The following is a 52,774-nucleotide window of genomic DNA, read 5'->3' as shown; positions in this document are numbered from 1 at the left end:
AAAATCATGCGCCGCATCTTGCGCAAAATTGCAGAAAACGACTTCGGAGCCTTGGGCGACACCTCAACCCTCGCCGATCCCTCCGTCGTCGACGACCTAATCGCCAATCGCAGCAAGACGTAACAAAAAACGGCCCGGGATATCCCGGGCCGTTTCACGTCAGGCTCTGCCCAACGAATTACTTCAACGCAGCGTCAGTAATGGCATGCGTCCAGGCCCCTTCGGGCGCTTTGGTGATGACCGGATCAGATCCACCGCCCAACAGGGTCTGCACAGTACGTTCATAATCCGCAACATCCAGCGCGCCATTGCTGCCAGCGGTCAGCTTTGCGATCTCACCCATCATACGCTTTTGATGTGTCTCGGTTTGAGCGCCAGAGGCATCGTTGTCCAACACGATCTCAGCCGCCTCTTCTGGATTTGCTTCGGCGTATTTCCAGCCCTGCATGGAGGCGCGTACAAAGCGCTCCATCTTGGCAACAAATTCCGGATCATCCAGATTTTCTTCCAGCACATAAAGACCATCTTCCAGCGTCGCGACGCCCTGATCCTCATATTTGAACGTCACCAGCTCATCCGCGCCAACGCCTGCATCAATGACCTGCCAATATTCATTATAGGTCATGGTAGAGATGCAATCAGCCTGCCGTTGCAGTAGCGGATCGACGTTAAAGCCCTGTTTCAGAACCTCAACACCGGATGCAGATTTGCCCTCGGTGGAAATGCCCAGCTGGCTCATCCAGCTCATGAAGGGGAATTCATTGCCAAAGAACCAAACCCCCAACGTGCGATCCGCCAGATCCGCGGGCGCGGCGATGCCGGTGTCTTTCCAGCAGGTCAGCATCATGCCCGAAGATTTGAAAGGCTGCGCGATATTAACAAGCGGCAAGCCCTTTTCGCGGGCCGCCAGCGCAGCAGGCATCCATTCCACGGTCACATCCGCGCCGCCCCCTGCGATCACCTGTGTCGGTGCAATGTCCGGGCCGCCAGGCAGAATGGTGACGTCCAGATCTTCCGCCTCATAAAACCCTTTGTCGAGCGCCACATAGTAGCCTGCAAACTGGGCTTGGGTCACCCATTTCAGCTGCAATGTCACCTCATCCGAGGCCTGTGCGGCCCCTGTTGCCAATGCCGTCATTGCAGTGGCTGCAAGAATGTTTTTCATGGATCTAGCTCCCTGTTGTTTTGATCCGAGTTTGAAGGGGAAGCACACCGCAGACAAAAGCTTTCTGTTTGTATTCATGAGCTTATTTTGCGCTGTGCTGGTTTTTTATGCTATTGATATCTTATCCTCAGGCGCGGCTGCGCTGGGACGGGTGCCAGAAGGTGAAGATACGTTCAAACATCGACACCAGCCCGTAAAACGCCGACCCCGCAAGGGCCGCCACCACAATTTCGGCCCAGACCATATCCAGCGCCAATTGCCCGACACTGGTGGAAATCCGAAAGCCCATGCCCACGGTGGGTGAGCCAAAGAACTCCGCCACAATCGCACCGATTAGCGCCAGCGTTGTGGAGATTTTCAGCCCGTTGAAAATAAACGGCAAGGCGACCGGCAGGCGCAGTTTGACAAAACTCTGCCAGTAACTTGCCGCATAGGTCTGCATCAGGTCGCGCTGCATGTCATTGGTTTCCCGAAGTCCTGCAACAGTGTTGACCAGCATCGGAAAGAAGATCATCACAACCACCACAGCCGCCTTGGACTGCCAGTCAAACCCGTACCACATCACCAGAATGGGCGCGGTGCCAACAATAGGCAGCGCCGCCACAAAATTGCCAACCGGCAGCAGCCCTCGACGCAGGAAATCGCTGCGATCCACCAGCACCGCGGTGCAGACCGCCGCCAGGCAGCCCATGACATAGCCCCCCAAAGCCCCTTTCAAAATGGTCTGGGTAAAATCCGCCCACAAAACCGGCAAACTGCTTGCAAACCGAACCGCAATCTGGCTTGGCGCAGGCAAGATAACCAAAGGCACCTCAAGGCCACGCACCAACAGCTCCCAAACGGCCAGGAGGGTGACCCCAAAAATAGCAGGCACCAACAGGCGCACAAATGCCGTCTCGGCCCGTGGCCCATTGGCCAGCTTGTGATTGACCCACCAGCCGCCAACCCAGATCACAGCCGCGAAAATCACCAGCCCCATGTGACCCTCCGTTTTTTCATCTTTTCAAAAATACTTCGGGGGAGTCGCGCCTGCGCGACGGGGGCAGCGCCCCCTTTTGACATCAAACTCACGTGGTCACCCCCATCCGGCGCAGCAGAAACCGTTCCACCAGCCCCAACAGCGCCACCAGCAGTGCGGCCAGAATGGCCGCCGCAAAAAGTGCGGACCAAATCTGAACCGTCTGGCCATAATAACTTCCCGCCAAAAGACGCGCGCCAAAGCCCGCAACCGCTCCGGTGGGCAACTCGCCCACGATGGCCCCCACCAGTGATGCGGCAATCCCGATTTTCAGCGACGCAAACAGATAAGGCATCGACGACGGCAGACGCAGCTTCCAGAACCCCTGCGCTGTATTGGCGCTATAGGTCTTTAACAGATCCACCTGCATGTGATCCGGGCTGCGCAGCCCTTTGACCATCCCCACCACCACCGGAAAGAAGCTGAGGTAGGCCGCAATAATCGCCTTGGGCAACAGCCCCTGCACCCCAATGGAATAGAGCACCACAATGATCATTGGTGCTAGCGCAATAATCGGGATGGTCTGGCTGACAATGGCCCAGGGCATCACCGACATATCCATGACTTTGGAATGGACAATCCCAACGGCCAGCAAAATGCCAAGTCCCGTGCCAATAGCAAATCCCAAAAGCGTCGCCGACAACGTCACCTGACCATGATAGATCAGGCTGCGTTTTGAGGTGATCTTCTTTTCAACCGTGGTCTCCCAGAGTTCAATGGCCACCTGATGCGGCGCCGGCAAGCGCGGACGGTCCACCGACCACACGTCGGCAATGGCAAAGCTGTTGTTGACCACCAGCCCCATCGCGCCAAGATCGCGACGCGCCTTTGGCGTCGCGGGTTCCACCACCGCGCCGGCCCGTTCAGCCGCGTCCAGAACGCCTTTGATGTTCATCGGCACACAGGCCAGATACCAGATCCCGATAATCCCGGCGACCACGGTCAGGACAGAAAGAAATGTCTTCATGTCGCTGTTCCTTTAGTCATGGGCATGGCCCGCACGCAGGCCTTCCCGCACACGATGCGCAATTTCAATGAACTCCGCACTGTCGCGAATATCCAAGGGGCGCTCTTTGGGCAGCGGGCTGTCGATGATCTCGTGAATACGGCCCGGCCGGGGAGACATCACCACGATCTTGGTCGACAAATACACCGCTTCGGGGATCGAATGGGTGACAAAGCCGATGGTTTTGTCCGTCCGGGCCCACAGCTGCAAAAGCTGCTCATTCAGGTGGTCGCGGACAATTTCATCCAAGGCCCCAAAGGGTTCGTCCATCAACAGGATATCCGCATCAAAGGCCAAGGCACGGGCAATTGACGCCCGCTGCTGCATGCCGCCGGACAGCTGCCAGGGGAATTTCTGACCAAACTGTTCCAACTCCACCAGCTTCAGAACCTCAGCCACGCGACGTTCTTGTTCGGCTTTGTCATAGCCCATGATCTCAAGCGGCAGTTTGATGTTCTTGGCAATGGTGCGCCAGGGGTACAACCCTGCGTGTTGAAACACATAGCCATAGGCCCGCGCCTGGCGCGCCTCATCCGGTGTCATCCCATTGACACTGAGCGTGCCACCGGTGGGCTGTTCCAGCGCCGCAATACAGCGCAGAAATGTGGTTTTGCCACAGCCGGACGGGCCAATAAAGGAAACAAAGTCCCCCTTGTTGATCGTTAAATTTACATTTTTCAACGCATGAACCGCGTTGTCGCCAGATCCAAACACCAAATTCAGATCCTGAGCCTTGATAACCGGTTGGGGTACCACTGTTGCCTCTTCCATGAAGCCCTCTATTTCACTTTGGCTCAGCACGGGGTTTACACTCCTGTTGCCGGAATACCAGAGCGGTCGACAGGACGCGGCGCGGTCAATTCTTTCCACGTGGACAAGGCCTTATTGACCACAGTGTTCGCTTCGCGCTCGACAAATTTGCCGTGACCTTCCTGGGTCTTGATCTCGCCGTCCACAACCGCAACCTGCCCGCGGGTCAGCGTGTACCGCGGCAGACCTTTGACCTCATGCCCTTCAAACACGTTGTAATCGATAGCCGATTGCTGCGTGCCCGCTGAAATCACCTTGGTCTTTTCGGGATCCCAAACCACCAGATCCGCATCTGCACCAACCAGAACCGCGCCCTTCTTGGGGTAGCAATTCAGAATTTTGGCGATATTGGTAGAGGTTACAGCGACAAACTCATTTGGTGTCAGACGACCTGTTGCCACACCATGGGTCCACAGCATCGGCATCCGGTCTTCGAGGCCCCCCGTGCCATTGGGGATCTTGGTAAAGTCACCCACACCGTACCGTTTCTGTTCGGTGGTAAAGGCACAGTGATCCGTTGCCACAACCGACAATGAGCCAGACTGTAGACCAGCCCACAGACTGTCCTGATGCTGCTTGTTCCGGAACGGTGGCGACATCACCCGACGGGCGGCATGATCCCAATCGGCATTCATATATTCACTGTCATCCAGGGTCAGATGCTGGATAAGCGGCTCCCCCCAGACGCGCTTGCCCTGCATGCGCGCGCGGCGGATCGCCTCATGGGACTCCTCACATGACGTATGCACCACATAAAGCGGCACGCCTGCCATATCGGCAATCATGATCGCGCGGTTAGTCGCCTCGCCTTCCACCTGCGGCGGGCGAGAGTAAGCATGCGCCTCTGGACCGGTGTTGCCTTCGGCCAGCAATTTGGCCGACAGTTCCGCCACCACATCGCCGTTTTCCGCATGCACCATGGCAATCCCACCCAGCTCCGCCAGACGCTGGAAGGACGCATACATTTCATCATCGTTCACCATCAACGCGCCCTTATAGGCCATGAAATGTTTGAACGTATTGATGCCGCGGGTCTCCACAACGGTTTTCATATCGTCAAAAACCTGCTCGCCCCACCAGGTCACCGCCATGTGAAAGGAATAGTCACAATTGGCACGGGTGGATTTATTGTCCCAGCGTTTCAGCGCATCCAGCAAGCTTTCCCCCGGATTGGGCAAGGCAAAATCCACAACCATCGTGGTGCCGCCTGCCAGACCCGCGCGGGTGCCGCTTTCAAAGTCATCCGAGGAATAGGTGCCCATAAACGGCATTTCCAGATGGGTGTGCGGATCAATCCCGCCGGGCATCACATAACAGCCCGTGGCATCCAGCTCCTCATCACCGCTGAGCCCGGTGCCAATCTCAGTGATTACCCCATCTTCGATCAGAACATCTGCCTTATAGGTCAGATCCGCCGTCACAATGGTTCCGTTCTTGATAACCTTCGTCATCTCTATCTCCCTGTCGCTGCCAGTTTTCTGACACGCATTTTTTGAAACACCCTGGTTTTCATCTTTTTACAAATACTTCGGGGGTCCGGGGGCTGGCCCCCGGTAGGTTGCATCACCCGACGATTTCCGCCGTCTCAGCCACCGCGTGAAGCAGCACATTGGCCCCAGCTGCGGCCCAATCCTTGGTGATCTCTTCCGCTTCATTGTGGCTCAGACCATCCACACAGGGACACATTACCATCGCTGTCGGCGCCACCTGATTGATCCAGCAGGCATCATGGCCCGCACCAGACACCAGATCCATATGGCTCAACCCCAACCGTTCAGCTGCACCACGCACAGCTGCCACGCAGCCTTCGTCAAACGTAACGGGATCAAAATGACCAGAGGGTTCAATGCTCAGCTCCAACCCAAGCTCATCCGCAATTTCCTTGGCTTTTGCTTCATATTGCGTGCGCATCGAGGTCAGCTTGGCCAGATCCGGGGATCGAAAATCCACGGTAAAGACCACTTTGCCGGGGATCACATTGCGTGAATTTGGGAACACATCACAATGCCCAACCGCGCCCACCGCATGGGGCTGATGGGCCATGGCGATCTGATGCGCCGCTTCGGTCATCCGCGCCATGCCAAGACCCGCGTTCACCCGCATATTCATCGGCGTCGAACCGGTGTGCGCATCCTTGCCGGTCACGGTGCACTCCAACCACCACAGACCTTGCCCATGGGTGACCACACCAATGTCCTTGCCTTCAGCTTCCAGGATCGGCCCCTGTTCGATGTGCAGCTCAAAGAAGGCGTGCATTTTCCGCGCACCCACCTCTTCATCGCCTTTCCAGCCAATCCGGGCCAGCTCGTCCCCAAACGTCTTGCCCTCCGCATCCTCACGCGCATAGGCCCAATCCTGCGTGTGCATGCCAATAAACACGCCGGACGCCAGCATCGCCGGAGCAAACCGCGTGCCCTCTTCATTGGTCCAATTGGTCACCACAATAGGATGTTTGGTCTTGACGTTCAGGTCATTCAGCGACCGGATCAACTCCAACCCGCCCAAAACGCCAAGGATCCCGTCATATTTACCGCCGGTCGGCTGGGTATCCAAATGCGAGCCCACGTAAACGGGCAAGGCGTTGGGATCGGTACCCGGACGGGTGGCAAACATGTTTCCCATGGTATCCACACGCATGGTACAGCCCGCATCTTCGCACCATTTCTGAAACAGCGCCCGCCCTTCGCCATCTTCATCCGTCAAGGTCTGGCGATTGTTGCCGCCCGCAACACCCGGGCCAATTTGAGCCATATCCATCAGACTGTCCCACAGCCGATCACCATTGATTTTGAAATTTTCACCTGGCGCGGTCATTCCGTTCGTCCTTCCTGCGTCCTGCCCAAAGGATCCTCTTTTTTGGATACTTTGGTGCGCTACTTCATTTATTATGCCCGAATTCAGTGCGGCGAGCTGTTTTATCTCACTGAGACATCAACCCTATTTGACCAAATGGTCAAACTCACGCTATCACGGAGTGGCAATCAGTCAAGAAAATGCCCACAATTTAGACACCCAAACAGCCCCAAACCCGACATTGATCGAAATAAAGGCAGATTATCAGTCCCATCCTAAAACGGAGCAGAAAGCCCACTATGGCCAAAAGCCAAACCACGTCCCGGATCCAGAAACGTAACCGTGCAACCATTCGCGAGGCTGCCCTGGATGTCTTTTCCCAAAGCGGTTTTCGCGGTGCCACCGTGGATCAAATTGCCAAAGCTGCGGGGCTAAGCAAACCAAACCTCCTTTATTATTACCCATCAAAAGACGCCATTTTTACAGCAGTCTTGTCTGAACTTCTGGACAATTGGCTTGCCCCGCTCCAAGCGCTGGATCCCAACGGCGACCCGATTACCGAAATCCAGGCCTATGTTGCGCGCAAGCTGGAAATGAGCCGCGACTTCCCCCGGGAAAGCCGCCTCTTTGCCAATGAAATCGTCCAGGGCGCACCGCGCATGCTCGACACGCTTTCAACCGATCTCAAGACCCTGGTCGACGAAAAATCCGCAGTGATCGACCAATGGATGGCGGCCGGTAAGTTAAACCGCATTCACAGCAAACATCTTTTGTTTTCGATCTGGGCCCTGACCCAGCATTACGCGGATTTCGAAACCCAGGTGCGCACGCTGATGGAAGACGAAGACCCCTTTGATGCGGCCCCGGCGTTCCTGGAAACGCTTTATACGCGGCTGTTGCGCCCTGAGAGCTAACTGAGAGCTGAGCGGCGGCCCAACCCAAGGCCGGACATTAGGCAAGACACCCGTCTTTCACCTTTTCCAAAATACTTATGCCCCGTCAGGGGCAACAGGGGCGCAGTTGCGCCCCTCTTCTTTTGTCATTCGGCCGCCATTGGATTGTTGGGATGGGTGGTCCAATTGCCATATTCTCCGCTCACAACCTCACCGGTGCGGGCATCCACCTGGCCTGTTGGCACCTCTTCCATTGTGATACAGCCTTCCACCGGGCAGACATTGACGCATAGGTTACAGGCAACGCATTCCTCATCCTTGACCGAAAACACCCGGTCCTCGGACATGGCAATGGCCTGATGCGACGTGTCTTCGCACGCCGCATAACAACGTCCGCATTTGATACAATCCGCCTGGTTGATTTTAGCCTTGGTGACATAGTTCAGATCCAGATACTGCCAATCGGTGACATTTGACGCGGCCATGCCTTTGAAATCCTGAATGGAGGCATAGCCCTTTTCATCCATCCATTCCGACAGGCCCGTGATCATCTCTTTGACCACACCAAACCCATAGGTCATCGCAGCCGTACAGACCTGAACATTTCCCGCCCCCAAGGCGATGAACTCTGCCGCATCACGCCAGGTGGTGACACCGCCGATGGCCGAAATCGGAAGCTGCGCGGTTTGCGGATCCCGGGCAATTTCAGCTACCATATTCATCGCAATGGGTTTGACCGCCGGACCGCAATAGCCGCCATGGGTGCCCTTGCCACCAATCATCGGCTCGGGCGCCATCTGATCCAAATTAACCGAGGTGATCGAGTTAATGGTATTGATCAGGCTCACCGCATCCGCATTGCCTGCATGGGCCGCACGCGCCGGATAGCGGATGTCTGTGATGTTTGGTGTCAGCTTCACAATCACCGGCCGGTCATAATATTGTTTACACCATTCCGTGACCATCTGAATGTATTCGGGCACCTGCCCCACGGCCGATCCCATGCCGCGCTCTGCCATCCCATGGGGGCAGCCAAAGTTCAGCTCAATCCCATCAGCATTGGTTTCAGCCACACGCGGCAGGATCTTTTTCCAGGCTTCTTCTTCACAAGGCACCATGATCGAGGCGATCAGCGCCCGGTCTGGATAGTCCTTCTTCACACGGGTCATCTCTTCCAGGTTGACCTCAAGCGGACGATCCGTGATCAGTTCGATATTGTTCAAACCCAGCAGTCGCCGATCCGCGCCCCAGATCGCGCCATAGCGCGGGCCATTCACATTGACGACCGGCGGGCCCTCTGCGCCCAATGTTTTCCAGACCACACCGCCCCAACCGGCCTCAAAGGCGCGGCGGACGTTGTATTCTTTGTCCGTCGGCGGTGCCGAGGCCAGCCAGAACGGGTTTGGAGATTTTATACCAAGAAATTCTGTCGTAAGGTCAGCCATTTATCAGCTCCTTTTCATGCTTGCCTGGATCCATAACAGGACCCGGCTGGCTCAGCCCATGAGGCTCGCGTGAATGTCCATAGCGGCGTCGCGCCCTTCGGCCACGGCGGTCACCGTCAGATCTTCCCCGCCCGAGGCACAGTCGCCCCCGGCCCAGACCCCATCCACCGAGGTGCGACCTGTGTCAGACACCTGGATCTTGCCCCCCACGAGGGCGAGGCCTTGCGGTGCCCCTTCCAGCGTTTGGCCAATTGCCTTGAACACCTGATCCGCCGCCAGACGCGTGGTCTCTCCGGTGCCGGTGACACGGCCATCCACCACCTGCGTATACTCCAATTCAATCTCAGCCGATGCGCCGTTGCCCAGAATTTCCCGAGGCATGACGTTGAACATCAGCTTCACGCCTTTGGACGCGGCAAGGTCCTGTTCGAACCGGCTTGCGCCCATGGCATCGCGTCCCCGGCGGTAGGCGATGGTGACGTTTTCCGCCCCCAGCAATTTGGATTGCACTGCCGCATCAACCGCAGTCATGCCGCCACCTATGACCACAACATTTCGCCCAACCGGGAGCGCGCTCAGCTCATCGGCCTGTCGTACATCTTCGATGAAATCGACCGCATCCCGCACGCCGTCTTTGTCTTCGCCCGCTGCGCGCAGCGTATTGACGCCCGCCAGACCGATGGACAGAAAGACCGCGTCATAATCGGCCTTCAGGCCATCAAGGGTCAGACCTTTGCCAAAGCCCTTGTCGTATTCAATGGTGATGCCACCGATCTGCATCAGCCAGGCAACTTCCCGCGCGGCAAATTCATTGGTGGACTTATAGGCGGCGATGCCAAATTCGTTCAGACCGCCGGCTTTGGATTTATGCTCAAACACCACAACGTCATGGCCCTTCATCGCCAGACGGTGCGCCGCAGACAGCCCTGCGGGACCCGCTCCGACAACCGCAACCTTCTTCCCTGTGGTGGCGTCCCGCGTAAACGGATGGACGCCCTTCTCCATTAGCGTATCCGTGGCAAAACGCTGAAGGCGGCCAATTTCCACCGGCTTGCCCTCGGCAGTTTCGCGCACGCAAACCTCTTCGCACAGCGTCTCGGTCGGGCAGACCCGTGCGCACATGCCGCCCAGGATGTTTTGTTCCAAGATCGTCTTGGCCGCCGCTGTGGGTTGGCCGCCCTGGATCTCACGTATGAACTGTGGGATGTCGATGGATGTCGGACAGGCCTGCATGCAAGGCGCGTCAAAGCAAAAGTAACAGCGATCTGCGGCCACCGCAGCTTCGTGCGCGTCAAAGGGGTGATGCAGGTCCTCGAAATTCGTGGCGATATCATCGGCCGTCAATCGCCCGGCCTGGATACCTGATGCCTGATGGCTGTGTGCCATTGGGTGTCTCCCTGTCTTTTTCTGACAATCAGAGTGACAGGTTTCATTTTTTTATCAACTGGTAAAATTTTTTCGAGATCGCGCCACAGGGGAGCAGCTGTGCTCGATGAGGAATAAACAGTTGGATTACCGCCACAAATCGCCAAGCATATTTTTTCAGCATCTCCCGCATTGACTGCGATCAGACGCAAAAAAACCGCCCATGCGCGGCACAGACGGTTTTCAAACGCAACTCTCTTCGGCCAAAGCCGATGGCAGCTTACGCCATGCCAAGCGCTTCTTTGTACATCTCCAACACCGCCTCTTCTTCGGCGATATCGTCCTTGTCGCGCTTGCGCAGCGCGATCACCTTGCGCATGACTTTGGTGTCGTATCCACGCGCCTTAGCTTCGGCCATCACCTCTTTTTGCTGCTCGGCCAGCGCTTTCTTTTCTTCATCCAGACGCTCAAACTGCTCGATGAACTGACGCAGCTCGCCTGCGGTGACACGGTAGGTTTCGCTCTTTTCGTCTTCGGTGATGTCCATAGGGGCTCCATGCGCATCCTGCTCGATGCATGTGCTTTGAAAACAGATTTGACACTGGATACTCGGCTGTTTCACCCGCTGCAAGTCTGGATGGAACCGCACAGGGAGGTTTGGCAGGGAATTGCGAGCGCAATTGCTCAGTTGCACTTGGCCCAAAGACCCCTTAAGCCAAGCCTCCGAGGGAGACAGCAGTCAACGGAGACCTGAGGCATGGAAATTCTAGTATGGGTGGGCGCCGCCATTTCCTTGGCAGGTCTGGTTGGGCTTTTGGGCTGTATTGCCAAGGTCGCCCTGGCAAAACGTAAAAACCTCAGCGACGAAGAGCTCCGCGCTGAGGTTCAGAAAGTCATCCCCTACAATATGGGTGCATTGCTGCTGTCAGTGTTGGGGCTGATCTGTGTGATGGTTGGGTTGTTCCTGGCCTAAAGCTGTGGTGGCAGCCCTGGCCAGGTCTGCCCCGTTAGATCGGCATATTGTCGAACATCTGTTCCGCAGCCTGCTCCTCCAGCATGCTGTCTAGGCGACGTAGGCGTGACGGCACATCGGCCCCGCTTTGTCGGAGATCGCGCAGCACCGCACGCAATTGTGGTTGAAAGCTTAAACGACCAGTGTCCGACGCAGCCAGGATTTGTTGTTCCAGGTGCTTCGCATAGGTCAGCAGTTCACTCGTATTCATGATGTGTCCTCCCTACACTCATGTAAGCTTGATCATAGCCGACAATTTCCAAAATCAAAGATTTGATTATGAAAGCCGCTGCAACATGCCCACGTATTGATTAAAGTACGCGCACTGGCACCCCGCACAACCTTTGGTTGCTCGATTTGCAGAATTTTTTTGTTTGAATTGTCAAAGAAACAGCATATGTGTAAAAACACATTCACATATCTACATATCTAATCAGATGACAAGGAACCGATATGCAACCCTCCGTGCGTGGCTTCTTTGACAAGGCGACAAACACGATCTCATATGTCGTCACGGCCCCAGGTGAAAAAACCTGTGCAATCATTGACTCGGTCTTGGACTATGATCCAGCTGCCGGGCGAACCGACACCGCCTCAGCCGATGAGATCATCGCCTGGGTCACTGCAAACGACCTGACTGTGGCGTGGATCCTCGAAAGCCACGTGCATGCGGACCACCTCTCAGCCGCGCCCTATCTACAGAACAAGTTGGGCGGTAAAATTGGCATCGGTCGCAATATTACAATCGTACAGGACACCTTTGGCAAAGTCTTCAACGAAGGCACCGCGTTTCAGCGCGACGGCAGCCAGTTTGATCAGCTGTTTGAAGAAGGCGATACTTTCTCCATCGGCGCGCTGGAAGGTCGGGTTCTGCACACGCCGGGACATACGCCGGCTTGTCTGACCTATGTGATCGGCGACGCGGCCTTTGTTGGTGATACGCTGTTCATGCCCGACTTCGGCACCGCGCGCTGTGATTTCCCCGGTGGGAGCTCGGAAACCCTTTACCAGTCCATCCAAAAGATCCTGGCGCTGCCGGATGACACCCGGATCTTTGTTGGCCACGACTATATGGCGCCGGGCCGCGATGAATACGCCTGGGAGACAACCGTCGCGGAACAAAAAGCGCTGAACGTCCATATTGGCGCGGGCAAAACCATCGAGGAATTTGTAGCGATGCGCGACAGCCGTGATGCGACCCTGGGCATGCCCCGCCTGATCCTCCCGTCGCTGCAGGTCAACATGCGGGCAGGCAATATGCCCGAGCCCGAAGATGACGGTTCGGTCTACCTCAAAGTGCCAGTGAACAAGCTGTAAGGAGCACCAAAACATGCAAAGTGATTGGATTTGGGGTCTTGTCGGTGGCGGGCTCATTGGATTGGCCGGAGCAGTTCTTCTGCTTGGCAATGGGCGGATCATGGGGGCCAGCGGCATCCTGGGCGGTTTGCTCACCAAAGGTGGCGAAGCCACGGCCCGCATTGAACGCTTGGTCTTTGTCGCTTGTGTGATCGCCGTCCCTGCCCTGCTGCATTATGGGGCAAATGTGTCGGTTGAGGCTGAGGTCACTTCAAACCTTGGCCTCTTGCTGGGCGCGGGCCTGCTGGTTGGGCTTGGCACCCGACTGGCCAATGGCTGCACATCTGGACATGGTGTCTGCGGTATTTCACGTCTTTCGCTGCGGGGCCTGTTGGCCACGATCCTGTACATTGGAGCCGGCGCGGCAACCGTCGCGGTGATGCGCCACCTGTTTGGAGCTTTCTCATGACACGTTTGATTGTGGCCGCCCTGTCCGGCGGGCTGTTCGGAGCGGGCCTGTTTCTGTCCGGCATGACAAACCCGGCCAAAGTTCAGGGGTTTCTGGATCTGTCACGGGCCTGGGATCCAACGCTCATCTTTGTGATGGGGGGCGCGCTGATCCCCATGGCGATTGCCTGGCAGATGACCGCGGGCCGCGTGCCGCTTATGGGGGGGCAATTTCCGGCCCCGCCCCGCACCGAGTTTGACCGCAAGCTGATCCTTGGCTCTGTCCTGTTTGGCGTCGGTTGGGGGCTGGTCGGTCTGTGCCCTGGCCCGGCAATTGCATCCCTCAGCTACCAGGGGGTCAGCGGTGCTCTCTTTTTCATCGCGATGTTGTGTGGCATGCAATTGTCCCCTCATGTGTCGATCCAACTGGACCGGTCCACTGCAAACGCGTAAGACAAATCCATGGACATACGTACACTAACACCCCGCTATTCGGTCTCCCCGCAAATCGCGGTTGAGGATGTTCCCGCCATTGTTGAAGCTGGTTTCAAAACCGTTATTTGCAACCGCCCGGACGCGGAAGTCCCGCCCAGCCATCAGGCTTTGGCGTTGCAAGACGCGGTTGAGGCCGCAGGTCTGAAATTTGAAGTCCTGCCGTTGACCCACCAGACCATGACCCCGGAAAACGTTGCCGCGCAGCGCGACATGTATGAAAACAATCCGGGCCCTGTGCTGGCCTATTGCGCCTCCGGAACACGCTGTTCCGTGGTCTGGGCCTTGGGGCAAGTTGGCGATCTTGGCGTTGATGCGGTGCTGAGCACTGCGGCAGAGGCTGGGTACGACCTGTCGAACCTGCGTCCTGCGCTTACCTCCCTGGCCTGATCCCTTCGCCGATTTAAAACAAACAACGCGGGCCCATTTGGTCCGCGTTTGCGTTCATGTGTCAGAGCATCGCTTGATGTTCACGTCAGGAAGGTGGACCTGTGACCATTCAGCCCAACGCAGGTTAAACGGGGCTGACCGTTCAATCAGTTGTCACCACCCAGGCCCGCAAGCTCGGAAATCTCTGCGGCTGCTTCGTCTGGATTAAAATCAAGGTCACTGTCGATATCAGGCAGCGCACCCAGATCCGCTCCTAAATCTCCGCCCAGATCACCGCCAAAGTCACCAAGCGGTGCCAGTTCATCCACGCCGCCCAAATCATCAAGACCACCGCCAAGGTCGCCGCCCAGATCACCACCCAGGCCACCGCCTAGATCGCCTCCAAGATCACCCCCGCCAAATCCTCCCAGATCACCCATGTCCTGCAAGCCATCTGCTGCGACTTCCAGGTCCAGGGTGGGTTGGCTCAAGGCGCTGGGAGCCGGGCCCACGACCGAGCCAAATTCACCGCTTTGTTGGGTTTCCGGTGGAGCCTTACTTGGACCAACGCTCATACGAACCGCCCGCGCGCCGTTCATCTGCCCAAGTCGTCCTTGCGCAATACTGCGGCCGTCAATGGTCTGCAAATCAGTCTCATACAAAAACGCATGATCCAGAGGAATCATGTCACCGATACTCAGAGTTGAAAACTCTTTCAGCGGGACATTGACCTTGCACAACACCGCGCTCAACTCTGCGCGCAAAGAGTTCATATTCGCCCCCAACGATCGGCCAACCGTCGGCTCGTCAGAGTCGTCGACAATCTTGGGCTCCGGCAAGACCAGAACCAGTTCGCCCTGCATCATCCCGCCAGCCAAATCGACCGTGACACGGATTACGCGGTAATCTTCACCCTCAAGCCCCAGAATCAAGTTACGCACAGCGTCGATTTGCGCGCCGAATTTATACCCCGCAAAGGTTTTGCTGTCGCCTTCGCCTTCAAGGAGCGATGTCACCTTCTCAAAAGTGCGCTCCAGAAATTCCGCCATCATGGCAGCATCGGTTGGCGTGTAATTGCGCCCGTCTGAACCAAGGCCCAGAACTTGCCCCATGGTTTGCTGCTGGATCAGTGCCGTGACCAAAGCCGCGTCCAATGACGCCGCGCCAATCCGGCCATGTGGCCCATCCAGCACGATCAGCAGGTCGCGATCGGACAAATGGGATGTCAGGTCTTCCGGAGTGGCGTTGGCCTGCCGGGCAGCGATCACCCCCAAAGGCAGTTCGCACAGATCCGCGGCCGCCCGCGCGAGAGAGCGCCGCAGAGCCTTGAGCGTCAAAGAGCTGCCAAGCGTCTTTGTCCCCTCTTTGGTCGCTGCCAGCTTCTTGGCCAAGACATTGATCATGTCGCCAGAAGAGTCTGCTTTGATTGATTCAGCCATAGAGATCAGCCTGCACCGGTTCGTGCCCCTTTTCCAAAAGGTCTAACGACAGGTGGTTACTAAGATCTTTACGCGATGCAGCTATTTACCAATTTCGGCCCCAACCGGCAAAGAAACCCGGAACGCTGCGCCCCCTTTGCCACGCATGTATTCAATATCGCCGCCAAGGCGTTCCATGATCTCGCGACAAATGGCCAGTCCCAAGCCGGCGCCTCCGGCTTTTTCTGGGCTAACCCTCGAGAATTTCTCAAAAATCATCTGCTGATGTTCTTCCGGGATGCCTTGGCCATTGTCGATAAAATCAACAAAAACACCAGTGCCGAATTTTTGCACACGAATGGTCAAACTTGGATGAATCGCGTCACAATACTTCTGCGCATTGGCAATCAGGTTGATGAAAACCTGCGCGAGTCGGTCAAGATCAGATGCAACCCTGACATGTTCAATGGACCCGTTGCGCTTCACCTCCAACGGTTCAGCAACACCGGTCAAAGCAGTGGCCACAGCACGGTCCAAAACGTCAGCAAGATCGCCGTTTTCATAGTTCAGCGTCACTTGACCGTTTTCCAGAACGCTTAGATCCAGCAGATCGTCCAACAGGCGCGACAACCGCCGCGCCTCATCATGAATGATACCGGCATAACGTTTCTTGTCCTCTGGGGCCATCGTTTCAGCGTCCCGCAGGATCTCGGAAAAGGCCCGGATGGACGTCATCGGCGTGCGCAGCTCATGGCTCACCTGGCTCAGGAAGGAATCCTTCTGGGCCGAGATCTGCGTCAGCTTATCGTTGGAAATCCGCAGCTTGCGCGCAGTATCTTCCAGCTTGGCAGACTGCAGCTCCAATTGGTTGGAGTATTCCAGCATCTGCGCCGTTTCATCCGCAACGGCCATCAGGTCCTGGACCGAAACAGATGAACCGCCCACAATCTGGCCAATCATCGCATGGGACGCCGCCGCCCCAATCGAGCCGCTCAGCTCACGCTCCAGCCGCTCCAGAAACGTTGGCGTCGGTTCGGGCAAAGCACCGCGCCCGCCTTGACGCTCTCGTTCGGAATCAAAAAACGCCTGCGCCTCGCGCGAGCCGAGGATGCGTTGGGACATCACCATCAGATCTTCGGACTGCGCCACCGAACCGCTCCACCCACGGGGGCCTGCGGAATGTTCAAAGACATGTACAAATTGCGCGCCCTGCAAGCGTTCCAGCGGGCTGGGGAACCCCAGCAGGGACACGGCGCAAAAGACCACCGTGTTAAAGCTGAGCGACCAGAACACCGCATGCACGGTTGGATCCAGCCCCTCAAGCCCGAACAAAGCATGTGGTCTGAGCCACGCCACCCCCCAGGGTCCGTTATGCATGACCGAGTCACTGAACACGCCCTGCCCCATGGCCGGCAACAACATGCAGTAGAGCCACACGGTAAAGCCAACCGCGATACCAGCCAGCGCGCCATTGCGGGTCGCGCCGCGCCAAAACAATCCTCCCACCAGCGCCGGCAGGATTTGGGAAATCCCGGCAAAGGCCACCAGACCGATGGTGACCAGCGCCGCGCCGCCACCGCTGAGGCGGTAATACAGATACCCCAGCGCCATGATCAGGCCGATACACAGGCGGCGTGCATAAAGCACCACGTTGCGCACATCCCCCGAAACAGACGCGCCCGGCGACTGGTTGCGCAGCCAGATCGGCATCACGATGTGGTTTGACACCATGGTCGACAACGCCATAGCCGCAACGATCACCATCGAGGTCGCGGAGGAAAACCCACCCAAAAACGACAACATCGCCAGACCGTTCTGCCCCAGGCTCAAGGGAATGGCGAGCACAAAGAGATCGGGGTTTGTGTTTTCGGGCATGATCTGCAGACCAATGGCCGCAATCGGCAAGACAAACAGCGACATCAACATCAGATAAAGCGGAAACGCCCAGGACGCCGTGCGCAAATGCCGTTCATCCTCGTTTTCCACCACGGTAACCTGAAACATGCGCGGCAGGCACACAAAGGCGGCAGCCGACAGGAAGATCAGCGTGCTCCACCGTCCGGCATCCACATGCCAGCTGCCAATAGGCGAGCGGTCGATCTGTTCGAGCGTCGGGCCAATGCCACCACCGATGCCCCAGACGACAAAGATGCCGACAGCCAGCAAAGCCACCAGTTTCACAATCGCTTCCAGCGCGACGGCCGTCACAACCCCGTGATGGCGTTCGTTGGCGTTCAGATTGCGCGTCCCAAACAGGATCGCAAAGGCCGCCAGTCCAACCGCCACCCCAAACACTGTATTGGTGTCGCTGAACCGGCTGCTGGGATCGGCCTCGGCAAAAATTGCAAAAGACAGGGTAATCGACTGCAATTGCAGTGCAATGTAAGGCGTCACACTGATCACCGCCAACAGGGTCACCCCAATGGCCAGCGTGTTGGATTTCCCATAGCGCGCCGACAGAAGGTCAGCGATCGAGGTGATACGCTGGCTGCGCCCGACGCGCACCAGCTTTCTGAGGCCCCACCACCATCCAACCATAACCAGCGTTGGCCCCAGGTAGATGGTAATGAACTCAAGCCCCGACCGCGCGGCGTTGCCCACCGCACCATAAAAGGTCCAGGCGGTGCAATAGATCGACAAAGACAGCGTATAAATCAGCGGCGACCGCATCCACCGGGCGCTTTTTCCGCGGGCCGCCAAATGATCCGCGAAAAAGGCCACGATAAACAACAAGACCACATAGGCCAGGCAGACCAGAACCAGCGTGTTCAGAGATCCCATCAAGGCCCCTCTGCGTCATCGACAGGCGCATGTGGCGCATCGATCCAATGATGCGCCCATCGCCGCACAGCCAGGCCAAAGAACAAGGCCAGCAAAATCAACAGCAGCCAGACCGAGAAGACATAGATCAAAACCGTGGACATCGGCATGGGATCCGGTGACTCCGCCCGCTGTGGCCACATCAGCGGTACAGCCAGCAGCAGACCGCCCAGCACGGGCAGCATCCGCGACAGATCCATCAACCGCCGCCGCCGATAGGTCCGCCGATCCACAAAGGAGCTTTTTATTTCTCCTTCGCGCTCGGCCCCATCAGAGGCAATCAGCGTTGTTCGGCTTGCGCACATAAGTCACGCACAGCGGTCAGAACCTCTGCATTGGCAAAAGGTTTGGTCATAAAACGGGTCACACCCGCCTTTTCCGCCATTTCACGGTCCTTGATCTGGCCCCGTGCCGTCAGCATCAAGACCGGTAAGTCTTGGGCCCCATCCCGCTCTCGCAGTTCGCGCACGACATCCAGACCGCTTTTGCCCGGCAACATCAGATCCAAAATCACGATGTCCGGCTTCGCCGCCTCGATAAACTCAACCGCCGAGGCCCCATCTGCATGGGCCTCAACCGTCCAGCCATCGCGCAATAAAAGAAATCGAATGGCCTCAGTGATATTGGGCTCATCCTCGATCAATACGACATGTCTGCTCATCAGCAGCAAATCCTCCCCTGCACCGCCTCCCAGACGTGTCCGTCACGGCGCGTTTCATAGTCTTCAACGTAATCGCCTCACGCCCGTGCTGTCAAAACCCATCCCGCAGGATCGTTGGTTCACGGCGCGCATCACAACCTTCACGCGTACAAACCCGGCAACTCGCACCCACTGATACCGGCTCTTCTTTCTCATCGACCGATGGAAAAATCAACATCACCGCCTGAACCAAAGGATCCGTACCAAATCCTGCGGGACCAGCGTGCCAAGCATAGGCATAGCATACAAATTTCTGTCCGCCACGCCCCTGTTGCTCAATGACACGCCGCAACGGGATATGTGGCCGGCTCAGCGCTTGGTACAATGGCCACAACGGACAGGCCGCGCCATATTGCGGAATAGAGAAATTGCCAATGGGCCGACGCAACAAAGCGGCACCCGAGGCATCACATACGACACAGCCCACCTCGGTGCCCAGATCCTCCTCGGCCATCATGCCAAGACGCAACATCACATGTTCCAGCGGCACATTGAACTTTTGCGCCAATGCACCGGGTTCCGTCCCACATTCGGCGATCCCCGACATTAATAACCGCAGCGGCAGCCTGCGCATGTTGTGCCCATACCCTTCCAGAACACGTTGGGCGATGTCTTTGGCCACCTGGCTTTGCAGCTGCGGAGCGTGGGCCACCAGACTGGCTGGGGTTTCGCTTTCGGCTTCCAATGCTGGAAAATGATAGCTGTGATCCGCCAGAAACCGGTCCACTTCATCCTGCGGCATGCCCTGTTTGTCGGCGATCGTGTTTTCTTCATCCAAAAAGGACACAAGGGTGCGGCTGCTGTCCGCCAGACGCTGCGCATCTTGGTTCAAGTTCTGGTGAAACCGATCCAGCCATTCCGGTTCAAGCGGGTCATCGCTGGCAAGAATATCGGCCGTGGATCGGATGGCAGCGGCAGTGGACAGCATTTCATGGAGCGACGCCGCCAGTTGCGGGTCATGGGTCAACCGGTCTGACAGCACTTCGACCGTGCGCTCCAGAACACCAATCCGTCGATGCGACGTTGCCAGAACTTCGGCCCATCCCGGAAAGCGGCTGGCGAATTCTTCGGTGCGGTCCAGTTCCGCCACAGGGGCGCTGCCTTCTGACCCTGCTTCCCGCAGCGCGCTTAACAATGTCTCCTCGGCCCCTTCGGTAAGCATCGAAGGCTCCACGCCCAATGCTTGCGCAATGGCCACCAAAAGCTTGCCGCCGATTCTGCGCCTGTTGTGTTCGATGAGGTTCAAATAGGACGCGGAAATACCAACTTGACGCGCAAGATCCGCCTGACGCAAACCAAGCACAAGACGCCGCTCGCGGATTCGGCTTCCGGTTAACATATGTCGCGCCATATCCGCCCTCCCGGACAAAATTAGTAATATCAAACACTTTCTGCACTGCCGCATAAGTTAATTTACAGTATGCAACGGTTCACTGTGTATTTGTTTACATAATAATCCTTTCAGGCAAAGGTTTTATTGCGCAATTTTACAGGCCTCCCGCATAGTAAATTTGCACTTATCGTGCAGGCCAACACAGAAGTGAGGAGCTGTGATGGCCGATTTATGGGAGGAAAATATGGTTAATTCTAAACTATCGCGCCGCGGCGTGCTGAAGACTGGTGCCGTCACGAGCGCTGGTCTGGCTTTGCCGACAATTTTCACCGCGCAATCCGCGGCGGCGTATACCAACGAGCCGACAGGCAGCTCGGTCACTTTGGGCTTTAACGTGCCCCAGACCGGCCCCTATGCGGACGAAGGCGCTGATGAACTGCGGGCCTATCAGCTGGCGATCGAGCACCTGAACGGTGCTGGCGACGGCGGCATGCTGAACACCTTCAGCTCCAAAGCGCTACAAGGCAATGGCATCCTGGGCAAAGAGGTCAAATATGTGACCGGTGACACCCAGACAAAATCTGACGCGGCGCGCGCATCGGCCAAATCGATGATTGAAAAAGACGGCGCGGTTATGATCACCGGGGGCTCCTCCTCTGGTGTGGCTGTGGCTGTTCAGGCGCTCTGCCAAGAGGCGGGCGTGATCTTTATGGCGGGTCTGACCCACTCAAACGACACCACTGGTAAAGACAAGCGTGCCAATGGGTTCCGCCACTTCTTTAACTCCTACATGTCAGGTGCGGCGCTGGCGCCGGTTCTGGCAAATGCCTATGGCACCGATCGCAAAGCCTATCACCTGACCGCGGATTACAACTGGGGTTACACCACAGAAGAAGCGGTGAAATCGTCAACCGAGGCTATGGGCTGGGAAACTGTAGCAGCTGTAAAAACACCGCTGACACAGACGGATTTCTCGTCCTATATCGCGCCGGTTCTGCAATCGGGTGCCGACACGTTGGTTCTGAACCACTATGGCGGCAACATGGTGAACTCGCTGACCAACGCGGTTCAGTTCGGCCTGCGCGACAAGCAGGTGAACGGCAAAGATTTCCAAATCATCGTTCCGCTGTATTCCCGCCTGATGGCAAAGGGTGCCGGCGCCAACGTAAAAGGCATCTTTGGCTCCACCAACTGGCACTGGTCGCTGCAGGACGAAGGTTCCCAAGCCTTTGTACGCTCGTTTGGCACCAAATACGGCTTCCCGCCATCACAGGCTGCACACACCTGCTATGTTCAGACGCTGCTTTATGCGGATGCGGTTGAACGTGCTGGCTCCTTTGCGCCATGTGCTGTTGTCGAAGCGCTGGAGGACTATGAGTTCGACGGTCTGGGCAATGGTAAGACGCTGTATCGCGGCGCGGATCACCAGTGTTTCAAAGATGTGCTGGTTGTGAAGGGGAAAGAAAACCCGACGTCCGAGTTTGACCTTCTGGAAATCGTAGAAGTCACACCGGTTGGTCAGGTGACCTATGATCCGAACCACCCGCAATTCCAAGGCGGCGCGCTGGGATCCTGTAACAACGGCGCCTAAACGCTCTCAGAGCAGTAAAGCACTATTATACAGGTGACACAGTCGGCGGTGGGCCAACCACAATGGCCCCCGCCTCACGGCCGCCACTTCTGAACACATTGCCAAACAGACAACAACACGCAGATCTGCGCGTTTCTTTTGGCTTTTTTGAACTCACTGCTTCCAAAAGGGTGGGACAATGGACGCAATAATCCTCCAAGTACTCAACGGGCTTGATAAGGGCTCTGCCTACGCTCTGATTGCGCTGGGGCTGACGTTGATTTTTGGCACGCTCGGTGTCGTCAACTTTGCTCATGGTGCGCTGTTTATGATTGGCGCTTTCTGCGCTGTTACACTTTCCCGGATCCTGACCCTGAGCCACACGGTGATTGACGAGACACGCAAAGATTTCCTCGGCAATCCGCTCAAGGTTGATGTTCCCTATGTACACGACCTTTTTGGCGTCGAGACGGGAGATGCGATTATCGATTGGGCGGTGCCGCTGTCCCTGCTGTTCGCCATTCCGATCATGATCGCTGTCGGCGTGATTATGGAACGTGGCTTGATCAAACACTTCTACAAACGCCCCCATGCGGACCAGATTCTGGTAACCTTTGGTCTGGCGATTGTGCTGCAGGAAGTGATCAAATACTTCTATGGCGCGAACCCAATCCCGACCCCGGCCCCAGCGGCCTTCAAAGGCTCCTTTGATTTCGGAGCAGCCATCGGGTTTGACCCCAATGTGATCATCTACCCCTATTGGCGGATTATCTATTTTGGCTTTGCTGCTGTGATCATCGGCGGAGTCTTTTCCTTCCTGCAATTCACCACATTCGGCATGGTGGTGCGTGCTGGCATGGCCGACCGCGAGACCGTGGGCCTGTTGGGCATCAATATCGACCGTCGCTTTACCATCATGTTTGGTGTCGCCGCTGCCGTCGCTGGGCTTGCAGGTGTCATGTATACGCCGATCAACTCACCCAATTACCATATGGGCATGGACTTTCTGGTATTGTCCTTTGTTGTGGTGGTCGTGGGCGGCATGGGCAGCCTGCCCGGTGCGGTGCTCGCAGGCTTCTTGCTGGGCATCCTGGAAAGCTTTGCCTCCATGCGTGAAGTGATCGCAATCATCCCCGGCATCAACCAGGTCATCATCTATTTGATTGCCATTATCATTCTTCTCACCCGCCCCCGTGGCCTGATGGGTCGCAAAGGCGTGATGGAGGACTAAGACTATGTTCAAACTCGAAAAAAGCGATCTCAGCCTGCTCATCATTGTGGCAGTACTGACCCTCTTTGCCCCGTTTATCCTGAACCCCTTCCCGGCAGACAGCGCCATGTCGCAGTTCAACGCAGGCTACCCGGATCTGATGCAACGCTTTGTGATCTTTGGAATCTTTGCGGTGGGCTTCAATATCCTCTTTGGCCTCACCGGCTACCTCTCCTTTGGCCATGCGGCCTTTCTGGGGGTCGGGTCTTATGCCGCGATCTGGATGATGAAGCTGCTGACGATGAATGTAATCCCGGCAATCGTCGCTTCGGTTGTTGTGGCGGGGCTGATCAGCTTTCTGGTGGGGTGGATCTCGCTGCGCCGCTCGGGCATCTACTTTTCCATCCTGACCTTGGCCTTTGCCATGATGATGTATCAATTGGCCTATTCCGACCTCTTCGGGCAGCTCTTTGGGGGTATTCTGACGGGCGGGGAAACCGGTCTGCAGCCCAAAGTCGCAGATCCCCGTATTCTGGATGCGCCACTTGACCCCGGAGCAAACCCCAAGGCACATCTGTTTGGCCTGGAAATGGGATCCAGTTTCAAACTGGACATCGCAGGCTGGCAGTTCACATTTAACGCGGGCTACTACATCGCAGCCTTTGCCATGCTCTGTGCCTTTTACCTGTCGATCCGCATCTTCCGTTCGCCTTTTGGCATGATGCTGCGGGCGGTGAAATCCAACCAGCAGCGCATGAACTACACCGGTCTGAACTCCAAACCCTACACGCTGGCGGCCTTTGTGATCTCTGGCATGTATGCGGGTCTTGCTGGCGGGCTTCTGGTGGCAATGGACACCCAAGTGGGCGCGGAACGCATGTTCTGGACCGCATCCGGCGAAGTTGTGATCATGACCATCCTTGGCGGTGTGGGCTCGTTGATCGGACCGGTCTTGGGCGCGGGCGTGTTGAAGTACATGGAAAACATCCTGTCCAAGATCAACAAAGGGGTTCTGGAAACCTGGTTCTCCTTCATGCCGGATGGGATGTCTGACTTCTTCATCGCGATCACCAACCTCTTTGTGGGTAAGCAATGGCACATTACAACCGGTGTCATCTTTATGCTGGTGGTGATCTACCTGCCCGGTGGTCTGGTCGAAGGCGGTCGCCGTCTGGGTAACCGCTTCCAACGGTCTGGCAAAGAACGCCAGAACCACACCAAGCCTGCAGAATAAGGAGCTGACAGATGGGTATTCTTGAAGTCAAAAACGTCGGCAAGCGCTTTGGTGGTCTGCAGGCTCTGTCCGAGGTAAACCTCTCCATCAAAGAGAACTCGGTCCATGCAATCATCGGCCCAAACGGTGCGGGCAAATCCACCCTGCTCAACTGCCTTGTCGGCAAGCTGATCCCAGACACTGGATCGGTCATGTTCGACGGGCGGTCGGTTCTGGGGCGCGCGCCATTTGAGATCAATCAGATGGGCATCAGTCGCGTGTTCCAGACGCCTGAAATCTTTGGAGATCTGAGCGTTCTGGAAAACATGATGATCCCCTGCTTTGCCAAACGGGATGGCGCGTTTGAAATGAACGCCTTTTCCGATGTGATGTCGCAAAAAGACGTTCTGGAAAAAGCCGAACACATGCTGGAAGAGATGAATATGGCCGACAAACGCCATATGCACTCGGCCTCTCTGTCGCGTGGGGACAAACGACGGTTGGAAATCGGCATGTGTCTGAGCCAGGAACCGCGTTTGCTGTTGTTGGATGAACCCACCGCAGGCATGGCCCGGGCGGATACCAATAACACCATCGATCTGCTGAAACAGATCGCAGCAGATCGCGACATCACCATCGCCATTATCGAGCATGACATGCATGTTGTGTTCTCCCTCGCCAACCGGATTACGGTTCTGGCGCAGGGCACACCCTTGGTGGAAGACGACCCGGAAAACATCCGCGGCAACCCGAAGGTACGCGAAGCGTACTTGGGTGAATCGGCGTAAGGAAAGGACAAGAGATGAATGTAAAACCCGACTTTTCCAAAAACGCCAATATGGCCACCACCGCACCGGCCTTTTTGTCGGTCTGGGACATGCACGCCTATTACGGCGAAAGCTATATCGTGCAGGGCATCAACTTTAACGTCCACGAAGGTGAAATCCTTGCGCTTTTGGGCCGCAACGGCGCTGGCAAAACCTCAACCCTGCGGTCCATCGCGCGCACCGGATCCCCAATGGTGACGCAAGGGGAGATCTGGCTGGACCACAAACCGTTGCACCTGATGACCTCTTATGAGGCCGCAACCGCAGGTCTGGGTCTGGTGCCCGAAGACCGGCGCATCATTCCGGGCCTCACGGTGGAAGAAAACCTGCAGCTCGCCCAGATTGCGCCCCCGATCGGCTGGTCCATCGAACGGCTTTATGATCTGTTCCCTCGCCTTGGCGAACGGCGCAAACAGGAAGGTGTGACCCTTTCGGGAGGGGAGCAGCAAATGCTGGCCATCGCCCGAGCGCTGGCCCGCGACATCAAAGTTCTGTTGCTGGATGAACCCTATGAAGGTCTGGCCCCTGTGATCGTGGATGAGATTGAAAAGACGCTTATCCACATCAAGGAACAGGGCATGACCACAATCATCGTGGAACAAAACGCCGTGCGTGCGCTGGAACTGGCAGACCGTGCGGTCATCCTGGACACAGGCGGCATTGTGTTTGACGGCACCGCTTCGGAAGTTCTGGAAAACCACGAGTTGCGCGCCGAATACCTCGCCATCTGATTTGCAATCTCTTCCTTCCAGCTGACAGCACCGCAAGAGATTGCCGGCCGCCCTTTCATCAGGGCGGCCTTTTTTGTGATCATCACTGCCTTTCTCCATAAACCATAGTTATAAACACACGCTTTCAGAGGGTTATAGAACGCTCCGCCTATTTCGAAATGGAGCTGCAGCCGCAATGTCACTGCAACGGAGCGCAGATCCGCGCCCCGAATTCTCGACACCATAACCTCTGATAAATGGAGTGACACCTATGACATTTACCACGATCAAAACCGCCGCCTGTGTATTGGCCACCGCAATTGCTGTGCCGCTTGTAGCGCTCGCCTCCGATACGTCCATTGATCCCAAGTTCGAGGCCCAGATCCGTGAAACCCTGACCGCTCAAGGGTTCGAAGTGCGCAAGATCGAGGTCGAAGATGAGCTGTTTGAAGCCTATGCGCTGAAAGACGGACAAAAGTACGAGGTCTATATGAATGCGGATCTGGAGATCATGAAAATCGAAGAAGATTGATGCCTCGCACTTGCATTCTGGGGCGCCTTTGTGGCGCCTCTTCCTCTTTCTTACAACGATACTCCAAAGGAGCTGACGATGCGTAGTTTTTACGTCTGGGACGCCTTTGTCCGAATTTTTCATTGGTCTTTGGCGGGGCTTTTTCTGGCAAACGCAATTTTTTTGGATCCTGACGCGCAAATCCATCGCTGGGTTGGCTATGGGGTTATGGCGCTTGTCCTGTTGCGTCTGGTCTGGGGGTTTGTCGGCAGCGAACACGCCCGGTTTAAAAATTTTCCTCCGGATGCGCGCCATTCGATGGAGCAAATCAAAGACATGATCGCAGGGCGGCAAAAACCACACGCGGGTCATTCGCCCCTTGGGGCATTGATGATCTACAATCTTTTTGCCACGATTTTGGCAATTGGTGCCACCGGCTACCTGATGACCACAAACACGTTCTGGGGTGTCGCTTGGCCCGAAGAACTGCACGAAGCTTTGGTGACCTGGGCCGAAATATCCGTGGCACTCCACATCCTTGCGGTCATTTTTGAAAGCCACCGGAACAAAGTCGATCTGGCGGGCTCGATGGTCACAGGCTACAAAGAGCTGCCCATACAACATTCCCAGGAGCCCCAGAACTGATGCAGTCCGATCCGGCCAGGCCCGCCATCCTTGTCCCCCTTATTGTTGTGCAAAGCCTCTGTGCCATTGTGTTTCTTGGGGATATCATCGGTGATGTATTGGTGCCGGACGTGGGTGAAGACGAAGGTCGCCATGTTATTTTTGAAATCCTGGCGACCTTTGGTCTGATCGCTGCGATCTTCTTTGAAATCCGGATCCTAAGACGGCTCACACAGCAAAGAGCACGCTTGGAAACGGCCCTATCCGACGCACAATCCGCCGTATTTGACGTGATCGAAGCCCAGTTTGACCTTTGGGCCCTGTCCCCCGCAGAACGCGATGTGGCAACTTTCCTGGTCAAAGGGTTGAGCACTGCAGAAATTGCAGAAATGCGCGGCAGCAAGGAAGGGACAGTCAAAGCACAGCTCAATGCGATTTATCGCAAATCCGGCTGTGCCAATCGATCAGAAGTCATGAGCCAACTGATTGATACGTTGATGGGACGCCGCGACGTCACAGCGTAACACCTTGCAGGATCACTGAAACGCTTCCTATACCGGTCGGGGTGCGCTAAAAAACTCCCATGACGGAATTCGCTTTTGATCACGCACCCGTAGGCCTTGCGGTCCTTGAAAACCGGGTCATCAGGACCTGCAACCTGCAGTTCGCGACCACCTTTTGTGGCACCCCAAAAGATTTCATCAACCGCACCATCGCCGAGCTGTACCCGAGCCAGGAAGATTTCCAACGGATTGGCACGGTTTTGCAGCAACTGGATGCACCAAAAGACACCTATACGGACGAGCGGATCATGCGGCGCAGCGATGGCAGCTTGTTTTGGTGTCGGGTCCGGGGCCGGTCAACCTCGCCCGAGAGCCCGTTTGAGACAGGTGTCTGGTCCTTTGTCGACATTTCCCAGGACCGCCCGGTTGTCAGCCTGACCCCGCGCGAACGTGAGGTGGCGATCCTGACCTGCCGGGGCCTGTCCGCCAAAGAGATCGGCAAGGAATTGGACCTGTCCTATCGCACCATCGAAACCCACCGCGCGCATCTTCTGACCAAGTTCGGCGCCCGTAAGCTTCCGGAATTGGTGGCCAAATTGTCCGGCACGCCATTGTGACCGGAGACATATTGCAAATCCGCTGCCAAAACGCCATTTAACGCTACATTCAAGAGTGCTTTTCATGGGCAAAAGCTTGCCTTATAAGCACCCTGATTTCCAAACCCGCCCCGCATGGTGGGTCGTCGGAACCGGCTGAGGACAAAATGACAAACAAAACTCATGACGCAGACGTAGCATTCATCAAAGCACTGGCTGAACTGCTGCGGGACAACGATCTTACTGAACTGCAGGTGAAACGGGATTATGGTGAAGATGACAGCTTGAACGTTCGCGTTTCGCGTCAAACGGCTGTGGCCGCACCGGTTCAGGTACAAATGCCCGCCGCAGCCCCTGCCGCCGCCCCCATCGCAGCTGCGGCACCGGCCGCCGCGGCCGCGGCTGAGGCCAACAACGAAGATCCCGCATCCCATCCGGGTGCTGTGACCTCGCCCATGGTGGGCACCGTTTATCTGCAGGCGGAACCGGGCGCACCTGCGTTCATCAAAGTGGGTGATAAGGTCGGTGAAGGCGAAACCCTTCTGATCGTCGAAGCCATGAAGACCATGAACCACATCCCTGCCCCCAAAGCGGGCACTGTGAAACGTATCCTGGTCGAAGACGGTGCTGCTGTCGAATTCGGATCGCCGCTGGTCATCGTCGAGTAAGGACGGGACATGTTTGACAAAATCCTGATTGCCAACCGGGGAGAGATCGCGCTGCGCGTGATCCGTGCCTGCCGGGAAATGGGCATCAAATCAGTTGCGGTGCATTCCACCGCCGATTCCGATGCAATGCATGTGCGTATGGCCGATGAATCCGTCTGCATCGGCCCGCCCTCTGGCGCCCAAAGCTATCTGTCGATTCCTGCGATCATTTCCGCCTGTGAAATCACCGGCGCACAAGCGATCCACCCTGGCTATGGCTTCCTGTCTGAAAATGCGAATTTTGTGCAGATCGTTGAAGATCACGGTCTGACGTTCATTGGCCCCTCGGCCAAACACATCAGCCAGATGGGTGACAAGATCACCGCCAAAGACACGGCCAAAGCGTTGGGCATTCCCTGCGTGCCGGGCTCTGATGGGGGTGTTCCCGATATTGCCACGGCCAAGACGGTTGCGGCCGACATGGGCTATCCTGTCATCATCAAAGCCACCGCCGGTGGTGGTGGGCGCGGCATGAAAGTCGCCGAGACCGAAGCCGATCTGGAAGTTGCTTTCCGCACTGCGCGCTCGGAAGCCAAGGCCGCCTTTGGCAATGACGAAGTCTACATGGAGAAATACCTCCAGAAGCCGCGTCATATCGAGATCCAGGTCTTTGGCGATGGCCAGGGCAACGGCGTGCATTTGGGCGAACGCGACTGCTCGCTGCAACGTCGCCACCAGAAAGTGTTTGAGGAAGCCCCCGGCCCCTGCATCACCCCGGAAGAGCGCGCCAAGATCGGCAAGATCTGCGCCGATGCAATTGGGCAAATGGGCTATCGCGGTGCGGGCACCATCGAATTCCTTTATGAGGATGGTGAGTTCTATTTCATCGAGATGAACACCCGTCTGCAGGTGGAACACCCGGTCACCGAATCGATCTTTGGTGTTGATCTGGTGCGCGAACAGATCCGCGTGGCCGAAGGCATGCCGCTGTCGTTCACCCAGGACGAGCTGGAGATCAACGGCCACTCGATCGAAGTGCGGATCAACGCCGAACGTCTGCCAAATTTCGCCCCCTGCCCGGGCAAGATCACCGCGTTCCATGCGCCGGGTGGTCTGGGCGTTCGGATGGATTCGGCGCTTTATGACGGCTATTCGATCCCGCCTTATTACGACAGCCTGATCGGCAAGTTGATCGTCCATGGCCGCGACCGTCAGGAAGCGCTGGCGCGTCTAAACCGCGCGTTGGGGGAACTCATCGTGGATGGTGTCGACACCACTGTGCCGCTGTTCCACGCGCTTCTGCAGGAAGCCGAAATCCATTCCGGTGAGTATAACATTCACTGGCTGGAACGCTGGCTGGAAAGAAATCTGCAAGCCTGATAGGCTTTTGGCTCAAGCGAGGCGCGCTCCGGCGCGCCTTTTTTGTCTGTTGGACCCCGCGGATTTTATGGAACTAAGCGCCGAACTTTTGCTTCATGCCTACTCCATCGGCATCTTCCCGATGGCGGATGACCGGGACGACCCCGAAATCTTTTGGGTCGACCCGAAACGGCGCGGTATTTTTCCGTTGGAAGACTTCCATATCTCCCGCTCGTTGGCGCGCACCATCCGCCGTACCCCGTTTCACCTCACGGCCAATCAGGATTTTGCAGGCGTTGTGGACGGCTGTGCAGATCGCGAACAGACCTGGATCAACGCCGAAATCCGCGCGCGCTATCTGGAGCTGCACGCGGATGGTTTTGCCCATTCGATTGAGGTCTGGCACGAGACCACGCTGGTCGGCGGTGTCTACGGTGTGTCGTTGGGCGGGGCGTTTTTTGGCGAAAGCATGTTCTCTCGCCGTCGGGATGCCAGCAAGATCGCACTGGCCTATCTGACCACCCATCTGTTGGCCGCGGGCTATAGGCTTTGTGATACGCAGTTCATCACGCCGCATCTGGCTTCGCTGGGTGCGATCGAAATCTCACGCGCGGCCTATCAGGCGCGACTGGCCGAGGCATTAGAAGTGATTGCGGATTTCAGAGCACAGCCTTTGCCAACCGCTCAGGAGGTTTTGCAGCGCAGGACCCAAACGTCATAACGGTTGTGATCCAAGGCGCTGAGCGCCGGACTGGACGCGATCATCCATCCCTGAAAGTAATCCACCCCATCCTGCGGACTGCGTATCCGCAAATAGGCATAGGCTTCACCGGTGGGGTTATCCGCCGGATAGCGGCAATCGCCCAGTGTCACCATCAACCCCTGGGCCTGCGCACTGCCGCCCACGGGGATTTCAATGTCCTGAACCCGGCCATTGACCTTGTCGAGACTGCGCAACACGGCCCCAACGCCCGAGGTTGCAACAACCTCCTGCGCCTGGGCTGCCCCAGCGAGCCCGCACAAAGCCAGAAACGCGGCGCGTATAATCACGAATCGTCCCCACCAGAGACAAATTTCAACAGAAGCGAGATCAGGCTGACAGAGCCCTGAGTGTCCAGGATCTCATCCCCTGCCTCCAGCCCAAAGGGCGAGCCACCAGGCACGATTTCTACGAAATTGCCACCCAACAGCCCCTCGGATGCAATCACAGCCGCGCTGTCATCGGGGATTTCCACACCGTCACGGATGTTGATTGTGGTATCAGCGCGAAACGTCTCGGCGTTCAGGCCAACTTCGGTCACGGTGCCAATCTTTACACCGGCCAACCGTACATCGGTGCCAACATTGACCCCTTCGATGGAGCGGAACGAGGCGGTCAGCGGGTAATCCGCGCCGCCCTGCGACAGGCCTGTGGCCTGGCTTGCATAGACTGCAAAACCAATGGCCACGGCCAAAACGATACCGCCTACGGCAACTTCGGTCGGGTTCTGAGACATGTTTGTTGCGCCTTTGGCTTTTATTCTGGAACCCAGGCGTCGTAATCGCTGCGGGCCTTCGGCTCACCCCCTGCGCGGATCGAACCCGCAGGTGCATAAGCCAATGCTGTTCCGGTCAGGTTTTCCTGATGCGGCTGTTCCCAGGACTTGTGTTCCAACGGCTTCTCGCTTGGCACCTCGTCATAGGTGCGATGCAGCCAACCGTGCCAATCCGCGCTGACACGGGAGGCTTCCGCCTCACCGTTAAAGATCACCCAGCGTTTGCTGTCATCTGCATTGCGGTAATAGACATTGCCCTGATCATCTTCGCCGACTTTGGTGCCTTTGCGGCGGGTGTAAATCGCCGTATTCAAAGTGGCGCCGTTCCACCAAGTGACCGCTTGCAAAAGAGTGTTCAGGATTCCCATGGGTGCCTCCGCATAATCCGCTATTGATATGGCCTAAATTCGCCGTAAGGTCCAGATGCAGAACACCCAGGGCGCGAGATCTGGCGCAATCTTGCAGCGCGCTGGCTTAAACCTATATTAAGAAGCAGGAACCAGACTGCAGCAGTGGCAAGAAACTTCTGTTTTCCACCACTTTCATGTATGGTGTCCCCATAGCAAAAGGAGAATGCACAATGGCCCGTGAAGGTTTTGGCAACGGTTAACCCCCGCCCTCTTTTGAATAATACCTTTTAAACAAGAGATTATGCACGCAATGGAGCGGGTTGTAACAGGGCTTCTGATCATCGGGGCCTTGGGTTTTCTGGTCCTTCTGATTCTGGTTTCCGCAGGATTTGCCACATTTTTGCTCACGGGTGAGTTCCGCGCCCTGCTTGATCTGATCCCGGACCAACCCGACGGTGAGTTCCGAATCCTTGTCAGCCTGTTTGGCATCGCGGTGTCTGCATTAACCGCAGTTGGCGGTATTCTGTTTGCGGTGTTTTCCTACTTCCGCAACGCCAAACGGGCCGAAGCTGCGCAACGCAAGCAACACACCATAAATATCCTCTTCCAAAGCCGACTGTCTGAATATTTTCAGAAAACCAACAGCCTGCGCAAAGAGATCTTTCCCACCGACAACGACATATACTTGGACGATTGGAAAGCCGCCCGCGCCCAAGCCGGAAAACCCCGCGAAGGGGCGGAAGCGCTGCAGCAACTGCTGAATTACTATGAATTTCTGGCCGTGGGCATAGCCCAGGGGGATTTGGACAAAGATCTGCTGCGTCAGTCCATTCGCGGGATCATGTGCAATCTGGTGGATGACGCGCGTTTCATGATCGCAGAACTGCGCACAAACGACAAGAAAACCCTGGAATTTCTGGTCGCTCTTTATGATGACTGGCGTGACGAAAAGCTGAACTATGCCGGAGTGCTCTCCGAACGGGCCATCCCCACGCCAGCGGAGCTTGAGGCCGCTTTAACCCTGCGGGGCAAGCACGGTTAACTCGATCTCGATCCGGTATTTGGGGTCGATCAAGTTGCATTCGATCATCGTGGCCGCGGGCGGGTTGGCGCCAAAGGTCTCAGCCAGAATTGGGAAGCAGGGCTCGAACTCGGCGGCATCCGGCAGGTAATAATTCACCCGAACCGCATCGGCAAAGCTTGCGCCTGCCTGTTCCAGCGCCGCACCAATGATTTCCAGCGCCGATTTGCATTGCGCGACCACATCGTCGCCCTGCCCGACGGTCCCTGCCACATGGACAAAGCCGCCCGCAACAACCGCCCGGCAATAGCCGATCTTGGCCTCAAATTCGCCGCCCGAAGAAATACGTTTGATGGTCATGACCTTTCCTTTCGTGTTGGCGTATTAATCGCTAAACCGGATCCGGCTGCAAGCCGTTGATCGCTGCGAAACCGCATAAAACGAAACAGGCCGATGTCATCACGACATCGGCCCGTTCTTGAACTTAACAGCTGTGACACCTAGGACGGTTAGCCCGCAGATGCTGGCTCTTTTTCGCCTTCAGCGTGGATCATCAGCGGTTGTTTGTCCGAAGTCACAGCCTCTTCGTTGACCACAACCTTTTCGACGCTATCCATACCTGGCAGGTCGAACATGGTATCCAGCAGGATGTCTTCCATGATGGAGCGCAGACCACGGGCACCGGTTTTGCGTTCGATGGCCTTGCCCGCGATCGCTTTCAGCGCTTCATCGGTAAAGTCCAGTTCGGTCTCTTCCAGTTCAAACAGGCGTTGATACTGTTTCACCAGCGCGTTCTTTGGCTTGGTCAAAATGGTGACCAGCGCTTCCGCGTCCAGATCTTCCAGCGTTGCCAGAACAGGCAGACGGCCGACAAATTCCGGGATCAGACCGAATTTCAGCAGATCTTCAGGCTCCAGTTCTTTGAAGAGATCGCCAACACCGCGCTCGTCGTTGTCGCGCACATCCGCACCAAAGCCCATAGCAGAGCCTTTGCCGCGTTGGGCGATGATCTTGTCCAGACCCGCAAATGCGCCACCGCAGATGAACAGGATGTTTGTGGTGTCCACCTGCAGGAATTCCTGCTGCGGATGCTTGCGTCCACCCTGCGGCGGCACGCTGGCCACGGTGCCTTCCATAAGCTTCAACAGCGCCTGTTGCACGCCTTCACCCGAGACATCACGGGTGATCGACGGGTTTTCAGACTTGCGGGTGATCTTGTCGACCTCATCGATGTAAACGATGCCGCGCTGTGCGCGTTCGACATTATATTCCGAGGCTTGCAGCAGCTTGAGGATGATGTTTTCGACATCTTCGCCCACATAGCCCGCTTCGGTCAATGTGGTGGCATCCGCCATGGTGAACGGCACGTCCAGAATACGGGCAAGGGTCTGCGCCAAAAGCGTTTTACCGCAGCCGGTGGGGCCGATCAGCAAGATGTTGGACTTCGCCAGCTCAATATCACCGCCAGCCTTCTGCGCATGGTTCAGGCGTTTGTAGTGGTTGTGAACCGCCACGGACAGCACACGTTTGGCCGTGGCCTGACCGATCACATAATCATCCAGCACACCGCAGATATCCTGTGGTGTCGGCACACCATCCGTTGCCTTCAGCCCCGACGCTTTGGTCTCTTCGCGGATGATATCCATGCACAACTCGACACATTCATCGCAGATGAACACTGTTGGGCCTGCAATCAGCTTACGCACCTCGTGCTGGCTCTTTCCGCAGAAGCTACAGTAGAGGGTGTTTTTGCTGTCACCGCCTGAGTTCGTTGCCATGTTCTACCTTTCAGTACGCTTGGCGTTGAAGACGTCCCCGGCCCTGTGCCGAGAGGTCTCCCGCCATTTGGGCAGCTTAGGACAGGTCCCAAGCAGCCACAATGAATAATAGCTGTGCATCGGCTCATTGCCGCGCACATTTGACGCAAAGAGGCTTTATTCGCCTGCCTCTTCACCACTTTTTGCGCGGTTTTCAACGATTTCGTCGATCAAACCGAATTCTTTTGCCTCTTCAGGCGACATAAAGTTATCGCGCTCCAGCGCGTCAACAATCGTGTCATAATCACGACCAGTGTGTTTGACGTAGATCTCGTTGAGGCGTTTTTTCAGCTTCAGCGTCTCTTCGGCGTGGATCATGATGTCGGTCGCCTGACCCTGGAAACCACCGGACGGCTGGTGCACCATCACGCGGGAGTTCGGCAAGCTGAACCGCATGCCTGCTTCACCTGCGGTGAGCAAAAGCGAGCCCATCGACGCCGCCTGACCAATCACCAGCGTGGACACTTTGGGTTTGATGTACTGCATGGTGTCATAGATCGACAGACCAGAGGTCACCACGCCGCCTGGCGAGTTGATGTACATCGAGATTTCCTTGGACGGATTTTCCGCCTCGAGGTGCAGAAGCTGCGCCACCACAAGCGAGCTCATCCCATCGTGAACAGGGCCATTCAAGAAAATGATACGCTCTTTCAACAGGCGTGAGAAAATATCATAGGCCCGTTCACCCCGGCTGGTCTGTTCGACCACCATCGGGACCAGAGTGTTCATATATGTTTCGCGGGGATCAATCATGTGGACCTGCCTTGTTTCACTTGTAGACGCGATTATAGACGCGCGTTGGTTACTTGAGTCTTAGTATCGGCCCAATAACGCTGCAAGAGGTGGCGGTTGATTTTAATTGTACAAATGTCGCAATCGCCACCGCGTCGCTTTCTCACAGACCCATGTCGTAAACCTTTCACTTAGGTTTTCTGCAGGTGCTAAAACCATTGGCGACCCAAGTCCCCACATTGGTACGTTGATCACGTATCTGTTTCCTGCGAAAGGATGCACTGCGCCGTGTCCAATGACAAATGCCAAGACAATTTTGTCCCGCGCGCGTCATCGGCGCATTTTGACATTCGCTACGATGGTGCGCCGCAGGATTTCTTTTTTCTGGTGCTGCCCCGCAGCATGATGTTGGGCGTGGCGGCGGCCATTGAACCCCTGCGTGTCGCCAATCAAATAACCGGCAAAGAGCTGTTTCGCTGGTTTATCCTGACCGAAGACGGCGCGCCTGTGCGCTGTTCAAACGGCATGCAGGTCACCCCGGATATGGCGTTGGACGACGCGCCTGTTGGTGGGCTGACCTTTATCAGCGCGGGCGGGGAACCTCAGCTGGCGGCAGGTGAAAAGACCTTGAACTGGATCCGCAAAGCCGCGCGCTTTGGACGCCCTTTGGGCACGATCAACACCGGCGCCTTTGCCCTGGCCCAGGCAGGTGTTCTGACCGACCAGATCTTCACGCTGCACTGGGAAGATCAGCCGGCCTTTCTGGAGGAGTTCCCGAACCTCACGCCCTCTTCAAACATCTTTGAGATCACGCCGCGGCTGATTTCCTGCGGCGGTGGCCACGCCGCAACGGACATGATTCTCACCCTGATCGAAGAGCGACACGGTGAACAACTGGCCATTGTCTGTGCCGATATGTGTCTGCATATGCGGTCCCGACGCGGCAGCGAGCCGCAAAGATCGAACTTTGCAGTGGCCGTCGGCAGCCGAAACCGCCGCCTGCTGAGCGCGCTGCAAATGATGCAGGACTCCATCGAAAGTCCGCTCAGCATTCATGAGATCTGCGACAAACTGGATATCTCACGCCGCCAGTTGGAACGGCTGTTCACCCGCTATCTGGATCAAAGCCCAATGCAGGTCTATTTCGACATGCGCCTGCACCATGCCTATGGTCTGATGAATGAAACATCGATGTCGGTCACAGAAATTGCGCTGGCCTCGGGCTTTAACAGCGCCACACATTTCTCCCGCCAATTCAAACGCCGCTTTGGCGCCAGCCCGCATTTCTTCCGCAAAGGTTGGTCCTAAGGTCTGTTCTGCGCGCCACGCGAATGTGACAACTCTTTCAAAGCAAACGCGTTAGGCTTTGCGCGAAATCTCCTACGCAAAAGGATCGTCACATGTTTGCTCGCCTGTCCCGCCTCTGCCGCCTTCTGCCGGTTTTGATCTGTCTCCCCTTTGCGGTCTCTGCTGCAGATCTGGACAATCGCGACGGTTGGGCCGTGCATAAAACCGACAAACCCTATGCCCAGCTGATCAAAGATCTGGCCGCCGCCGTAAAAGCCGAGGGGTTGATTGTTGTCACCCAAGCTGGCCCGACCAAAGCGGCCGCCGCACGGGGCATCACAATCCCCGGCAACCGAGTCATGGGCGTGTTCAACAATGACTATGCCGTCCGCGTCCTGGCCCTGTCGACCGCCGCGATGATCGAGGCTCCGATCCGGTTCTATGTCACCGAAACACCGGATGGCAGCGGCACCCTATCTTACAAGACACCAAATCATGTCTTTGCCCCCTATGTGCCCACTGGTGGCGCAGCTTTGCAGGAAATCGCCGACGAACTGAGCCAACAGTTTGACGCCATTGCAAAAAACGCAATACGTTAAGCCAACTGTAACGGATCTCACACTGGCGTGAGACCCCTTGCGCCGCGCGCACCAGATCGCAATCTGGTCGCGAAATCTAAAACGTCAGGATAAACCCGATGACCACGACCCTACGCGCGGCGGATGTGCTTGCCCGCCGCCTTTATGATGCGGGCTGCCGCCATGCATTTGGCATGCCAGGTGGCGAAGTTCTCACCCTTGTTGATGCGCTGGAAAAGGCTGGGATTACCTTCCATCTGGCCAAGCACGAAAATTGTGCGGGCTTTATGGGCGAAGCCGTTCACCATGCAAACGGCGCGCCGGCCATTTTGGTGGCAACACTTGGGCCCGGCGCACTGAATGGCATAAACGTGGTGGCAAATGCGCATCAGGATCGCGTGCCGATGCTGGTTCTGACGGGCTGTGTGGATGCCGCAGAAGAGCAAACATATACCCATCAGGTGCTGGACCAGCAGTCGGTGTTTCGCCCGATCACCAAGGCCACGTTCCGCTTGGACGCCGAAGCGGCTGAGGTGATTGCCGACAAGGCCGTCAATATCGCACTTGAAGCCCGCCAAGGGCCGGTTCATCTCGATGTGCCCATCACGGTGGCCAATACGCCGGCCACAGAACGCGGACTGCGCCGCGCGTCTGCCGGAGCAACCGTCGCCACAGGGGACACCCTTGCGCAGGCGCGTGATTGGCTGGCTGGCGCCGAACGTCCGCTGGCGATCATCGGCGTTGATGCCATGCAGGAAAACGCAGGCGCCGCTCTCAAATCCTTTGTGGAAGCCCATAACATCCCCTTTGTCACCACCTACAAGGCCAAAGGTCTGGTTGATGAGACCCACCCCCTGTGCCTGGGCGGTGCCGGTCTGTCGCCGCTGGCCGATAAACATCTGATGCCTCTGATCGAAGCGGCCGATCTGATCCTGTCGCTGGGCTATGACCCCATTGAAATGCGCACCGGCTGGCGGGATGCTTGGGACGTGGCTGAAACCCGCGTGCTGGAAATCGCGGCTGAACCCAATACCCATTATATGCACCAGGCCGGGATTTCAATCACAGCGCCCTTGGCCCCGACACTCGCCGCGCTGTCAGAGGGTCTGTCGCCCAAGGACACTTGGAGCGATGGCGCGGTCAAAACCGCCAAAACCGGACTGGCGACCGCCTTCCCCACGGATGACGATTGGGGACCTGCCGGGGTTATCGCCGAAACCCGCGCCGTCATGCCGCAAAACACATTGGCTTCTGCCGACAGCGGCGCGCATCGCATCCTGCTCAGTCAAATGTGGACCTGTTATGAACCCCGCGCGCTGATCCAATCCTCTGGCCTGTGTACCATGGGCTGTGCGGTTCCGATGGCGATTGGGCGCAAGCTTGCGCAGCCAGACCGCCCCGTTGTCAGCTTTTCAGGCGATGCAGGGTTTTTGATGGTTGCGGGCGAATTGGCCACGGCTGCTGAGTTTGGCGTCGCGCCCATATTCCTGGTGTTTGTTGACGCTTCTCTTGCCCTGATCGAGCTCAAGCAACGCCAGCGCCAGCTGACCAACACCGGTGTGGATTTTGCCGAACATGATTTCGCCGCCATGGGCCGTGCGTTTGGTGGAAATGGCTTTACCGTGACCAACCGCTTGGAACTTCGTGACGCACTGACGACCGCGCAAGCCTCTGATAAGTTTACGGTGATTGCAGCTATTATCGAACGCGGAGGATATGATGGTCGGATCTAATATGTTACCCCATGGCGCTTTGAAAGGGGTGAAAGTTCTGGACTTGTCCCGCATTCTGGCAGGCCCGACCTGCACACAGCTGCTCGGGGATCTTGGGGCCGATGTGATCAAGGTAGAAAACCCCAAAACTGGCGGCGATGACACCCGCCAATGGGGCCCGCCCTATGTCGAGGATGCTGAGGGTAACCCCACTGATTTGTCGGCCTATTACATGTGCGCAAATCGCAATAAGCGCTCGGTTGCGATTGATATCGCAAGCCCCGAAGGCCAGGCACAGATCCGTGCGCTGGCAGCCGATGCTGATATCCTGATCGAGAATTTCAAACCCGGCGGCCTTGCAAAATACGGCCTCGATTATGAAAGCCTAAAGGCCGAATTCCCAAGCCTCGTTTATTGCTCGATCTCGGGCTACGGGCAGACCGGTCCAAACGCGCCAAAACCCGGCTACGATTTGATGGCCCAGGGCTATGGTGGCATCATGTCGGTCACCGGAGAGCCGGATGGCGCCCCGATGAAAGTGGGCGTAGGCATTGCTGATGTCATGTGCGGCATGTATGCCTGCGTCGGCATTCTGGCGGCCCTGCGGCACCGGGACCAAACCGGCGAAGGTCAATGGGTGGAACTGGCGCTGGTGGATGCGCAGATCGCCTGGCTGATCAACGAAGGGGTCAACTATCTGACCTCGGGCACCCTGCCCCAGCGGCGCGGCAATGGTCACCCCAATATCAAACCCTATGGCGTCTATGAGACCTCGGACGGCCATGTGATCCTGGCGGTGGGCAATGACAGCCAGTTCCAGCGCTGCGCTGAATTCCTTGGCCTTTCGGAGCTGCCGAAGGATCCCCGCTTTGCCACCAACCCGGCCCGGCTTGAACATCGCGACGCCTTGGACGAGGTGCTGATCCCGGCGGTCAAGGCCAAGACGTCGGCTGAGGTTATTGCCGGGCTCGAAGCGCTCAAAGTGCCCGCTGGTCCGGTGCAGACATTGGACCAGGTTTTTGCATCCGATCAGGTGGCGGCACGGGACATGCGGATCACGATGGAGAGCGCTGCAGGCCCGGTTGATCTGATCGGGAATCCCCTGAAGTTCTCGCGCACACCGGTCACCTATCGGCACGCTCCACCCCACTGCGGACAAGAAACTGCCGAAATTTTAGACGAGTCCAACGACGTTTCCAGCCATGTAAATAAACAACCATGAGACACTTATTGCCAAGTGTTACAAAAACCGGCCGGGCTCTGCCCGGCCTTTGAAAGGTTTGCTGCTTAAGCATCCGAATTTTGCGGGTTTTCGCCGGAATCTCCACCCATATCGGCAGTATTCCACGGAAAACACACACAGGCCTTCACCAAAGCGCGAGCAGCCGTCGCCCGGTCGCAAACCTTCCTTTACTCTCAGTAATAACAGAGAGCTGTTTTTAGATCGCAAGGATAACGAACCCATGACGCAAGACATCTTCGGACAAGAGACCAGCCTGACCTCTGCTGCGGCTCTGAATGAGTGGAATGCCGCACAGTTGGGCGTGCTTGCGCACGCGGCCAAAACAGCTGATCATCTGGGTGCTGTTCTCCAACAGGCTCCGGAATATGCGCTGGCCCATGCTCTCAAAGGTCTGTCGCTTTTGATGCTGGGTCGCTCTGAATTGCTGCCGATGGCACAGGATGCGTTAAAAACCGCCAAGACCTATTACGAAGCCGCCCTGCCCCGTGAACGCAAATACGTTGACGCGTTTGAGGCCTGGATGTTGGGCCGCCCGACCCAGGCCATCCAGATTTGTGAGACAATCCTGGACGACCACCCCTGCGACTCACTGGCGATGAAGCTCAGTCACGGGATCCGGTTCATCATGGGAGATAACCACGGCATGCGGACTTCGGTCGAGCGGGTGATGCCAGCCTATGAACCTGACCACGCCGGGCGCGGCTATCTGCTGGGGTGCCATTCCTTCGCACTGGAAGAAACCGGCGCTTATGAAAAGGCGGAAAACGCCGGGCGTCAGGCGCTGTGGATGGCCCCCGATGATGCATGGGGTCTGCACTCGGTCGCTCACGTTCACGAGATGACCGGCAACGCCAAACAAGGTCTGGAGTGGCTGGCAGGTCGCGAAGAGGCCTGGGCCCATTGCAACAACTTCCGCTATCATGTCTGGTGGCACAAGGCGCTGATGCATCTGGATCAGGGCCAGGTGGACGAAGCGATCGCGCTTTATGACACCGAGGTGCGCAAAGACAAGACCGACGACTATCGCGACATCTCAAACGCCACCTCGCTGTTGATGCGTCTGGAGCTGGAAGGCGTGAAGGTCGGCAACCGCTGGGACGAATTGTCCGAGCTCTGCGCCAATCGCACCGAGGACGGCAGCCTGATCTTTGCCGATCTGCACTATTTGCTGGCGCTGGCCGGTCACGACCGCGCGGCCGAGACTCAGCGGATGGTTGCCCGTATTCAAGCGGATGGGCAAAAACGCGCCACAGAATCACAGGAACGGATGGCCGCACCGGGTATTCAGGCCGCTCAGGGTCTTGAAGCCTTTGGCGAGGGCGATTACTCCAAGGCCTTCAACCACTTGACCGCCGCGCGTGACACCATGCAGCTGGCCGGTGGCAGCCATGCACAAAGGGATATTTTTGAACGGATCACCATCGACTGCGGCCTGCGCTCGGGCGCGTTTGACGCCGCCGAAGCGTTGCTGGACGATCGCCGCGCCAAACGTGGCGGCGGCGAAGACAACTATGCCCATGTGCGCCGCAACATGATTGCCCAAGCGCGCAACACCGACACGGAACACAGCGTCCCAGCTGAGTAAACGGTACAACTTGTAACGAACTGACAAAAACAATGGCCACCATCACGCCCATTCACCAAGCGCATCCGGCTCCGGATGCGGCCAACAGCCAGATGGCTCCGCAAAAGTCACCGCAACGCCCGCGCGACCCGCGCCTGGATTTCTATCGCGGCATTGCGATGTTCATCATTCTGATCGCCCATGTGCCCAACAACCGCTGGACCGGCTGGATCCCGGCCCGCTTTGGCTTCTCGGATGCGACCGAAATCTTTGTGTTCTGCTCTGGTATGGCCTCGGCCATTGCCTTTGGCGGATCCTTTGCCCGCAAGGGCTGGTGGCTGGGCACGGCTCGGGTGGCCTTCCGCTGCTGGCAGGTGTTCTGGGCCCATATTGGTCTGTTCTTCTTTATCGCCATGTCTTTGGCCGCCATTGATGTCTATGGCGGTTTTGAAAAAAGCTACATCGCGTCACTGAACCTCGCTCCGTTTTTTAACGATCCGGCGCCGCAGCTGGTGGGCCTGTTCACGCTGACCTATGTGCCGAACTACTTTGACATCCTGCCGATGTATCTGGTGGTGCTGGCACTGATGCCGGTGATGATGGGACTTGAGAAAATCAGCCTGTGGGCTGTTGCCGCATTCTCTGTGCTGGTGTGGCTGGTGGCCAACCCCTATCTGATCGGCCTGGGTCCCAATGGGCTCAGCCTGCCGGCCGAACCCTGGTCAGAGCGCGAATGGTTCTTTAACCCCTTTGGCTGGCAGCTTCTGTTCTTTACCGGTTTTGCCTTCATGAAAGGCTGGCTGCCCAAGCCTCCTGTCTCGGCCGCGCTGATTGTCCTGGCGGCTGCATTCCTGATCCTATCGATGCCCTTTGGCTCCTGGAAGGTCTTCAACTGGGTCAAAGCTGCCAATGAAGATCTGGCGGCGCTGATCCGACCAACATGGGACTGGACCGCGCAATGGCGTGAGAAGACGGATTTTGGCCTGCTGCGATACATGCACTTCCTGGCGCTGGCTTATCTGGGTTGGGTCATCGCAGGCGAAGGTGGCAAGAACCTGATGGCCCGCGGCCAGTCGGTGGGCGCAAAGGTCTGGTCCTTCTTCCTCGGCATTATCACCAAGGTTGGTCAACAGTCGCTTGCGGTCTTTGTCTTCTCGATGGCGCTGGCCCGTTTGATCGGGTTTGCCCTAGATCAAACCGATCGCGCCATCACCACCGTCGCTTTTGCAAACCTTGTCGGCTTTGTCTTGATCATTGGCTGTGCATATGGCGCGGCGTGGTTCAAATCCCAACCCTGGAGGCAGAAGAAATGAGCCCCCCGATGAGCGCCCTGACACGTCGGTCTTTTCTGTTTTCTGCGCTGGCCAGCACCTCGGCCTTGGCTTTCCCTCAGGCCGCTTTGGCGCATGCGACCTCTCCGTTTTCGTATGAGGGTCTGGTTGAGCGCGCACGGGACTTGGCGTCCAAGGCCTATAAGCTGCGACCGACCGTGCCACAGGATTGGCTGAACCTCAGCTACGACGAATACCGCAACCGTTGGTTCCGGGTCGAAGACGCCCTGTGGGCCGACACCAACCGCAGCTACAACGTGGATTTCTTCTTGCCAGGGCTCTATTTCCCGCGCGCGATCCAGATCAACGAAGTGGTCGACGGTCTGGCGACCAAAGTGCCCTTTGATCTGTCGTTGTTCAAACGCGGTGACATCGCGCCCGATCTGAGCACAGAAGGCCATCTGGGCTATTCCGGTCTGCGCCTGCGCACCGAACAACCTGGCGCTCCGGTCAAGCAAAAGCTGGAAAAAACCGAATTCTGCGTGTTCCAGGGCGCAAGCTATTTCCGCGCGATCGCCAATTGGTGCGCCTATGGTCTGTCGGCACGGGGGCTGGCGCTGAAAACCGGCGACAGCGACGGCGAAGAATTCCCCGAGTTTATCGAGTTTTGGCTGGAGGCTCCTGAGGCCGACCAGAAAAACATGATCATCCATGCGCTGATGGACAGCCCGTCCGTGTCCGGTGCCTTCCGGTTTGACATCACCCCGGGCGACAATTGCACCATGGAAATTCAGGCACGCCTGTTTGCCCGCAAGGAACTGACCCATGTGGGACTGGCCCCACTGACGTCGATGTTCCTTTATGATGACACCAACCGGTCCCGTTTTGATGACTTCCGCCCGGCGGTGCATGACAGCGAAGGCCTGTTGATCAAAAACGGCAACGGAGAGGTGCTGTGGCGCCCCTTGGCCAACCCGGTCCATCTGCAGATCTCTTCCTTTGTGGATGACGGCCCGCAGGGGTTTGGCCTGATGCAACGCGCACGCAACCTGTCTGATTACGCGGATCTGGAAGCCCATTACCACATGCGCCCGTCGCTTTGGGTCGAACCCAAAGAGAACTGGGGCAAAGGGGCGGTCACCCTGGTGGAGATCCCGGCGGACAAGGAAATCTATGACAATATCGTCGCTTACTGGCGTCCCCATACGCCTTATGCGCCAGGATCCGAGATCGATCTGAGCTATCGACTCACCTGGGGTCACGAACCCGACATGGGGCTGGCCTTGGTCAAGAACACCGCATCCGGGGCCAAGATCTTTGGCGATCCTGGTCGGATCTTTACCATCGATTATGACGCCCACCCGCTGTTGGAAGGTGACCCGGAAGATTTTGATATCTTTGTCTCCTCCCCACATGTGGAAACAACCGAAGGCGTCTTGCAACGCAACCCCGAAACCGGAGGCCTGCGATTGGCGTTTTCCTTTGATCCGGGCACACGCGACCATGTGGAGCTGCGCGCGCAGCTGCGTAAGGACGGCCAGCCCGCCTCAGAAGTCTGGCTTTACAGGTGGACCACATGACCCAAGATCGCCTTTTGCCAGCCGAGCATCCGCTCGATATGCCGGAACAGGATTTTGCTGCACCGTTCCGCGATGATCAGGCCCCTGCGGGTGAACCAGAACAGCAGGCCGCCCTGTGGCGGATCCTCAGCTTCTCGCCTGCTATGATCGTGACCGCCCTGTTGGGATGGGTGATGTATGGCTGGTTTGCCGATGGCGGCGTTACCGTGCTGGAAGGCATCCTGCTCGCCCTGATCATTTTCAACTTTTTCTGGATCAGCTTCTCGGTCTCGACGGTTTTGTTGGGGCTTTACTCCTTGGCCCGCCGGACCGTGGTGCGCCGCCGGGGCGCGGTGACACCGCAAAAGGTGGCACTGCTGGTTCCGGTCTATAACGAGATCCCATGGTATGTGCTGGGCAATGCGCAATCCATGCTGGAAGAGCTGAACGCCCAGGGCAGCAACCACGAATATGCCATGTTCATCCTGTCGGACACGCGCGATGACGCGATTGCCGATCAGGAACGCCGCAGCGTCGAAGCGCTGCAAGCCATGTTGCCGCCGACAATGCCGCTGTATTATCGGCGCCGTGCGGATAATGTGGGCCGCAAAGTCGGCAATATCACCGATTGGGTCCGCCGCTGGGGTGGCGCTTATGACGCCATGCTGGTGCTGGATGCCGACAGTCTGATGACCGGCCGCGCCATTGCCCAGCTGACCGGTGCGCTGGCGCGTGATCCCGGTGCAGGCCTCATTCAGAGCTTCCCGCAACTCATTGGTGCGCAATCTGTTTTCGGCCGCATGCAGCAATTCGCAAATACTGTATATGGTCTGGCTTTGGCCGAAGGTCTGGCGCGTTGGGCCGGGCATGAGGGCAATTATTGGGGCCATAATGCGATCATCCGCACCCGTGCCTTTGCCGCTTGTGCGGGCCTGCCATCCTTGCGAAGCCTGACCGGCAAGGAAAGCCTGATCATGAGCCACGACTTTGTCGAGGCGGGTCTGTTGCGCCGGGCTGGCTGGAGCGTTCAGTTCCTGCCCCGGATCAAAGGCTCCTATGAGGAAACGCCCCAAACCCTGATCGACCACATCCAACGGGACCGCCGCTGGTGTCAGGGGAACTTGCAGCATATCAACCTGCTGAACGCACGCGGGTTCCGGGCGATCTCCCGGTTTCACCTGTTCCATGGCGCGGTTGGCTATCTGATGGCCCCGATCTGGTTTGCGCTTCTGGTGATCTGGGCGATCATTGGACGCGGCGAGGAGGCCTCGGTTCTGACCTATTTCTCCGAGGCCAATCCAACCATGCCGTCCTGGCCCGATATGAGCGAGCCGCGCCATGTGTTGGTGATCCTGCTGATTTACGCCATGTTGTTGGCCCCGAAACTCCTTGCAGCGATTGCCCTGCCCCTCAGCGGTAAGCGCTATGCCGAATATGGCGGCGCGGGCCAGTTCCTGCTGTCGGTCCTGTCCGAGATCATCCTGGCGATCCTTTATGCGCCCATTTTGATGGTGCAACAGATGATTGCCGTATTCCGCACGCTGTTGGGGATCCAGCGTGGTTGGGCTCCGCAGGCGCGGGATGGTGGCCAATATTCCTGGCGTACCATTGCCATTTGTCACGCTTTGGAAACCGTGAGCGGCGCGGCCCTGTGTGTTGGGATCGCAGCAGGCATGGTGTCGATCTGGCTGGTGCCTATCGGTGTTTCATTGGTGCTGGCAATCCCATTGTCCGCCCTGTCGGGCATGCCAATCCGGGAACGCATTGGCCGCTGGATGGGCACCCACGACCATTTCAAGGAACCACAAATCACCCAAGCGGCGCGCGCTTACCGCGCTCAGATGCGTAAGTTCCTGGAAAACCAGCCTCAGGCCACTGCCGCCGAATAAGAGTTTCAGTAAAGACAAAAAAGCCCAGCCGAATCCGCTGGGCTTTTTGCGTTTGGCCGTGATTATTGTCCGGGCGCGGCCTTCTCAAACCAGGTTGTGACCTCTTCGGCCCAGCCTTTTGGAATCGAATGACCGCCCGGATGAATGGTAAAACTGATCTCGGCCCCCTCACCACAGTTCCAGTGACGCAGCAAGTTTTCGCCATTGCTCCACGCCCGACCCGGTGCGTGTGTTTCACACCCTAACGTGTCGCGCCACAATTCCAGCCCCGCATAAATGTCACCCTGTTGCCAGGTACGCCCGCGCAGATACCGCCCTTCCAGCGGCACAACCGTATCGGTCCAGCCATGTGTGTGATGCAGGCGGATCGGTCCGGCACAGGCCTCGGGCTGCGGCCGCCAGAAACCACCGGCCACCGGGGCATAGGCCGCAAAGGTTTCAGGCGCTTGGCAAGCCAGGTAGTTCACCATGAAGGCGCCCGCCGAAAACCCGGCCATGATGGTCTGGTCAGGATCCACATCAAACCGTTCGGCCGCATCCGCCAACAGCTCCTGGAAATAAGCGACCTCGTCACGGCCCTCCCAGCCTGGAAAGAAATTCCACGAAGGCCCACGGTTCGCCGCACGCCGCAACCCATTTGGCGCAATCACCACATAGCCACGATCGGTCAACGCGTTGACCATTCCGGTGTTTTTCAGAACCCCATTCCCGGTGCCCCCATAGCCATGCAAAAACACCACCGCCGCGCCGGTCTCGGTGCCTGTATCAGGCAGCACAACTTCATAATCCCCACTGGCAATTTTACAGGCCTCCGCCTGGTCCCCGCAGGCAGCTTCTGCACTGCTGCCTATCAGGGCGGTTGCGACAAATGCCAGTCCTGCCGCGCCTAGCCGTTCCATTGCACCACCGGCAATTCTGTCTTGATCCATCCTGGTCCTGCCTTTGATCCAAGCATGCCCTCGGGCACGTCAATAATATTGGTAAATCCCGCCTCATTAAGGCGCAGGGTCATGCGCGCGGACCGCACGCCTCGGGCGCAGATCAGCGCCACCGGAGCGTTTTTGTCCGTCCCAACAACAGCCTGAAGCGCGTCGGTGAAATCTTCCCGACGCATGTCGATCAGATGTCCGCCTTGGGGAACACCTGTCGCGCGCCACTCCCGAGGCGTGCGGATGTCGACAAGGGTGATGTCACCGTTCAACGCCTGATCATAGGCTTCGCTGACGCTTAACCGCCCCCCCGTGTGCTCAGGAGGCGTCAGATACTGCCAGCGCGCCAACACCAAGGCCGAGGCCACCACGACACCACCGATCAACAGCCCTCGGCGGTTGAGCCTTTGCGACATCCTGTCGCCCTGTGCGGCCTCTGTTTCGCGCTCCATATCACCCTCAAACGCATGTTACTGTCCCACTCAGATCTAGCATTGCACATCCAACAATTCAGCAAAGGCGCAGCCCCAATGCGTGTTTTTTCAATCAAGTTCGCGTCATTGCCATTTTATGATCCAAATCCACGAGGTGCGCGTAAGGAGCCCGAACACAGGCCGCACACAGGCCGCGTTAGCGTCTGAACCTTACACAGCCCAAAGTAATTTGATCCTCAGCGACCTGAAACGCTGGATCGACGGTCGAAAAAAGCTTAGTCAAAACATGACTATTTCTATCGCCCAACCAGGAGAACTCCCACGTGTCCTTGTTTCTGATTGCGGCCCTGCCCTTTCTAGGAGCGGTCTTTCCCGCTCTCTTTATACGCGCTGGCCGCAATGCCTCTGCATCATCGGCTGGTCTGACAACCCTTTTGGCCTTTATCGGTTTGATGCTGCATGCGCCCGCAATCTTGCGCGGCGAAGTGGTGACCGCACGGTTTGACTGGCTGCCCATTCTGGGACTGAACGCCAATTTCTTTCTGGATGGGCTTGGGTTTCTTTTTGCAGGGCTCATCCTTGGCATCGGCCTGCTGATCATTCTTTATGCGCGGTTCTACCTGTCGCGGCAGGATCCGATGGGGCAGTTTTACACGTATCTCTTGCTGTTTCAGGGGGCGATGGTTGGGATTGTCACCTCTGACAATATCCTGCTTCTGCTTATTTTCTGGGAACTTACCTCGCTCAGCTCATTTTTGCTGATCGGCTATTGGAAACACCTTCCCGAAGGTCGCCAAGGCGCACGTATGGCTTTGACGGTGACCGGTATGGGCGGTCTTGCGATGATCGGCGGCATGCTGATCCTGGGTCACATCGTGGGCTCATATGACCTGACCGTGATCTTGCAGCACAAAGAGGCGATCCAGGCCTCGCCCTTGTATCTGCCTGCGCTCCTGTTGATCCTGGCGGGCTGTTTCACCAAATCGGCGCAGTTTCCGTTCCATTTCTGGTTGCCCCACGCCATGGCGGCACCCACACCTGTTTCGGCCTATCTCCACTCGGCTACAATGGTCAAAGCGGGCATTTTCCTAATGGCACGCATGTGGCCGGTTCTGGCGGGCACACCGGAGTGGTTTTACATCGTCGCCACCGCCGGGCTTGTGACCATGGTGGTGGGCGCGGTGATCGCCCTGTTCAAAGACGACCTGAAGGCGCTGCTGGCCTTTTCCACTGTCTCCCATCTAGGGCTGATCACCATGCTCTTGGGATTTGGCACCAAAGCAGCCGCCATTGCGGCGATCTTTCATATTATCAACCATGCGACCTTTAAGGCGGCGCTGTTTATGTCCGCAGGCATTGTCGACCACGAGGCGCATACGCGGGATATCAAACGCCTTGGCGGTCTGCGCCATCTGATGCCGGTGACTTTTACCATCGCCTTGATTGCAGCCCTGTCCATGGCCGGCATCGCGCCGCTGAACGGTTTTATTTCCAAGGAGATGATGCTCGAAGAAGCCTCCCACACCGGATGGCTGGGCAACGCATATATCATCCCGGGTCTTGCGGTTTTTGCTGCGCTGTTCTCGGCTGCTTACAGCTTTCGCTATATCGGGCATGTATTCCTCGGTCCAAAGCGAGAGGATTATCCCGGCCATCCCCATGATCCGGGGTTTGGCATGTGGGCTGCGCCCGCGTTTCTGGTAGTTCTTGTTGTCCTTATCGGCCTGTTCTCCGGCAAGATCGCGGAACCCTTGGTCCAAGTGGTTGCCGATGCGGTAACCCAGCAGCATCCGCATGTGCATCTGAAGCTTTGGCACGGGGTCACCCCAGCGCTTTATATGTCGATCTTTGCGGTTGTCGGCGGGCTGTTGGCGCTGTTGGCGCACGGCCGACTGGAAGCGATCTGGAACGCCCTGCCTCGTCCCGAGGCCAAGGTGATCTTTGACCACATCATCGCCGCGCTGACTTTTGTGGCGGATCGCATGACTGCAGGACTGCACAATGGCTCGATCACCCGGTATTCGCTGGTGATGATCCTGTTCTGCACCGGCGTCAGCTATGTGGCCTTTGACTCGGGCACTCTGCCTGCGGCGACCCGCACGGTGCAAGAGGCGGGCCCCTTGGCCATTCTGGGCTGGTTTGCCCTGGTGGTCGCCACGGGCCTGATCCTACGCCATCACCACAATCGACTGTTGGCTCTGATCCTGATTGGCATCGTGGGCTTGGTGGTTTCGCTTGCGTTTAACTATCTGTCCGCGCCGGATCTCGCCCTCACCCAGATTTCGGTTGAAGTGGTGACGATCATCCTGATGCTTTTGGCGCTGAACTTCCTGCCCAAAGAAACACCGCGCGAGATTCCTCAACAAACACGGCTGCGCGATGCCGCCATTGCAACCGTTGGCGGCCTGGGCGTTGGTGGATTGATCTATGCGCTGATGGTGCGTGATTTCGCGGCCGGGACAATCTCGGACTATCACCTGGCCAATTCCTACAAAGGGGGCGGCGGCACCAATGTGGTCAACGTGATCTTGGTGGATTTCCGGGGCTTTGACACCTTTGGCGAGATTATCGTGCTGGGCATTGCCGCCATGGTGATTTTTGCCCTGACCGAAGCAGTCCTGGGCAGCAAGGTGCGCGCCTATCTGTTGAACCGCAAACCGGATCTGCCCCAGGACGGCGACCCGCACCCGCTGATGATGGTGGTGGCCACCCGCGTGATGATGCCGCTGGCCTTGCTGGTGGCGGCCTATATCTTCTTCCGGGGGCACAATCTGCCGGGCGGCGGGTTCATCGCCGGGCTTGTGGCGGCGATTGCGATTGTCATGCAATACATGGCCTCTGGTTTTGGCTGGGCCGCAGAGCGCCAGCGGATTTTCTACCATGGCGTCATCGGCGCTGGCGTGCTGATCGCCGCCGCCACCGGCATGGGTGCCTGGTTCAACGATCTGCCGTTCCTGACGTCTGCCTTTGGCTATATCCACTGGGCACCATTGGAAGAGTTCGAATGGGCCACCGCCGCCCTCTTTGACCTTGGCGTGTTCCTAGCCGTGGTGGGCGCGGTGCTTCTGGCGCTGGAAAGCCTGTCGCGTTTCGCCTGGCAGCCCGGCATGACCAGCGAACATGCAATGGATATCAACCCCGCTCGCGATGACGAGCCCAAGATCAAGAGTGAGGTCTAAGGAATGGAGATTCTTGTAGCGTCCGCGGTCGGCATTATGACCGCCGCCGGGATTTACCTGATCCTACGACGGAGAACATTTCCGGTTATTCTGGGTCTCTCCATGCTGACCTATGGGGTGAACGTGTTCTTGTTTGCCACCGGACGTCTGGCCATTGGTGCGCCGCCGATCCTGAACAAATATGCCGATGTGCCCTATACCGATCCCTTGCCCCAAGCGCTGGTGCTGACGGCGATTGTGATTTCCTTTGGCATGACGGCTGTGGTGGTGATGATCGCGCTTGGCGCGTATCTGTCGTCGCGCACGGATGACATCAATATGGATGACGCCGCCACAGAGACCGGAGAAGACGCATGAACCATCTGTTGATTGCGCCGGTTCTGATGCCGGCCATTGTGGCGCCTTTGATTGCGATGGTCACACGCCACCATATGGATCTGACCCGGATCTTCTCCCTTGCGGTGTCCGTGGCCGTGGTGATCGCAACTCTCGCACTGGGTGTGCAGGCGATGGACGGCACGGTTCAGGTCTATGAGCTGGGCGACTGGAACGCGCCCTTTGGCATTGTGTTGGTTCTGGACCGCCTGTCTGCGATGATGTGTATCCTGACCGCAATCCTGGCGCTGGTGATCAACCTTTATGCGGTGGGCAGCGATTGGGACAAACGCGGCAGCAACTTTCACTCCTTGTTCCAGTTCCAGATCATGGGCATTCAGGGCGCGTTTTTGACCGGAGACGCCTTTAACCTCTTTGTGTTTTTTGAGGTTCTGCTGATCGCCTCTTATGGTCTGACCATCCACGCAGGTGGCGCGCGCCGGTTTCAAGCGGGCGTGCAATATGTGGTCTATAACCTGTTGGGCTCCAGCCTGTTTCTGTTTGCCCTTGGCACCATCTATGCAGTGACGGGCACGCTGAATATGGCGGATCTGGCCGTCAAAGTGGCCGAGATCTCACCCGATAACACCGCATTGCTGCGGGTCGGCGCGATCATGCTGTTGCTGGTGTTCTGCATCAAGGCCGCGCTTTTGCCGCTGCATTTCTGGCTGCCCGCCTCCTATGCCGAGGCGCCAGCCCCCGTGGCCGCGCTCTTTGCGATCATGACCAAGGTTGGTGCCTATGCGATCCTGCGGTTTTTTACGCTGATCTTTGGTCCGGATCTGGCCGCGACCCAGGGCCTGGGCGGCGAATGGCTGTTGCCTGCAGCCCTGGTGACCCTGGCAACCGGCGCGGTTGGTGTTCTGGGCGCGCGGGATTTGGGACGGCTCATTGCCTATGGTGCGATCGCCTCCATGGGGACACTGCTGACGGCGGTAGCCCTGTTCACACCACAAGCTGCGGCCGCCGCGCTGTATTACACTGTCCATTCGACATTTGCCGCAGCGCTGTTGTTCCTGGTGGCCGATATGGTCATCGAACGTCGCGGCGCGCACATCACACCCAAGGCACCGATGGCGCAAAACGGGCTGATCGCCGCGCTCTTCTTTGTCGGCGCCATTGCACTCGCTGGCATGCCGCCGATCTC

53 protein-coding genes (1 of these 53 running past the window's edge) are annotated in these 52,774 nt (G+C 57.2%); 30 read left to right on the top strand and 23 right to left on the bottom strand.

What is annotated here, in order from left to right; all coding sequences use genetic code 11:
• Positions 1-178 precede the first annotated feature (178 nt).
• From GFB49_RS16420 to GFB49_RS16395, 6 genes are all read right to left on the bottom strand, one after another.
• On the bottom strand, positions 179-1,165 hold the full coding sequence (locus GFB49_RS16420; protein WP_153217011.1) for an ABC transporter substrate-binding protein: 987 nt from the start codon (positions 1,163-1,165) through the stop codon (positions 179-181).
• Positions 1,166-1,292: 127 nt separating this feature from the next.
• On the bottom strand, positions 1,293-2,144 hold the full coding sequence (locus tag GFB49_RS16415; protein WP_153217010.1) for an ABC transporter permease: 852 nt from the start codon (positions 2,142-2,144) through the stop codon (positions 1,293-1,295).
• A gap of 88 nt (positions 2,145-2,232) precedes the next feature.
• On the bottom strand, positions 2,233-3,150 hold the full coding sequence (locus tag GFB49_RS16410) for an ABC transporter permease (RefSeq protein WP_153217009.1): 918 nt from the start codon (positions 3,148-3,150) through the stop codon (positions 2,233-2,235).
• Positions 3,151-3,162: 12 nt separating this feature from the next.
• On the bottom strand, positions 3,163-3,960 hold the full coding sequence (locus GFB49_RS16405) for an ABC transporter ATP-binding protein (protein ID WP_153217008.1): 798 nt from the start codon (positions 3,958-3,960) through the stop codon (positions 3,163-3,165).
• A 35-nt stretch (positions 3,961-3,995) separates the two neighbouring features.
• A complete protein-coding gene (hydA, locus tag GFB49_RS16400) occupies positions 3,996-5,450 on the bottom strand; it encodes a dihydropyrimidinase (RefSeq protein WP_153217007.1) in 1,455 nt (484 codons plus the stop codon).
• 112 nt (positions 5,451-5,562) lie between these two features.
• The gene (locus tag GFB49_RS16395; protein WP_153217006.1) at positions 5,563-6,813 is read right to left on the bottom strand and encodes a Zn-dependent hydrolase; all 1,251 of its coding nucleotides are present in this window, start codon (positions 6,811-6,813) and stop codon (positions 5,563-5,565) included.
• 278 nt (positions 6,814-7,091) lie between these two features.
• On the opposite strand from GFB49_RS16395, the gene GFB49_RS16390 reads away from it, so the two are divergent.
• Positions 7,092-7,706 (top strand): TetR family transcriptional regulator C-terminal domain-containing protein, encoded by a 615-nt coding sequence (locus tag GFB49_RS16390; RefSeq protein WP_153217005.1) that lies wholly within the window; start codon positions 7,092-7,094, stop codon positions 7,704-7,706.
• Positions 7,707-7,831: 125 nt separating this feature from the next.
• On the opposite strand, the gene preA is transcribed toward GFB49_RS16390, so the two are convergent.
• The 3 genes from preA to GFB49_RS16370 all read right to left on the bottom strand — a co-directional run bounded on the left by preA (position 7,832) and on the right by GFB49_RS16370 (position 11,042).
• Complete coding sequence (preA, locus tag GFB49_RS16385) at positions 7,832-9,130, bottom strand: NAD-dependent dihydropyrimidine dehydrogenase subunit PreA (protein WP_153217004.1); 1,299 nt, start codon at positions 9,128-9,130, stop codon at positions 7,832-7,834.
• A 51-nt stretch (positions 9,131-9,181) separates the two neighbouring features.
• On the bottom strand, positions 9,182-10,516 hold the full coding sequence (locus GFB49_RS16380) for an NAD(P)-dependent oxidoreductase (protein ID WP_153217003.1): 1,335 nt from the start codon (positions 10,514-10,516) through the stop codon (positions 9,182-9,184).
• Positions 10,517-10,775: 259 nt separating this feature from the next.
• A complete protein-coding gene (locus tag GFB49_RS16370) occupies positions 10,776-11,042 on the bottom strand; it encodes a DUF2312 domain-containing protein (RefSeq protein ID WP_153217001.1) in 267 nt (88 codons plus the stop codon).
• A 210-nt stretch (positions 11,043-11,252) separates the two neighbouring features.
• On the opposite strand from GFB49_RS16370, the gene GFB49_RS16365 reads away from it, so the two are divergent.
• On the top strand, positions 11,253-11,468 hold the full coding sequence (locus GFB49_RS16365) for a hypothetical protein (protein ID WP_153217000.1): 216 nt from the start codon (positions 11,253-11,255) through the stop codon (positions 11,466-11,468).
• A 34-nt stretch (positions 11,469-11,502) separates the two neighbouring features.
• On the opposite strand, the gene GFB49_RS16360 is transcribed toward GFB49_RS16365, so the two are convergent.
• On the bottom strand, positions 11,503-11,718 hold the full coding sequence (locus GFB49_RS16360) for a hypothetical protein (protein ID WP_153216999.1): 216 nt from the start codon (positions 11,716-11,718) through the stop codon (positions 11,503-11,505).
• Between the two features lie 242 nt (positions 11,719-11,960).
• Between GFB49_RS16360 and GFB49_RS16355 the strand changes: the two genes are divergently transcribed.
• The 4 genes from GFB49_RS16355 to GFB49_RS16340 are packed head-to-tail and all read left to right on the top strand — an operon-like array spanning position 11,961 to position 14,132.
• Positions 11,961-12,824, top strand: coding sequence for an MBL fold metallo-hydrolase (locus GFB49_RS16355; protein WP_153216998.1), 864 nt, complete (start codon positions 11,961-11,963; stop codon positions 12,822-12,824).
• A 13-nt stretch (positions 12,825-12,837) separates the two neighbouring features.
• Positions 12,838-13,272 (top strand): YeeE/YedE family protein, encoded by a 435-nt coding sequence (locus GFB49_RS16350; protein ID WP_153216997.1) that lies wholly within the window; start codon positions 12,838-12,840, stop codon positions 13,270-13,272.
• Positions 13,269-13,703, top strand: a complete 435-nt coding sequence (locus tag GFB49_RS16345; protein WP_153216996.1) for a DUF6691 family protein — start codon at positions 13,269-13,271, stop codon at positions 13,701-13,703. Before GFB49_RS16350 ends, GFB49_RS16345 begins: the two co-directional genes overlap by 4 nt.
• A gap of 9 nt (positions 13,704-13,712) precedes the next feature.
• Positions 13,713-14,132 (top strand): protein tyrosine phosphatase family protein, encoded by a 420-nt coding sequence (locus tag GFB49_RS16340; RefSeq protein ID WP_153216995.1) that lies wholly within the window; start codon positions 13,713-13,715, stop codon positions 14,130-14,132.
• Positions 14,133-14,278: 146 nt separating this feature from the next.
• Here the strand turns inward: GFB49_RS16340 and GFB49_RS16335 are convergent, their stop codons facing one another.
• The 5 genes from GFB49_RS16335 to GFB49_RS16315 all read right to left on the bottom strand — a co-directional run bounded on the left by GFB49_RS16335 (position 14,279) and on the right by GFB49_RS16315 (position 20,400).
• Complete coding sequence (locus GFB49_RS16335; RefSeq protein ID WP_153216994.1) at positions 14,279-15,550, bottom strand: FliM/FliN family flagellar motor C-terminal domain-containing protein; 1,272 nt, start codon at positions 15,548-15,550, stop codon at positions 14,279-14,281.
• Between the two features lie 81 nt (positions 15,551-15,631).
• Positions 15,632-18,310 carry a sensor histidine kinase gene (locus tag GFB49_RS16330; RefSeq protein WP_153216993.1) on the bottom strand — a complete coding sequence of 893 codons (2,679 nt, stop codon included), beginning with the start codon at positions 18,308-18,310 and terminating at the stop codon, positions 15,632-15,634.
• Positions 18,310-18,582 carry a hypothetical protein gene (locus GFB49_RS16325; protein WP_343032610.1) on the bottom strand — a complete coding sequence of 91 codons (273 nt, stop codon included), beginning with the start codon at positions 18,580-18,582 and terminating at the stop codon, positions 18,310-18,312. The genes GFB49_RS16330 and GFB49_RS16325 overlap by 1 nt, the downstream gene beginning before the upstream one ends.
• Before the next feature lie 47 nt (positions 18,583-18,629).
• Positions 18,630-19,010 (bottom strand): response regulator transcription factor, encoded by a 381-nt coding sequence (locus GFB49_RS16320; protein WP_153216992.1) that lies wholly within the window; start codon positions 19,008-19,010, stop codon positions 18,630-18,632.
• Between the two features lie 91 nt (positions 19,011-19,101).
• On the bottom strand, positions 19,102-20,400 hold the full coding sequence (locus GFB49_RS16315) for a helix-turn-helix transcriptional regulator (RefSeq protein ID WP_153216991.1): 1,299 nt from the start codon (positions 20,398-20,400) through the stop codon (positions 19,102-19,104).
• Positions 20,401-20,626: 226 nt separating this feature from the next.
• On the opposite strand from GFB49_RS16315, the gene GFB49_RS16310 reads away from it, so the two are divergent.
• The 12 genes from GFB49_RS16310 (at position 20,627) to aat (ending at position 30,873) form a co-directional block, all read left to right on the top strand.
• Positions 20,627-21,973 carry a substrate-binding protein gene (locus tag GFB49_RS16310; protein ID WP_153216990.1) on the top strand — a complete coding sequence of 449 codons (1,347 nt, stop codon included), beginning with the start codon at positions 20,627-20,629 and terminating at the stop codon, positions 21,971-21,973.
• Positions 21,974-22,151: 178 nt separating this feature from the next.
• The gene (locus GFB49_RS16305; RefSeq protein ID WP_153216989.1) at positions 22,152-23,183 is read left to right on the top strand and encodes a branched-chain amino acid ABC transporter permease; all 1,032 of its coding nucleotides are present in this window, start codon (positions 22,152-22,154) and stop codon (positions 23,181-23,183) included.
• Positions 23,184-23,187: 4 nt separating this feature from the next.
• Positions 23,188-24,396 (top strand): branched-chain amino acid ABC transporter permease, encoded by a 1,209-nt coding sequence (locus tag GFB49_RS16300; protein WP_153216988.1) that lies wholly within the window; start codon positions 23,188-23,190, stop codon positions 24,394-24,396.
• 11 nt (positions 24,397-24,407) lie between these two features.
• Positions 24,408-25,163: an ABC transporter ATP-binding protein gene (locus GFB49_RS16295; RefSeq protein WP_153216987.1), complete on the top strand. Its 756-nt coding sequence runs from the start codon at positions 24,408-24,410 to the stop codon at positions 25,161-25,163.
• 14 nt (positions 25,164-25,177) lie between these two features.
• On the top strand, positions 25,178-25,933 hold the full coding sequence (locus tag GFB49_RS16290; protein WP_153216986.1) for an ABC transporter ATP-binding protein: 756 nt from the start codon (positions 25,178-25,180) through the stop codon (positions 25,931-25,933).
• Between the two features lie 250 nt (positions 25,934-26,183).
• Positions 26,184-26,444: a PepSY domain-containing protein gene (locus tag GFB49_RS16285; RefSeq protein WP_153216985.1), complete on the top strand. Its 261-nt coding sequence runs from the start codon at positions 26,184-26,186 to the stop codon at positions 26,442-26,444.
• A gap of 78 nt (positions 26,445-26,522) precedes the next feature.
• The gene (locus GFB49_RS16280) at positions 26,523-27,068 is read left to right on the top strand and encodes a cytochrome b/b6 domain-containing protein (protein WP_153216984.1); all 546 of its coding nucleotides are present in this window, start codon (positions 26,523-26,525) and stop codon (positions 27,066-27,068) included.
• Positions 27,068-27,571 (top strand): helix-turn-helix transcriptional regulator, encoded by a 504-nt coding sequence (locus GFB49_RS16275; RefSeq protein WP_153216983.1) that lies wholly within the window; start codon positions 27,068-27,070, stop codon positions 27,569-27,571. The genes GFB49_RS16280 and GFB49_RS16275 overlap by 1 nt, the downstream gene beginning before the upstream one ends.
• Before the next feature lie 59 nt (positions 27,572-27,630).
• Positions 27,631-28,167 carry a PAS and helix-turn-helix domain-containing protein gene (locus GFB49_RS16270; protein WP_153216982.1) on the top strand — a complete coding sequence of 179 codons (537 nt, stop codon included), beginning with the start codon at positions 27,631-27,633 and terminating at the stop codon, positions 28,165-28,167.
• Between the two features lie 146 nt (positions 28,168-28,313).
• Positions 28,314-28,814 carry an acetyl-CoA carboxylase biotin carboxyl carrier protein gene (gene accB, locus GFB49_RS16265; RefSeq protein ID WP_153216981.1) on the top strand — a complete coding sequence of 167 codons (501 nt, stop codon included), beginning with the start codon at positions 28,314-28,316 and terminating at the stop codon, positions 28,812-28,814.
• 9 nt (positions 28,815-28,823) lie between these two features.
• On the top strand, positions 28,824-30,173 hold the full coding sequence (gene accC, locus GFB49_RS16260; protein ID WP_153216980.1) for an acetyl-CoA carboxylase biotin carboxylase subunit: 1,350 nt from the start codon (positions 28,824-28,826) through the stop codon (positions 30,171-30,173).
• A 67-nt stretch (positions 30,174-30,240) separates the two neighbouring features.
• Positions 30,241-30,873, top strand: coding sequence for a leucyl/phenylalanyl-tRNA--protein transferase (gene aat, locus GFB49_RS16255; RefSeq protein ID WP_153216979.1), 633 nt, complete (start codon positions 30,241-30,243; stop codon positions 30,871-30,873).
• Here aat and GFB49_RS16250 read toward each other — a convergent pair.
• From GFB49_RS16250 to GFB49_RS16240, 3 genes are read right to left on the bottom strand one after another with little or no spacing between them, the layout of a single operon-like run.
• Complete coding sequence (locus tag GFB49_RS16250; protein WP_343032609.1) at positions 30,837-31,202, bottom strand: DUF2155 domain-containing protein; 366 nt, start codon at positions 31,200-31,202, stop codon at positions 30,837-30,839. The genes aat and GFB49_RS16250 overlap by 37 nt on opposite strands.
• Positions 31,199-31,648, bottom strand: coding sequence for an outer membrane lipid asymmetry maintenance protein MlaD (gene mlaD / locus GFB49_RS16245; protein ID WP_153216978.1), 450 nt, complete (start codon positions 31,646-31,648; stop codon positions 31,199-31,201). Before mlaD ends, GFB49_RS16250 begins: the two co-directional genes overlap by 4 nt.
• Positions 31,649-31,668: 20 nt before the next feature.
• Complete coding sequence (locus GFB49_RS16240) at positions 31,669-32,055, bottom strand: NADH:ubiquinone oxidoreductase subunit NDUFA12 (protein ID WP_153216977.1); 387 nt, start codon at positions 32,053-32,055, stop codon at positions 31,669-31,671.
• A 292-nt stretch (positions 32,056-32,347) separates the two neighbouring features.
• On the opposite strand from GFB49_RS16240, the gene GFB49_RS16235 reads away from it, so the two are divergent.
• Positions 32,348-33,079, top strand: a complete 732-nt coding sequence (locus GFB49_RS16235; RefSeq protein WP_194269374.1) for a DUF4760 domain-containing protein — start codon at positions 32,348-32,350, stop codon at positions 33,077-33,079.
• On the opposite strand, the gene GFB49_RS16230 is transcribed toward GFB49_RS16235, so the two are convergent.
• The 3 genes from GFB49_RS16230 to GFB49_RS16220 all read right to left on the bottom strand — a co-directional run bounded on the left by GFB49_RS16230 (position 33,053) and on the right by GFB49_RS16220 (position 35,628).
• Positions 33,053-33,418 (bottom strand): RidA family protein, encoded by a 366-nt coding sequence (locus GFB49_RS16230; protein WP_153216975.1) that lies wholly within the window; start codon positions 33,416-33,418, stop codon positions 33,053-33,055. The two genes, GFB49_RS16235 and GFB49_RS16230, sit on opposite strands and share 27 nt — an antisense overlap.
• Before the next feature lie 149 nt (positions 33,419-33,567).
• On the bottom strand, positions 33,568-34,836 hold the full coding sequence (clpX, locus tag GFB49_RS16225) for an ATP-dependent Clp protease ATP-binding subunit ClpX (RefSeq protein ID WP_153216974.1): 1,269 nt from the start codon (positions 34,834-34,836) through the stop codon (positions 33,568-33,570).
• Between the two features lie 156 nt (positions 34,837-34,992).
• A complete protein-coding gene (locus tag GFB49_RS16220; RefSeq protein WP_153216973.1) occupies positions 34,993-35,628 on the bottom strand; it encodes an ATP-dependent Clp protease proteolytic subunit in 636 nt (211 codons plus the stop codon).
• A 267-nt stretch (positions 35,629-35,895) separates the two neighbouring features.
• Between GFB49_RS16220 and GFB49_RS16215 the strand changes: the two genes are divergently transcribed.
• From GFB49_RS16215 to mdoH, 8 genes are all read left to right on the top strand, one after another.
• Positions 35,896-36,915 carry a GlxA family transcriptional regulator gene (locus GFB49_RS16215; RefSeq protein WP_425505233.1) on the top strand — a complete coding sequence of 340 codons (1,020 nt, stop codon included), beginning with the start codon at positions 35,896-35,898 and terminating at the stop codon, positions 36,913-36,915.
• A gap of 92 nt (positions 36,916-37,007) precedes the next feature.
• The gene (locus GFB49_RS16210; protein ID WP_153216971.1) at positions 37,008-37,493 is read left to right on the top strand and encodes a DUF302 domain-containing protein; all 486 of its coding nucleotides are present in this window, start codon (positions 37,008-37,010) and stop codon (positions 37,491-37,493) included.
• Between the two features lie 98 nt (positions 37,494-37,591).
• Positions 37,592-39,205: a thiamine pyrophosphate-binding protein gene (locus GFB49_RS16205; protein ID WP_153216970.1), complete on the top strand. Its 1,614-nt coding sequence runs from the start codon at positions 37,592-37,594 to the stop codon at positions 39,203-39,205.
• Positions 39,192-40,406 (top strand): CaiB/BaiF CoA transferase family protein, encoded by a 1,215-nt coding sequence (locus GFB49_RS16200; protein ID WP_425505232.1) that lies wholly within the window; start codon positions 39,192-39,194, stop codon positions 40,404-40,406. The genes GFB49_RS16205 and GFB49_RS16200 overlap by 14 nt, the downstream gene beginning before the upstream one ends.
• A 241-nt stretch (positions 40,407-40,647) precedes the next feature.
• Positions 40,648-42,012: a tetratricopeptide repeat protein gene (locus tag GFB49_RS16195; RefSeq protein WP_153216968.1), complete on the top strand. Its 1,365-nt coding sequence runs from the start codon at positions 40,648-40,650 to the stop codon at positions 42,010-42,012.
• Positions 42,013-42,044: 32 nt separating this feature from the next.
• Positions 42,045-43,304, top strand: a complete 1,260-nt coding sequence (locus tag GFB49_RS16190; RefSeq protein ID WP_153216967.1) for an OpgC family protein — start codon at positions 42,045-42,047, stop codon at positions 43,302-43,304.
• An 8-nt stretch (positions 43,305-43,312) separates the two neighbouring features.
• Positions 43,313-44,842, top strand: coding sequence for an OpgD/OpgG family glucan biosynthesis protein (locus GFB49_RS16185; RefSeq protein WP_153216966.1), 1,530 nt, complete (start codon positions 43,313-43,315; stop codon positions 44,840-44,842).
• A complete protein-coding gene (gene mdoH, locus GFB49_RS16180; RefSeq protein ID WP_153216965.1) occupies positions 44,839-46,710 on the top strand; it encodes a glucans biosynthesis glucosyltransferase MdoH in 1,872 nt (623 codons plus the stop codon). Before GFB49_RS16185 ends, mdoH begins: the two co-directional genes overlap by 4 nt.
• A 62-nt stretch (positions 46,711-46,772) precedes the next feature.
• Here mdoH and GFB49_RS16175 read toward each other — a convergent pair whose 3' ends face one another.
• Complete coding sequence (locus tag GFB49_RS16175) at positions 46,773-47,639, bottom strand: CE1 family esterase (RefSeq protein ID WP_246149760.1); 867 nt, start codon at positions 47,637-47,639, stop codon at positions 46,773-46,775.
• Entirely contained in the window at positions 47,597-48,091 is a 495-nt protein-coding gene (locus GFB49_RS16170; RefSeq protein ID WP_246149759.1) for a rhodanese-like domain-containing protein, read from the bottom strand. The genes GFB49_RS16175 and GFB49_RS16170 overlap by 43 nt, the downstream gene beginning before the upstream one ends.
• A gap of 305 nt (positions 48,092-48,396) precedes the next feature.
• Between GFB49_RS16170 and GFB49_RS16165 the strand changes: the two genes are divergently transcribed.
• The 3 genes in view from GFB49_RS16165 to GFB49_RS16155 are tightly spaced (at most 3 nt apart) and all read left to right on the top strand, a layout consistent with a single transcriptional unit that may run on beyond the window.
• Positions 48,397-51,252: a monovalent cation/H+ antiporter subunit A gene (locus GFB49_RS16165; protein ID WP_343032608.1), complete on the top strand. Its 2,856-nt coding sequence runs from the start codon at positions 48,397-48,399 to the stop codon at positions 51,250-51,252.
• Positions 51,253-51,255: 3 nt separating this feature from the next.
• On the top strand, positions 51,256-51,609 hold the full coding sequence (locus GFB49_RS16160) for a Na+/H+ antiporter subunit C (RefSeq protein WP_153216964.1): 354 nt from the start codon (positions 51,256-51,258) through the stop codon (positions 51,607-51,609).
• Positions 51,606-52,774, top strand: the 5' portion of a protein-coding gene (locus GFB49_RS16155) for a monovalent cation/H+ antiporter subunit D (RefSeq protein ID WP_153216963.1). 364 nt of this gene lie beyond the right edge of the window; only the first 1,169 of its 1,533 coding nucleotides appear in the window; the start codon lies at positions 51,606-51,608; its stop codon lies off the right edge, out of view. Before GFB49_RS16160 ends, GFB49_RS16155 begins: the two co-directional genes overlap by 4 nt.

It is taken from the genome of Tritonibacter litoralis (genome assembly GCF_009496005.1).
Taxonomy (GTDB): domain Bacteria; phylum Pseudomonadota; class Alphaproteobacteria; order Rhodobacterales; family Rhodobacteraceae; genus Epibacterium; species Epibacterium litoralis.
The sequence above is the reverse complement of the archived record's forward strand: the minus strand, read 5'-3'. Positions and strand labels throughout refer to the sequence as shown.

Excerpts from the sequence above, each read along its gene's own strand:
- hydA (WP_153217007.1), bottom strand. The coding sequence starts at position 5,450 with ATGACGAAGGTTATCAAGAACGGAACCATTGTGACGGCGGATCTGACC.
- GFB49_RS16410 (WP_153217009.1), bottom strand. The coding sequence starts at position 3,150 with ATGAAGACATTTCTTTCTGTCCTGACCGTGGTCGCCGGGATTATCGGG.
- GFB49_RS16270 (WP_153216982.1), top strand. The coding sequence starts at position 27,631 with ATGACGGAATTCGCTTTTGATCACGCACCCGTAGGCCTTGCGGTCCTT.
- GFB49_RS16220 (WP_153216973.1), bottom strand. The coding sequence starts at position 35,628 with ATGATTGATCCCCGCGAAACATATATGAACACTCTGGTCCCGATGGTG.
- GFB49_RS16300 (WP_153216988.1), top strand. The coding sequence starts at position 23,188 with ATGTTCAAACTCGAAAAAAGCGATCTCAGCCTGCTCATCATTGTGGCA.
- GFB49_RS16240 (WP_153216977.1), bottom strand. The coding sequence starts at position 32,055 with ATGGGAATCCTGAACACTCTTTTGCAAGCGGTCACTTGGTGGAACGGC.
- GFB49_RS16320 (WP_153216992.1), bottom strand. The coding sequence starts at position 19,010 with ATGAGCAGACATGTCGTATTGATCGAGGATGAGCCCAATATCACTGAG.
- GFB49_RS16330 (WP_153216993.1), bottom strand. The coding sequence starts at position 18,310 with ATGGGATCTCTGAACACGCTGGTTCTGGTCTGCCTGGCCTATGTGGTC.
- preA (WP_153217004.1), bottom strand. The coding sequence starts at position 9,130 with ATGGCTGACCTTACGACAGAATTTCTTGGTATAAAATCTCCAAACCCG.
- GFB49_RS16405 (WP_153217008.1), bottom strand. The coding sequence starts at position 3,960 with ATGGAAGAGGCAACAGTGGTACCCCAACCGGTTATCAAGGCTCAGGAT.
- GFB49_RS16315 (WP_153216991.1), bottom strand. The coding sequence starts at position 20,400 with ATGGCGCGACATATGTTAACCGGAAGCCGAATCCGCGAGCGGCGTCTT.
- aat (WP_153216979.1), top strand. The coding sequence starts at position 30,241 with ATGGAACTAAGCGCCGAACTTTTGCTTCATGCCTACTCCATCGGCATC.
- GFB49_RS16305 (WP_153216989.1), top strand. The coding sequence starts at position 22,152 with ATGGACGCAATAATCCTCCAAGTACTCAACGGGCTTGATAAGGGCTCT.
- GFB49_RS16160 (WP_153216964.1), top strand. The coding sequence starts at position 51,256 with ATGGAGATTCTTGTAGCGTCCGCGGTCGGCATTATGACCGCCGCCGGG.
- GFB49_RS16340 (WP_153216995.1), top strand. The coding sequence starts at position 13,713 with ATGGACATACGTACACTAACACCCCGCTATTCGGTCTCCCCGCAAATC.
- GFB49_RS16345 (WP_153216996.1), top strand. The coding sequence starts at position 13,269 with ATGACACGTTTGATTGTGGCCGCCCTGTCCGGCGGGCTGTTCGGAGCG.
- GFB49_RS16185 (WP_153216966.1), top strand. The coding sequence starts at position 43,313 with ATGAGCGCCCTGACACGTCGGTCTTTTCTGTTTTCTGCGCTGGCCAGC.
- GFB49_RS16355 (WP_153216998.1), top strand. The coding sequence starts at position 11,961 with ATGCAACCCTCCGTGCGTGGCTTCTTTGACAAGGCGACAAACACGATC.
- GFB49_RS16360 (WP_153216999.1), bottom strand. The coding sequence starts at position 11,718 with ATGAATACGAGTGAACTGCTGACCTATGCGAAGCACCTGGAACAACAA.
- GFB49_RS16365 (WP_153217000.1), top strand. The coding sequence starts at position 11,253 with ATGGAAATTCTAGTATGGGTGGGCGCCGCCATTTCCTTGGCAGGTCTG.
- GFB49_RS16310 (WP_153216990.1), top strand. The coding sequence starts at position 20,627 with ATGGTTAATTCTAAACTATCGCGCCGCGGCGTGCTGAAGACTGGTGCC.
- GFB49_RS16200 (WP_425505232.1), top strand. The coding sequence starts at position 39,192 with ATGGTCGGATCTAATATGTTACCCCATGGCGCTTTGAAAGGGGTGAAA.
- GFB49_RS16175 (WP_246149760.1), bottom strand. The coding sequence starts at position 47,639 with ATGGATCAAGACAGAATTGCCGGTGGTGCAATGGAACGGCTAGGCGCG.
- GFB49_RS16380 (WP_153217003.1), bottom strand. The coding sequence starts at position 10,516 with ATGGCACACAGCCATCAGGCATCAGGTATCCAGGCCGGGCGATTGACG.
- GFB49_RS16190 (WP_153216967.1), top strand. The coding sequence starts at position 42,045 with ATGGCCACCATCACGCCCATTCACCAAGCGCATCCGGCTCCGGATGCG.
- mdoH (WP_153216965.1), top strand. The coding sequence starts at position 44,839 with ATGACCCAAGATCGCCTTTTGCCAGCCGAGCATCCGCTCGATATGCCG.
- GFB49_RS16295 (WP_153216987.1), top strand. The coding sequence starts at position 24,408 with ATGGGTATTCTTGAAGTCAAAAACGTCGGCAAGCGCTTTGGTGGTCTG.
- GFB49_RS16205 (WP_153216970.1), top strand. The coding sequence starts at position 37,592 with ATGACCACGACCCTACGCGCGGCGGATGTGCTTGCCCGCCGCCTTTAT.
- mlaD (WP_153216978.1), bottom strand. The coding sequence starts at position 31,648 with ATGTCTCAGAACCCGACCGAAGTTGCCGTAGGCGGTATCGTTTTGGCC.
- GFB49_RS16290 (WP_153216986.1), top strand. The coding sequence starts at position 25,178 with ATGAATGTAAAACCCGACTTTTCCAAAAACGCCAATATGGCCACCACC.
- GFB49_RS16285 (WP_153216985.1), top strand. The coding sequence starts at position 26,184 with ATGACATTTACCACGATCAAAACCGCCGCCTGTGTATTGGCCACCGCA.
- GFB49_RS16280 (WP_153216984.1), top strand. The coding sequence starts at position 26,523 with ATGCGTAGTTTTTACGTCTGGGACGCCTTTGTCCGAATTTTTCATTGG.
- GFB49_RS16395 (WP_153217006.1), bottom strand. The coding sequence starts at position 6,813 with ATGACCGCGCCAGGTGAAAATTTCAAAATCAATGGTGATCGGCTGTGG.
- GFB49_RS16210 (WP_153216971.1), top strand. The coding sequence starts at position 37,008 with ATGTTTGCTCGCCTGTCCCGCCTCTGCCGCCTTCTGCCGGTTTTGATC.
- GFB49_RS16170 (WP_246149759.1), bottom strand. The coding sequence starts at position 48,091 with ATGGAGCGCGAAACAGAGGCCGCACAGGGCGACAGGATGTCGCAAAGG.
- GFB49_RS16335 (WP_153216994.1), bottom strand. The coding sequence starts at position 15,550 with ATGGCTGAATCAATCAAAGCAGACTCTTCTGGCGACATGATCAATGTC.
- GFB49_RS16420 (WP_153217011.1), bottom strand. The coding sequence starts at position 1,165 with ATGAAAAACATTCTTGCAGCCACTGCAATGACGGCATTGGCAACAGGG.
- accC (WP_153216980.1), top strand. The coding sequence starts at position 28,824 with ATGTTTGACAAAATCCTGATTGCCAACCGGGGAGAGATCGCGCTGCGC.
- GFB49_RS16230 (WP_153216975.1), bottom strand. The coding sequence starts at position 33,418 with ATGACCATCAAACGTATTTCTTCGGGCGGCGAATTTGAGGCCAAGATC.
- GFB49_RS16350 (WP_153216997.1), top strand. The coding sequence starts at position 12,838 with ATGCAAAGTGATTGGATTTGGGGTCTTGTCGGTGGCGGGCTCATTGGA.
- accB (WP_153216981.1), top strand. The coding sequence starts at position 28,314 with ATGACAAACAAAACTCATGACGCAGACGTAGCATTCATCAAAGCACTG.
- GFB49_RS16415 (WP_153217010.1), bottom strand. The coding sequence starts at position 2,144 with ATGGGGCTGGTGATTTTCGCGGCTGTGATCTGGGTTGGCGGCTGGTGG.
- GFB49_RS16370 (WP_153217001.1), bottom strand. The coding sequence starts at position 11,042 with ATGGACATCACCGAAGACGAAAAGAGCGAAACCTACCGTGTCACCGCA.
- GFB49_RS16235 (WP_194269374.1), top strand. The coding sequence starts at position 32,348 with ATGGAGCGGGTTGTAACAGGGCTTCTGATCATCGGGGCCTTGGGTTTT.
- GFB49_RS16195 (WP_153216968.1), top strand. The coding sequence starts at position 40,648 with ATGACGCAAGACATCTTCGGACAAGAGACCAGCCTGACCTCTGCTGCG.
- GFB49_RS16275 (WP_153216983.1), top strand. The coding sequence starts at position 27,068 with ATGCAGTCCGATCCGGCCAGGCCCGCCATCCTTGTCCCCCTTATTGTT.
- clpX (WP_153216974.1), bottom strand. The coding sequence starts at position 34,836 with ATGGCAACGAACTCAGGCGGTGACAGCAAAAACACCCTCTACTGTAGC.
- GFB49_RS16390 (WP_153217005.1), top strand. The coding sequence starts at position 7,092 with ATGGCCAAAAGCCAAACCACGTCCCGGATCCAGAAACGTAACCGTGCA.